Origin of the sequence: Teretinema zuelzerae (assembly GCF_021021555.1) — a bacterium.
Lineage (GTDB): Bacteria > Spirochaetota > Spirochaetia > Treponematales > Treponemataceae > Teretinema > Teretinema zuelzerae.
Window position 1 is genome coordinate 1,727,010 of sequence record NZ_JAINWA010000003.1, and the last position, 57,671, is coordinate 1,784,680.

The 57,671-nt window shown below is 32.2% G+C and carries 64 protein-coding genes (2 of these 64 cut by a window edge); 5 read left to right on the forward strand and 59 right to left on the reverse strand.

Features of this window, described 5'->3' with window-relative positions:
* From K7J14_RS14720 to K7J14_RS14820, 21 genes are all read right to left on the reverse strand, one after another.
* A protein-coding gene (locus K7J14_RS14720; protein WP_230758120.1) for a hypothetical protein crosses the window boundary here: on the reverse strand, positions 1 to 265 show its 5' portion. The gene continues 206 nt to the left of window position 1, outside the view; 265 of the gene's 471 nt are visible here — the first part of the coding sequence; it begins with the start codon at positions 263 to 265; its stop codon lies beyond the left edge, outside the window.
* 259 nt (positions 266 to 524) lie between these two features.
* Positions 525 to 1,574, reverse strand: a complete 1,050-nt coding sequence (locus K7J14_RS14725; RefSeq protein WP_230758125.1) for a hypothetical protein — start codon at positions 1,572 to 1,574, stop codon at positions 525 to 527.
* A gap of 1,795 nt (positions 1,575 to 3,369) precedes the next feature.
* Positions 3,370 to 4,026 carry an L-2-amino-thiazoline-4-carboxylic acid hydrolase gene (locus K7J14_RS14730; protein ID WP_230758127.1) on the reverse strand — a complete coding sequence of 219 codons (657 nt, stop codon included), beginning with the start codon at positions 4,024 to 4,026 and terminating at the stop codon, positions 3,370 to 3,372.
* A gap of 132 nt (positions 4,027 to 4,158) precedes the next feature.
* Positions 4,159 to 4,446, reverse strand: coding sequence for a hypothetical protein (locus K7J14_RS14735; RefSeq protein ID WP_230758099.1), 288 nt, complete (start codon positions 4,444 to 4,446; stop codon positions 4,159 to 4,161).
* A 41-nt stretch (positions 4,447 to 4,487) separates the two neighbouring features.
* Positions 4,488 to 5,075 carry a hypothetical protein gene (locus K7J14_RS14740; protein WP_230758129.1) on the reverse strand — a complete coding sequence of 196 codons (588 nt, stop codon included), beginning with the start codon at positions 5,073 to 5,075 and terminating at the stop codon, positions 4,488 to 4,490.
* Positions 5,076 to 6,004: 929 nt separating this feature from the next.
* Positions 6,005 to 6,541 carry a GNAT family N-acetyltransferase gene (locus tag K7J14_RS14745; RefSeq protein WP_230758132.1) on the reverse strand — a complete coding sequence of 179 codons (537 nt, stop codon included), beginning with the start codon at positions 6,539 to 6,541 and terminating at the stop codon, positions 6,005 to 6,007.
* A 266-nt stretch (positions 6,542 to 6,807) separates the two neighbouring features.
* A complete protein-coding gene (locus K7J14_RS14750; protein ID WP_230758135.1) occupies positions 6,808 to 7,218 on the reverse strand; it encodes a hypothetical protein in 411 nt (136 codons plus the stop codon).
* A gap of 7 nt (positions 7,219 to 7,225) precedes the next feature.
* On the reverse strand, positions 7,226 to 8,386 hold the full coding sequence (locus tag K7J14_RS14755; RefSeq protein WP_230752762.1) for an IS4 family transposase: 1,161 nt from the start codon (positions 8,384 to 8,386) through the stop codon (positions 7,226 to 7,228).
* Positions 8,387 to 8,433: 47 nt separating this feature from the next.
* Positions 8,434 to 8,973, reverse strand: a complete 540-nt coding sequence (locus K7J14_RS14760) for a hypothetical protein (protein WP_230758137.1) — start codon at positions 8,971 to 8,973, stop codon at positions 8,434 to 8,436.
* Positions 8,974 to 9,872: 899 nt separating this feature from the next.
* On the reverse strand, positions 9,873 to 10,565 hold the full coding sequence (locus tag K7J14_RS14765; RefSeq protein WP_230758114.1) for a hypothetical protein: 693 nt from the start codon (positions 10,563 to 10,565) through the stop codon (positions 9,873 to 9,875).
* A gap of 304 nt (positions 10,566 to 10,869) precedes the next feature.
* A complete protein-coding gene (locus tag K7J14_RS14770) occupies positions 10,870 to 11,940 on the reverse strand; it encodes an IS91 family transposase (protein ID WP_456243442.1) in 1,071 nt (356 codons plus the stop codon).
* A 196-nt stretch (positions 11,941 to 12,136) separates the two neighbouring features.
* A complete protein-coding gene (locus K7J14_RS14775; protein ID WP_230758145.1) occupies positions 12,137 to 12,463 on the reverse strand; it encodes a type II toxin-antitoxin system RelE family toxin in 327 nt (108 codons plus the stop codon).
* Positions 12,464 to 12,466: 3 nt separating this feature from the next.
* Positions 12,467 to 12,736 (reverse strand): type II toxin-antitoxin system Phd/YefM family antitoxin, encoded by a 270-nt coding sequence (locus K7J14_RS14780; RefSeq protein ID WP_230758151.1) that lies wholly within the window; start codon positions 12,734 to 12,736, stop codon positions 12,467 to 12,469.
* Between the two features lie 254 nt (positions 12,737 to 12,990).
* Positions 12,991 to 13,317: a type II toxin-antitoxin system RelE family toxin gene (locus tag K7J14_RS14785; protein WP_230758145.1), complete on the reverse strand. Its 327-nt coding sequence runs from the start codon at positions 13,315 to 13,317 to the stop codon at positions 12,991 to 12,993.
* A 3-nt stretch (positions 13,318 to 13,320) separates the two neighbouring features.
* Complete coding sequence (locus K7J14_RS14790; RefSeq protein WP_230758151.1) at positions 13,321 to 13,590, reverse strand: type II toxin-antitoxin system Phd/YefM family antitoxin; 270 nt, start codon at positions 13,588 to 13,590, stop codon at positions 13,321 to 13,323.
* Between the two features lie 745 nt (positions 13,591 to 14,335).
* Positions 14,336 to 15,202, reverse strand: coding sequence for an NmrA family NAD(P)-binding protein (locus K7J14_RS14795; protein ID WP_230758157.1), 867 nt, complete (start codon positions 15,200 to 15,202; stop codon positions 14,336 to 14,338).
* Between the two features lie 147 nt (positions 15,203 to 15,349).
* The gene (locus tag K7J14_RS14800) at positions 15,350 to 16,087 is read right to left on the reverse strand and encodes an AAC(3) family N-acetyltransferase (protein WP_230758159.1); all 738 of its coding nucleotides are present in this window, start codon (positions 16,085 to 16,087) and stop codon (positions 15,350 to 15,352) included.
* Positions 16,088 to 16,237: 150 nt separating this feature from the next.
* Positions 16,238 to 16,660 carry a type II toxin-antitoxin system VapC family toxin gene (locus tag K7J14_RS14805; protein ID WP_230758162.1) on the reverse strand — a complete coding sequence of 141 codons (423 nt, stop codon included), beginning with the start codon at positions 16,658 to 16,660 and terminating at the stop codon, positions 16,238 to 16,240.
* Positions 16,653 to 16,892, reverse strand: coding sequence for a DUF6364 family protein (locus K7J14_RS14810; RefSeq protein WP_230758168.1), 240 nt, complete (start codon positions 16,890 to 16,892; stop codon positions 16,653 to 16,655). Before K7J14_RS14810 ends, K7J14_RS14805 begins: the two co-directional genes overlap by 8 nt.
* A 243-nt stretch (positions 16,893 to 17,135) precedes the next feature.
* The gene (locus tag K7J14_RS14815; protein WP_230758174.1) at positions 17,136 to 17,729 is read right to left on the reverse strand and encodes a PDDEXK family nuclease; all 594 of its coding nucleotides are present in this window, start codon (positions 17,727 to 17,729) and stop codon (positions 17,136 to 17,138) included.
* On the reverse strand, positions 17,710 to 17,961 hold the full coding sequence (locus K7J14_RS14820) for a helix-turn-helix domain-containing protein (RefSeq protein WP_230758177.1): 252 nt from the start codon (positions 17,959 to 17,961) through the stop codon (positions 17,710 to 17,712). The genes K7J14_RS14815 and K7J14_RS14820 overlap by 20 nt, the downstream gene beginning before the upstream one ends.
* 100 nt (positions 17,962 to 18,061) lie before the next feature.
* Here K7J14_RS14820 and K7J14_RS14825 point away from each other — a divergent pair, with 100 nt between their 5' ends.
* Positions 18,062 to 19,267 carry a DNA-methyltransferase gene (locus K7J14_RS14825; RefSeq protein ID WP_230758179.1) on the forward strand — a complete coding sequence of 402 codons (1,206 nt, stop codon included), beginning with the start codon at positions 18,062 to 18,064 and terminating at the stop codon, positions 19,265 to 19,267.
* Positions 19,268 to 20,626: 1,359 nt separating this feature from the next.
* Here the strand turns inward: K7J14_RS14825 and K7J14_RS14830 are convergent.
* The 8 genes from K7J14_RS14830 to K7J14_RS14865 all read right to left on the reverse strand — a co-directional run bounded on the left by K7J14_RS14830 (position 20,627) and on the right by K7J14_RS14865 (position 26,478).
* Complete coding sequence (locus K7J14_RS14830; RefSeq protein ID WP_230758107.1) at positions 20,627 to 20,896, reverse strand: hypothetical protein; 270 nt, start codon at positions 20,894 to 20,896, stop codon at positions 20,627 to 20,629.
* A 62-nt stretch (positions 20,897 to 20,958) separates the two neighbouring features.
* Entirely contained in the window at positions 20,959 to 21,507 is a 549-nt protein-coding gene (locus K7J14_RS14835; protein WP_230758184.1) for a GNAT family N-acetyltransferase, read from the reverse strand.
* A gap of 109 nt (positions 21,508 to 21,616) precedes the next feature.
* A complete protein-coding gene (locus tag K7J14_RS14840; protein ID WP_230758162.1) occupies positions 21,617 to 22,039 on the reverse strand; it encodes a type II toxin-antitoxin system VapC family toxin in 423 nt (140 codons plus the stop codon).
* Positions 22,032 to 22,271, reverse strand: a complete 240-nt coding sequence (locus K7J14_RS14845; RefSeq protein WP_230758186.1) for a DUF6364 family protein — start codon at positions 22,269 to 22,271, stop codon at positions 22,032 to 22,034. Before K7J14_RS14845 ends, K7J14_RS14840 begins: the two co-directional genes overlap by 8 nt.
* A 250-nt stretch (positions 22,272 to 22,521) precedes the next feature.
* Positions 22,522 to 23,313 carry a hypothetical protein gene (locus K7J14_RS14850; RefSeq protein WP_230758188.1) on the reverse strand — a complete coding sequence of 264 codons (792 nt, stop codon included), beginning with the start codon at positions 23,311 to 23,313 and terminating at the stop codon, positions 22,522 to 22,524.
* A gap of 147 nt (positions 23,314 to 23,460) precedes the next feature.
* Positions 23,461 to 24,021, reverse strand: a complete 561-nt coding sequence (locus K7J14_RS14855; protein ID WP_230758191.1) for an AAA family ATPase — start codon at positions 24,019 to 24,021, stop codon at positions 23,461 to 23,463.
* A 397-nt stretch (positions 24,022 to 24,418) separates the two neighbouring features.
* Positions 24,419 to 25,297 (reverse strand): hypothetical protein, encoded by an 879-nt coding sequence (locus K7J14_RS14860; protein WP_230758204.1) that lies wholly within the window; start codon positions 25,295 to 25,297, stop codon positions 24,419 to 24,421.
* A gap of 125 nt (positions 25,298 to 25,422) precedes the next feature.
* Entirely contained in the window at positions 25,423 to 26,478 is a 1,056-nt protein-coding gene (locus K7J14_RS14865) for a GGDEF domain-containing protein (protein ID WP_230758209.1), read from the reverse strand.
* A 629-nt stretch (positions 26,479 to 27,107) separates the two neighbouring features.
* Here K7J14_RS14865 and tnpB point away from each other — a divergent pair.
* Together tnpB and tnpC are read left to right on the forward strand one after the other, a co-directional pair.
* Complete coding sequence (tnpB, locus tag K7J14_RS14870; RefSeq protein WP_230758062.1) at positions 27,108 to 27,452, forward strand: IS66 family insertion sequence element accessory protein TnpB; 345 nt, start codon at positions 27,108 to 27,110, stop codon at positions 27,450 to 27,452.
* 43 nt (positions 27,453 to 27,495) lie between these two features.
* Positions 27,496 to 29,097 carry an IS66 family transposase gene (gene tnpC, locus K7J14_RS14875; protein WP_230758059.1) on the forward strand — a complete coding sequence of 534 codons (1,602 nt, stop codon included), beginning with the start codon at positions 27,496 to 27,498 and terminating at the stop codon, positions 29,095 to 29,097.
* A 468-nt stretch (positions 29,098 to 29,565) separates the two neighbouring features.
* On the opposite strand, the gene K7J14_RS14880 is transcribed toward tnpC, so the two are convergent.
* From K7J14_RS14880 to K7J14_RS14995, 24 genes are all read right to left on the reverse strand, one after another.
* Positions 29,566 to 30,243, reverse strand: coding sequence for a DUF4386 family protein (locus K7J14_RS14880; RefSeq protein ID WP_230758216.1), 678 nt, complete (start codon positions 30,241 to 30,243; stop codon positions 29,566 to 29,568).
* A gap of 152 nt (positions 30,244 to 30,395) precedes the next feature.
* Positions 30,396 to 31,160, reverse strand: coding sequence for a carboxylesterase family protein (locus K7J14_RS14885; RefSeq protein ID WP_230758219.1), 765 nt, complete (start codon positions 31,158 to 31,160; stop codon positions 30,396 to 30,398).
* A gap of 127 nt (positions 31,161 to 31,287) precedes the next feature.
* Positions 31,288 to 32,223, reverse strand: coding sequence for a hypothetical protein (locus K7J14_RS14890; RefSeq protein WP_230758221.1), 936 nt, complete (start codon positions 32,221 to 32,223; stop codon positions 31,288 to 31,290).
* Between the two features lie 144 nt (positions 32,224 to 32,367).
* On the reverse strand, positions 32,368 to 32,730 hold the full coding sequence (locus tag K7J14_RS14895; RefSeq protein WP_230758225.1) for a hypothetical protein: 363 nt from the start codon (positions 32,728 to 32,730) through the stop codon (positions 32,368 to 32,370).
* Positions 32,727 to 33,128, reverse strand: coding sequence for a hypothetical protein (locus tag K7J14_RS14900; RefSeq protein WP_230758227.1), 402 nt, complete (start codon positions 33,126 to 33,128; stop codon positions 32,727 to 32,729). The genes K7J14_RS14895 and K7J14_RS14900 overlap by 4 nt, the downstream gene beginning before the upstream one ends.
* Before the next feature lie 1,205 nt (positions 33,129 to 34,333).
* Positions 34,334 to 34,819, reverse strand: coding sequence for a hypothetical protein (locus K7J14_RS14905; RefSeq protein WP_230758228.1), 486 nt, complete (start codon positions 34,817 to 34,819; stop codon positions 34,334 to 34,336).
* A gap of 127 nt (positions 34,820 to 34,946) precedes the next feature.
* Positions 34,947 to 35,489 (reverse strand): hypothetical protein, encoded by a 543-nt coding sequence (locus tag K7J14_RS14910; RefSeq protein WP_230758230.1) that lies wholly within the window; start codon positions 35,487 to 35,489, stop codon positions 34,947 to 34,949.
* Between the two features lie 360 nt (positions 35,490 to 35,849).
* On the reverse strand, positions 35,850 to 36,725 hold the full coding sequence (locus tag K7J14_RS14915; RefSeq protein ID WP_230758232.1) for a DUF6414 family protein: 876 nt from the start codon (positions 36,723 to 36,725) through the stop codon (positions 35,850 to 35,852).
* A 1,552-nt stretch (positions 36,726 to 38,277) separates the two neighbouring features.
* Positions 38,278 to 38,778, reverse strand: a complete 501-nt coding sequence (locus K7J14_RS14920; protein WP_230758234.1) for an HD domain-containing protein — start codon at positions 38,776 to 38,778, stop codon at positions 38,278 to 38,280.
* 185 nt (positions 38,779 to 38,963) lie between these two features.
* On the reverse strand, positions 38,964 to 40,025 hold the full coding sequence (locus tag K7J14_RS14925) for a UvrD-helicase domain-containing protein (RefSeq protein WP_230758237.1): 1,062 nt from the start codon (positions 40,023 to 40,025) through the stop codon (positions 38,964 to 38,966).
* Positions 40,015 to 41,601, reverse strand: coding sequence for an ATP-dependent nuclease (locus K7J14_RS14930; RefSeq protein ID WP_230758246.1), 1,587 nt, complete (start codon positions 41,599 to 41,601; stop codon positions 40,015 to 40,017). The genes K7J14_RS14925 and K7J14_RS14930 overlap by 11 nt, the downstream gene beginning before the upstream one ends.
* 119 nt (positions 41,602 to 41,720) lie before the next feature.
* Positions 41,721 to 42,539, reverse strand: coding sequence for a (2Fe-2S)-binding protein (locus K7J14_RS14935; protein WP_230758256.1), 819 nt, complete (start codon positions 42,537 to 42,539; stop codon positions 41,721 to 41,723).
* 889 nt (positions 42,540 to 43,428) lie between these two features.
* On the reverse strand, positions 43,429 to 44,082 hold the full coding sequence (pnuC, locus tag K7J14_RS14940) for a nicotinamide riboside transporter PnuC (protein ID WP_230758264.1): 654 nt from the start codon (positions 44,080 to 44,082) through the stop codon (positions 43,429 to 43,431).
* A complete protein-coding gene (locus K7J14_RS14945; protein ID WP_230758267.1) occupies positions 44,075 to 45,046 on the reverse strand; it encodes an AAA family ATPase in 972 nt (323 codons plus the stop codon). Before K7J14_RS14945 ends, pnuC begins: the two co-directional genes overlap by 8 nt.
* 154 nt (positions 45,047 to 45,200) lie before the next feature.
* Positions 45,201 to 45,650 (reverse strand): hypothetical protein, encoded by a 450-nt coding sequence (locus K7J14_RS14950; RefSeq protein WP_230758270.1) that lies wholly within the window; start codon positions 45,648 to 45,650, stop codon positions 45,201 to 45,203.
* A gap of 392 nt (positions 45,651 to 46,042) precedes the next feature.
* Positions 46,043 to 46,705, reverse strand: a complete 663-nt coding sequence (locus K7J14_RS14955; protein WP_230758279.1) for a hypothetical protein — start codon at positions 46,703 to 46,705, stop codon at positions 46,043 to 46,045.
* Between the two features lie 63 nt (positions 46,706 to 46,768).
* Positions 46,769 to 47,107, reverse strand: coding sequence for a hypothetical protein (locus K7J14_RS14960; protein ID WP_230758281.1), 339 nt, complete (start codon positions 47,105 to 47,107; stop codon positions 46,769 to 46,771).
* Positions 47,108 to 47,282: 175 nt separating this feature from the next.
* Positions 47,283 to 47,681 (reverse strand): type II toxin-antitoxin system VapC family toxin, encoded by a 399-nt coding sequence (locus tag K7J14_RS14965; RefSeq protein WP_230758042.1) that lies wholly within the window; start codon positions 47,679 to 47,681, stop codon positions 47,283 to 47,285.
* Positions 47,678 to 47,920 carry a type II toxin-antitoxin system Phd/YefM family antitoxin gene (locus tag K7J14_RS14970; protein WP_230758045.1) on the reverse strand — a complete coding sequence of 81 codons (243 nt, stop codon included), beginning with the start codon at positions 47,918 to 47,920 and terminating at the stop codon, positions 47,678 to 47,680. The genes K7J14_RS14965 and K7J14_RS14970 overlap by 4 nt, the downstream gene beginning before the upstream one ends.
* Before the next feature lie 249 nt (positions 47,921 to 48,169).
* Complete coding sequence (locus tag K7J14_RS14975) at positions 48,170 to 48,568, reverse strand: type II toxin-antitoxin system VapC family toxin (protein ID WP_230758042.1); 399 nt, start codon at positions 48,566 to 48,568, stop codon at positions 48,170 to 48,172.
* Positions 48,565 to 48,807, reverse strand: a complete 243-nt coding sequence (locus K7J14_RS14980; RefSeq protein ID WP_230758045.1) for a type II toxin-antitoxin system Phd/YefM family antitoxin — start codon at positions 48,805 to 48,807, stop codon at positions 48,565 to 48,567. The genes K7J14_RS14975 and K7J14_RS14980 overlap by 4 nt, the downstream gene beginning before the upstream one ends.
* A 1,035-nt stretch (positions 48,808 to 49,842) precedes the next feature.
* The gene (locus K7J14_RS14985) at positions 49,843 to 50,541 is read right to left on the reverse strand and encodes a hypothetical protein (protein WP_230758284.1); all 699 of its coding nucleotides are present in this window, start codon (positions 50,539 to 50,541) and stop codon (positions 49,843 to 49,845) included.
* Between the two features lie 164 nt (positions 50,542 to 50,705).
* Positions 50,706 to 50,975: a hypothetical protein gene (locus K7J14_RS14990; RefSeq protein ID WP_230758287.1), complete on the reverse strand. Its 270-nt coding sequence runs from the start codon at positions 50,973 to 50,975 to the stop codon at positions 50,706 to 50,708.
* A 63-nt stretch (positions 50,976 to 51,038) separates the two neighbouring features.
* Positions 51,039 to 51,587: a GNAT family N-acetyltransferase gene (locus K7J14_RS14995; protein WP_230758297.1), complete on the reverse strand. Its 549-nt coding sequence runs from the start codon at positions 51,585 to 51,587 to the stop codon at positions 51,039 to 51,041.
* A 778-nt stretch (positions 51,588 to 52,365) separates the two neighbouring features.
* Between K7J14_RS14995 and K7J14_RS15000 the strand changes: the two genes are divergently transcribed.
* Both K7J14_RS15000 and K7J14_RS15005 read left to right on the forward strand, forming a co-directional pair.
* The gene (locus K7J14_RS15000) at positions 52,366 to 52,608 is read left to right on the forward strand and encodes a DUF6364 family protein (RefSeq protein WP_230758301.1); all 243 of its coding nucleotides are present in this window, start codon (positions 52,366 to 52,368) and stop codon (positions 52,606 to 52,608) included.
* On the forward strand, positions 52,589 to 52,996 hold the full coding sequence (locus K7J14_RS15005) for a PIN domain-containing protein (RefSeq protein ID WP_230758304.1): 408 nt from the start codon (positions 52,589 to 52,591) through the stop codon (positions 52,994 to 52,996). The genes K7J14_RS15000 and K7J14_RS15005 overlap by 20 nt, the downstream gene beginning before the upstream one ends.
* Before the next feature lie 80 nt (positions 52,997 to 53,076).
* Here the strand turns inward: K7J14_RS15005 and K7J14_RS15010 are convergent, their stop codons facing one another.
* The 6 genes from K7J14_RS15010 to K7J14_RS15035 all read right to left on the reverse strand — a co-directional run.
* A complete protein-coding gene (locus K7J14_RS15010) occupies positions 53,077 to 54,063 on the reverse strand; it encodes a Kelch repeat-containing protein (RefSeq protein WP_230758306.1) in 987 nt (328 codons plus the stop codon).
* A 128-nt stretch (positions 54,064 to 54,191) separates the two neighbouring features.
* Complete coding sequence (locus K7J14_RS15015) at positions 54,192 to 55,133, reverse strand: ketopantoate reductase family protein (RefSeq protein ID WP_230758309.1); 942 nt, start codon at positions 55,131 to 55,133, stop codon at positions 54,192 to 54,194.
* Positions 55,134 to 55,301: a hypothetical protein gene (locus K7J14_RS15020; protein ID WP_230758312.1), complete on the reverse strand. Its 168-nt coding sequence runs from the start codon at positions 55,299 to 55,301 to the stop codon at positions 55,134 to 55,136.
* Positions 55,288 to 55,848 (reverse strand): AAA family ATPase, encoded by a 561-nt coding sequence (locus K7J14_RS15025; RefSeq protein WP_230758313.1) that lies wholly within the window; start codon positions 55,846 to 55,848, stop codon positions 55,288 to 55,290. The genes K7J14_RS15020 and K7J14_RS15025 overlap by 14 nt, the downstream gene beginning before the upstream one ends.
* Positions 55,849 to 56,222: 374 nt before the next feature.
* The gene (locus K7J14_RS15030; protein WP_230758316.1) at positions 56,223 to 56,933 is read right to left on the reverse strand and encodes a hypothetical protein; all 711 of its coding nucleotides are present in this window, start codon (positions 56,931 to 56,933) and stop codon (positions 56,223 to 56,225) included.
* A 115-nt stretch (positions 56,934 to 57,048) separates the two neighbouring features.
* Positions 57,049 to 57,671, reverse strand: partial view of an IS256 family transposase gene (locus K7J14_RS15035; RefSeq protein WP_230752658.1) — the 3' portion only. 580 nt of this gene lie beyond the right edge of the window; only the last 623 of its 1,203 coding nucleotides appear in the window; the start codon falls outside the window, past its right edge; it ends in the stop codon at positions 57,049 to 57,051.

The window sequence follows — 57,671 nt, forward strand, 5'->3', positions numbered from 1 at the left end:
GTAATTTCGATTTTATTTTATTTCTTTTTTTAGGTTCAACAGAAAAAGATTCTAATACTAAAGGTCTTCTTGTAATTTCTCCAAATACTTCGAGTTCTTCGTGAAAACCAACACCTTGGATATATTTTGAATTTGTTGATTCGATAGTTATATTTATTATCTCATTTTTAACAACTTGAATTCTATCAATCATTAATAATAACTTATCATTATATTGTACTGGTTTACCTTTTGATTCTTTAAACAATTCCTCATAAATACTCATTTTCTATATCACCTTTATTAAGCATGTAAATTAACTATTAATTATTTGTTACAATATGTTTTATTATTTAATTACGATCTGTATGTATATTTTGTTTATAAAATAATTAATAAATTTAAGAAACTAAAAATATAATATATCTTCTGCGCCGAAGGCGTCCACCTAACATTTGCTTAACCTGTATTTTCGCGCCCGAAGGGCTTGGCGCATTTTGTGCGTCAGGAGCGTAGCGACAGCACAAAATGTGACAAAGAAAATATCAGGTTGAAGCAGTTGTTAGAACTCTTCTACATATTTTATAGATTTCAGAATCTCTTTTTTTTATTTCTTCCATTGATTTATTAATTAGTTTTACAATTTCATTAAACTTTGTATTCTTTGTAAAATATTCATTTGAATATTGGTACATAAATGTTGGGCTATCTTTTAGACTATCGTATGTACAGAATTCTTTTTTTTGTTTTGACTTCCAATTTGAGTCAAACCAAATATTTCTCTTCCTAAGTTCACATGCAATTTCTTCAGTTTTCCCTTTTTTTAACATAAATATTTTACGATAATACTTATCTTCAATTTGAATTCCTATTATATAAAAATCATTTTCCCAGAAAATATCTACAATTGGATGATTATGAGAAAAACCAAAAGTTGGTTTAAATGTATATCCACAATTTAACAATTCATTTATATTGATGTTCCGTGTAATATATTCCAACAAACAACTTGCACCATATTTTATAAATACATCGTGCATTCTGAGCTCTTGTAATGGAGCCAATAAACCTGGATTACTCCAGTTAAAATTATAAACTTCTTTAATGATGTTCTCTGAAATGATATCAATCAACAATTGAACCATTTTAATGTAATCTTCAAAAAGAAGTTTATGATATTCATTAGTGATATTCAGTTTAGAAAAGTCTTTAATTAATTTGGAATAATCTTTAACTTTCCATTTACTCATATCAAAATAGAATTTCTGTGGTAACAAGGTTAGTAATAAATAGACGTCAGCCTTTTTATTTTCAATTTTTCGAGCCTGTTTATCACCTAATATATCTTTTACTTTATTTTCAATGATAAATATTTTACCATTTGCTTTTATTCGTAAATCAATATTATCCTTTTCACGTTCAACAATTAATTCTGTTTTTAATTTCTCTTTGAACAAAATAGTAAATACTTGGCTATTCAAATTATCTTCTTCAGTTTCTAAAGCCCATGAAATGAAATTTGTATGAAATAATTCCTTAGAAGAAAGTGAAACCCTGAACAATGGAGATCTCTTTATCTGTTCATATTTATCCATCTTTTTTCCTCTTGCGCCGAAGGCGTCGTTCTAACATTTATTTAACCTGCATTGCGTACATTGGCGCACTTTTTGCCGAGCGAAGCGACTAGCAAAAAGTGTGACAATAGCAATGTCAGGTTGAAATAGTTGTTATCCAATTTCTGGTTTCAGTTCTGCTGTAGCTTCGTTTTCAACTAATTTGTGTACTAAGCTTTTTACTTTTACAAACGTTACCAACGTCTTAAATTTTATTCCGTAACAAAAATATTTCCTACAGAAAGCTCCGTTTTGTTTTTTACTCTACAACAGCTTTGTACTAAACATTTTTTTTACCTTTTCTTTTTCTTTTCTTCTATTATAAAAGACCAAATCCAGTCCAATTATCTTGATTCGTTTCTGCAAAACATCAAGATCCTATTGTATAAAACTATAGACTGATAACCAGTAACTGAATCAGTTTTCTTATTTTGATTTGTTTCATACAAGCCACTGTAAGGTTATTTCTCGAAAACAATTGTGCAGGATTCTCATTTTACTGCTGAATAACCACAGTAATCTAAAAACCTTATATCCAGGATCTTTTCAATTCAAGATGTTAAAATCAAATGAAAAGCAACGTCCTACAGTCGCCTTTTATTCTTGGTAGTAGAAACGGAACACTGTTTTGCTGTTTTACTTTTAGTGTATCTTCGGCATTTGTCGCGAGAACTTGCACCGTATTCCAAATTATATTTCGAGATTTATTAGCGTTCTTAGTTCTTCCATCCTCGCCCGCCGAAGGCGTGGGGATAACATTTGCTTAACCTGCGTTTTGCTTGGCGCGGTTTTTGCCGAGCGCAGCGAAGTGCAAAAATCCGTGACAAGCAAATAAGTCAGGTTGAAGCAGTTGTTAGTTTTTTCTTAATCAATACTAGTTATGTGTAGAAATGTCTTAAACAAGTTAACTGGTTTAATTTCTTTTATACATTTCCATTTTGTGTAGATGCATTTTTATCAGAACAACTGGTCTAATTATATTTAACAATATTAATTCTTTCTCTTAATCATGTTTATTATGTGTAGAAGAGGTCTCATCAGATTAACTGGTTCAAGTCCCTTTTAAATCATTTCTAATTATGTGTCGAACTGTTACAGCATTTTAATGTTCTTCTGTCCTCGGGCGCCGAAGGCGTCAAACTAACATTTGCTTAACCTGCGTTTTGTTTGGCGCGGTTTTTGCCGAGCGTAGCGAAGTGCAAAAATCCGTGACAAGCAAATAAGTCAGGTTGAAGCAGTTGTTAGATCGCCAACTGTTTAACAATTCAGTTTATAACCAACTACATCAATGTTAGAAAACGATTTGCAGTACCATTAAAAACCCGAAGGCTGAATCCTTATGACTTGTTATAATGTGAAGACTGAGGCAACTCTTCTGCATATCGTTTTCTAACATCTGTTCCTGCAAGTTTTAGCACAAGTGGTATGAAGTCAACTTCATCAACGAAAGAAAAAGTTTTAATCACGATAACACTTTCAGTAATAAACTAGGTGCAAACTGAATTACCGTTTTTCAGAGTGCCATCATCTGTTGAACTTTTTCTTAAGTCTATTTTCAGTGACAGTTTACTTCAGTTATACACAATCTTCTTCCAAATCTATTTCTTTTTCTTCTATTAATAAGTGTAGATTGGTCGAACTAACATTTGCTTAACCTGCAACGCGTCAATTGGCGCAAAACTTGCCGAGCGTAGCGACCAGCAAGTTTTGTGACAATAGCGTTGACAGGTTGAAGCAGTTGTTGGACGTCTTTTTATTTAATTAATATCATTAGAACTTATTTTCTTGAAATAAAACCTTTTTCTGGTGACCACTCACATATTCCATTAATAAAAAACTTGTTATTACACAATTCATCGCCATCACCTAGTGTTTTATCACGCAAAAAACCACTTCCTAAATAATGAGATGTTAAATAATCTAATCTGCAAAGAGATGGTAACATTTCTTCTGTATTAAATAATTTACATAATTTTTTTATTCCACATTCATATGTATTTAAATAGAATTCATTTTCATTTACTTTTTTGTACTCAATCTTCCAATCATATTCTGGTAGCTTATTTTCAATAGATTTTTTGGTATGACTTTCAGCTTTCTTTAACATTCCGCCAATATATGCTTTTTTTACCAGCCATAAACAATTCTTTGGGATAATCTTTAATGAGTTCTCGCTTGCTCTCCAAATCCATATATTAGCTTCATCTTTTTGCATTCCTAATTCTAAAAATGATTTATACCATGCAATATAAATTACACCCATTATATAACTTGATCTAAATATACTGTCACCAATTTCGGGAACATTAGGAACTATCAGCTTTAATTGATATTTAATCTGCTTCTTCAGATCGCTATAATATTTTGTTCCTTTCTCATTTATTATGTCTTTTTTACTCAAAAACAACAAAAATGCACTCATTCCATAGATCATTTTTTTCTCCATTTTTGCACCGCGACAGCGGTGTCCGTCCAACATTTGCTTAACCTGTATTTTCGTGCCCGCAGGGCTTGGCGTAAAACTTGCCGAGCGAAGCGACAAGCAAGTTTTATGACAAAGAAAATATCAGGTTGAAGCAGTTGTTAGGTTTTTTTCTTTTCTCGCTTGCAAGCATTTGTCCCACATATGAGATCTGATGTCTGATTCTGCCATTTCCATTAAGTGCGCATAAGCATAAATTCCATTATCAAACAAATAGTATTCGTTGGTTTCAAAACTTACGCTATAAACATAACCATTTGCTCGTTTTCCATCTTTAAATGCTTTTACAATAAAACCATTTTCATCACGAAACACATTAATTTCATAGCTCATTCCATCAACTTCCACATTTTTTGTTTCAATCTTTTCCATAATTTATCTCCTATAATATTTTTATAACTTACTTAAGTAAATTATTGCTGTAACACACGTAGTATCTTAAATGAATAAGAAAACATTGTAGAAAAATCTACAAGTGAGAAAACTATTATAAATACAATAAATAAAGTGTATAACAAATTTATGATTTTACTTTTTGATTTATTATTAAGCCTGTCAACTAGCTTCATAGTAAAACGACACCAAATAACAGAATAAACAAACATCATTATTCCAATGTGTTCTTTTTTTATTGTAGAAACTGCATACAAAATAATGATTATATTTGATATATAAACGATTAGGTTAAAAAACAAATAGACAATTTGTTCCTTTTCATCAGTAATTAGTGCAAGTGTGTAAATAGTTTCTTTATCCATTATTAGCCAAATAACAACCGATAATAAAATAAAACAATAACCTAAAATAATCATGATTATTGTTTGTTGTGACATACTTTGTATGAATGTCCCTACTGAAATCAGTATGCCAAATGCTGTTAATCGATTAATATTCTTGTCTATCCAGTTTTGAATAAAAAAAGTACCAGATGGGTTTTTATCATCGCGGTTTTGTGAATTTGCTATCTTTTCAATAATAGACTTTGTAAAATTACTAAACATTTTTCCCTCTTTTCTGCGCCCGCAGGGTCAACCTAACATTTGCTTAACCTGTATTTTCGCGCCCGAAGGGCTTGGCGCATTTTGTGCGTAAGGAGCGCAGCGACAGCACAAAATGTGACAAAGAAAATATCAGGTTGAAGCAGTTGTTAGTTTATTTTTTTGTCCGTATTACTGATGTAATAATAATCAGTATTCCTGCTGCGAAAGAAAAATAACTTACTGGTTCTCCGATATTGAGAAAACCTATTAATAGTTGTAAAACACCTAACAGAATCGTACTACTTGATTGTGTTTTATTTATTTGACCCATTTTCAATTCTTTACCTACAAAATAAATAAACAACATTATCGTGATTACAAATAAACTAAAATGAACAGAATTCATTTTTACTTCTTATTTAAAATCCAATTTTTCTTAAAAATGCTTTAGTTACTGATAAGGTTCCAAATAATTCTTTATCCAAAGATTACATTATTTTTTCTTCAATAAAATATTCCAATCTTTTTAATAATCATTATGTGTAGAAGGGTTTTATGCACGTAAAATTTTTTAATCATTTTTCTTTATTTTTTAATTTACTCAAAGCACTAAGGATTCTTTATTACAAGAGCTAGTCCGATCAATTGTTGACAGTTTATTTTACTCAATTTTATTGTCTTTATTTTTTGTAGCTTCATTCTTACTAAGACAAAAACAATCCTATTAATCAATTCCATTAATGTGTCGAACTGTTATAAGCATTAATTAAATTCATGTAATTTCAAAAAAAAGAAGCCTTGTTACAGCATTTTACAATACATTTTTCTTCGCGCGCCGAAGGCGTCAAACTAACATTTGCTTAACCTGCGTTTTGTTTGGCGCGGTTTTTGCCGAGCGTAGCGAAGTGCAAAAATCCGTGACAAGCAAATAAGTCAGGTTGAAGCAGTTGTTAGGCGAATTCTTTTTCAAGAGACACTTCATATTCAACTTCGTCTAATTCAACATTACTCATATTAATACTTTTAAATTCTTTAACAATTATTCCATTTAAACTCTCTGGAATTTTCCTACTAGAAATATTTCTTTTATCAACTGGATAGCGAGCTTTATTCCATTTATTCTGTTTAACAGCCCAATTAACAATTCCTTTAATTGTTTCTTGCCCATATTTATTCCCAAAAGACTCTTTTTTAATCCATATTCCTAATTCTGGAATTTCACTTGTTAAATCATGTAATCCAGCACATCCAATAAATTCATGAGTGTCTTTTTTTGTTATAATAACTTGATAATTTGTTCCTTTCTTCATTTCTAATATAGAGTTGCTCAAAAAATCTATTGTTTCACTAATATCATTTGCAGGTTTCGGATACATATATTTTGTGGTTTCACTATTAAAGTTTTTAAATATTTCATTTGCAAATTTTAGATCAGCAGGCACTAATAATAATCTTTCTGTCTCAATAACTTCTAATGTAAGATCCATATAAATTCCTTCTTGTTAAAGTCATTAAAGAAACAATTATACAAAACATTATGTTTTGAAATTCTGTGGTTATTAAGTCTAAAAAATTTTAAGTAATTCAAATCACTTTTTGGGTATTCTTTATCTTCGCCGCCGAAGGCGTGCGCCTAACATTTGCTTAACCTGTAATTCCGGCCCGAAGGGATTGGCGTGAAAATTGCACCAAAGGAGCGTAGCGACGACTTGCAATTTTCATGACAAAAGGAATTATCAGGTTGAAGCAGTTGTTAGAACAAAATTCTTTTATCTATATGGTGTCTATTACAAGTTATACAGAAATCAACTTCTTCATAGGAATCAATATTATGCCAGAAATAATATCGACAGCTTCTGATTTGCTCTACACGTGCTAAACTAAATCCAACAAATCTTCTAACTCTTTTTAATAAATACTTCCCAATTTCAGGTTTATTAATATTTCTAAATACATATTTTATAACAACTGTTAAAATTTCATAATTCGTATAGAAAATTTGAACATATTGCATTGGGAAATACAATATTATATAAACAACAGGTAATAATAAACCAACCAGTGAATTATAATTTACTATCTCATCTGGATTATTGATAAACGAAACAAGTAAATAAGCAATCAATCCTATGGTAAATAGCATTCTTATTTCACTGCTGTCCAAGATAATTTCATAGACAAAACTCAAATTGCATACAACTGACATCTGGAGCGTGAACAGAAACTGGCGGCGACGACCCGGCAAACCAAAGGTTCAAATCAATACGTTGGAATAATGAAACAGAGATTTCCGAAATAAAATGTGTGAAGCATTTCGTTATACTGCCTGTCGATTTTTTGAGCATTATATACAAAAGGTAAACGATCATAGCAATCCAAATCTGCGTTTTTACCGCATTCTCAGAGGTTCCATAAAAACGTTTTATTTTCAGGTTTTGCTTAATAGTTTTGAAAAAGAGTTCTATGTGCCAACGCTTTCGGTATATTTCAGCAACCTTTTCCGCGCTGCAGCTTATCATGTTCGTAAGTAAAATAATTGCGCTTCCAGTCTCATTATCAACGGTCCGAATACGCCTGAGTTCATTTGGGCATTTGCTTTTTGCAACCTGGCCGGTAAACTGAATGATATGGTCGCTCGATATCTTTGTGGTATGCGTTTTTCTTCGTTTAATTACTTTGTAGGAGGCATTATCTTTAAGTCTGGTAACGAAATAGACACCGTTATCACAAAAATCAGAAAACTGAGCGTAGTTATTGTATCCCTTATCAAAGGTAACAATATCGCCTTTCTTAAGATTCATTTTTCCAAGCGTATTGTTCTCATGCTCTTCTGCATTAGTAATGAACAAATATTCCGGAACTGATTCGCCAACGTCATATTTCACATGGATCTTAACACCGCTTTTTGTCGATCTGAATTTCGCCCATGGGAAATCATTCAGAGAAAATCCGATTGTGGTTGCATCTACGGCATACAGTTTCTTTTCCGTCAACTTACGTGCGCCGCGCTCAAGCGTTGAAAATAATTGATAATACAAGGACTCGAAAAACTCGGAGCCGTGATTTTTATTTGCGTATGAAATCGTTGATCGTTTTATTTCTTTGTTCAGGCCGAGATGGTAAAAAGATTTTTTTTGGCAATTCATTGCATTTTGAATACTACGCAGGCCGTTTTGTCTAGTTATTTGCGCAAAGGCCATGACAACGAATTGATCCCATGTATTGAAATCTTTTCGGAATTTGTCTGATTCCATCGTTTTGCACAGTTTATCAAATTCAGGTCTCTTAACTTGTGATAGAAGCTGTCCAAAAAGTGTGTTATAGTTATTCATACCCGATTTCCTTTTGTGGTAAAGGTTTGTGTGGTAACAAAACTGTATCACGGAAATCGGGTTTTTAAAATAGTTCTATTTATCTTGGACAGCAGTGTTCTTATTTTATTAATTATTGGCATAAGCAATTCGGCATCTTTATGTTTTTTAGCCACATCATAAAATATGAATACAAATAAACTTATTGGTACAATGATTATTTCTATAATGACAGGAAATACATAAGTGTTTGCCAATAATTCAATAAACACTAAAAAGGTAATATTATCTTTTAATCTAGATACTATACTAAAATCTTTAATTTTATTAGTTATTATTTTTTGAGTAAAATACAATCCGCTAATACAGAACCATAATATTGAATCCTTTATCAACCCAATATTTAAGTGATAAATTTTATTTACTCCATATAAAATTATTCCAAAATAGATTATTGAAATAATAATGTATGCTTGTATTTGCCTTGAGAAGAAATTTTTAACAACTTTACCAAATGATTTACGAACATCTTTTATCGTAAACGCGTAAATCATAAAAGATAAAAGCCAAAAGACTAAGGCTATTTCTCTATTTGATAATATATTCATTTTATTTTGTCGCGCCGAAGGCGTCGTTCTAACATTTATTTAACCTGCATTGCGTACATTGGCGCACTTTTTGCCGAGCGAAGCGACTAGCAAAAAGTGTGACAATAGCAATGTCAGGTTGAAATAGTTGTTATCCAATTTTTGGTTTCAGTTCTGCTGTAGCTTCGTTTCCAACTAATTTGTGTACTAAGCTTTTTACTTTTACAAACGTTACCAACGTCTTAAATTTTAATACGCAACAAAAATATTTCCTACAGAAAGCTCCGTTATGTTTTTATTCTACAGCAGCTTTATACAAAACATTTTTCTTATTTTTATCTCTTTTCTTCTATTATATAAGACCAAATCCAGTCCAATTATCTTGATTCGTTTCTGCAAAACATCAAGATCCTATTGTATAAAACAATAGAATGATAACCAGTAACTGAATCAGTTACTTATTTTTGATTTGCTTCATACAAGCCACTGTAAGGTTATTTCTCGAAACCAATTGTGCAGGATTCTCATTTTACTGCTGAATAACCACAGTAATCTAAAAACCTTATATCCAGGATCTTTTCAATTCAAGATGTTAAAATCAATTGAAAAGCAACGTCCTACAGTCGCCTTAAATTCTTGGAAGTGAAAACGGAACACTGCTTTGCTGTTTTATTTTTAATGGATCTTCAGCATTTGTCGCGAGAGCTTGCACAGTAATCCAAATTATAATTCGAGATTTATAAGCGTTTTTAGTTCTTCTATCCTCGCCCGCCGAAGGCGTGGGGATAACATTTGCTTAACCTGTAATTCCGGCCCGAAGGGATTGGCGTGAAAATTGCACTAAAGGAGCGTAGCGACGACTGCAATTTTCATGACAAAAGGAATTATCAGGTTGAAGCAGTTGTTAGATAATTTTTTTCTTACCAAACTTCAATTAATTGTTTCAAATAATCTTTATCAAAAGATACGGAAGAGAATATCTGCTCATATTTACTATCAGCAGTCAAATCTCCAGGCGGATTACCAAGAGTATCAAAAAGCAATCTATATCTTGGTAAATCATTCTCATTTATTTCAAAGTATTTTTTAATATTTTGTGGAACTGATGTGAAATCGTAAGCTTCGCTATTTATTACTGCAGAATTATATTTTTTAATTTTCAATATTTTATAGTAGTTATGATTTGATGTTGTTTCAAAATCCCAAGTATTATTTCCCAATTTAACTGCCTTTATTTTTAAACTAATTAGCAATTTCTTATTTTCAATTTTCCAATCACCAAAAATATATTGGATATCATTTAATCCAGCATGATCTTTGTAAACCCTGAACATTCTATTTGGATAAAAAGTAATTGAAATTCCTAATCCACTATTTTCTATATACTGATTATTATAAGTATCAACAAACCAAGAACCAATATTGTTTATTTCATCACTGGTTAATTTATATTTTTTAATAAAATAGAAACTATTATTAACACTCTTAAAATTAGTATCTACAGATTCAAATATACCTTCGTCTATAAATGATTGATATTGATTTTTTTTATTACAACTAACAAGAAATGCACTTATCATACATACAATTAATACTACAGTTATTTTCTTCATTTTTCCCCGCCCGCCGGAGGCGTGTATCTAACATTTGCTTAACCTGCATTGCGAAGCAATGTCAGGTTGAAGCAGTTGTTAGTCGCTTCTCTCTTATTGCATTTCAAATGATTTGATTTGGAAGATTTTACAGGTTTCTTTCTATTATTTGCTGCTTTTAATACTTATACTCATCATCTTTTGTACTAGTTTCTTTTTTTATTATATCTCTTTCACATTTATTTCTTTCATTTCTCTTTTTTGGACATATCTTTACCAGGTCTTTTACTATCTTGGAGTCGCTATACTCTTACACCCATTCTCTTTACGTTTCAGGAAGCTTTATCTTACACAATATTTCATGTGCAGGAACTTCTTCATACGGTTCCAAGGTCATAATGATTTCCATTGCCGCATGACATATAGGACAATGATCTACACATTCCGCTTCTTCCATCTCTATTTCCATCGGAAATATTTTCTGCAGTTTTTCTAACTTATCGCTGTATTGGTTTGAGTATAATCCATAATTCCGTACTGTTACAGTATGAGGGACAGGTATGTGATTCATGTATCGAGATACAAACAGTTCCTTATCCAACTCAATTCGCGTCTCTTTCCCTGCATGACGTTCAATATAACTAAATGTTCCTTTCTCTTCGTTTTCCACCAATTCTTGATTAAGGTTTATCACTACACCCTTAGCGGCGTGTGCTAAATATCCTATTATCTTTTGTACATTTCCCTGATAATATGTTGCGTATACATTCCATTCGCGATCATTAATATCCTTCTGTTCAGGAATATCTTGTATATGTTTTCTCTGTAATTCTTTAACAAGATATTCTTTTATCACATCAGTAATTCGCGTATATGATATCGTTCCTAACGGCATCCAGTCACCGTTACCAGTCAGTCCACCATCAGATAACACGCAATGTATATGCGGTTTATAAGACATCCCCTTTCCATGTGTTTGAAATACCGCTATACATCCAGGGGTTATTCCATAATATTTCGATATGTTATTTATTGCACGCTTTACACATTCGAAAAAAGCGTTCATGAAATCTTTCTTATTTCTGAGCCACACGCCAGTGAAAACCTGTGGAATTGATATGACTAAATGAAAGTGATTAACATTTAATACAGATGTTAATACCTTATCCTCCCATCTTTTCTGGTTCGCTTTATAACAGATAGGACAACCACGTTGGTTACAGGAATTATATACAGTTGCGATTGTTCCACATTTTGTGCATTGCACAACTCGGCCGCCATACCGGGTTGTTTTACACTCCCTCATATTCTGAAGAGAGCGTTTTTGTTTCGCATCAAGCTTAAAGGATCTTTTAAGCGCAACAGAGCATATCTGCTCGAGTATACGGTTCTTCATGCATAGCTTGTATGCACAAATTCCTTTTCCTGCCTAACATATTCTTTCTTTTCCTCGGCGCCGTAGGCGTCCGACTAACATTTGCTTAACCTGCAATTCCGGCCCGTAGGGATTGGCGCACTTTTTGCCGCGAAGCGAAAGCAAAAAGTGTGACAAAAGGAATTGTCAGGTTGAAGCAGTTGTTCTACGTCTTCTCTTATTTACGTTTATTCAAATCTTCTTTTAATCGTTTTCCAATTGTCCTATAAATTTCTTCTTTTTCTCTTTTTCCAATTCCCCAAATTTCTATAACTTCTATTTTTTCTGGTGTTATCATGCGATAAACAATTCTGAACTTTTTACCATGGACATATATTTTATAGAAACCAGTCAAATCAATATTAAACTTATGCCCAAGCTTTTCACCAAGAAATGGATTTTTTTTTAATTCCTCAATTTTAGTTTCTATACTTTTTTTTACACTTCCATCTAGTTCTTTATAGTCCTTTGCAGCCTCAGGAATAAAAACAATTTTATACATCATTTTTTATTCCTTGATTTTTTCCCATTCTATTGAGTTATTAACATCATAATTCTTTATTCTCGTATTAATCATATTATTGATTTCGTAATACTCAAACATTTCTTCCAGGTTTGTTAAGTATTCATATTCTGAAAAGGGAACCATTACTGCTTCCATATTATTATTCTTTAGTATGTATACAGCTTCACCAGTTTCAGATAATTCTCTTATAGTTTGAGTAAGTTCTTTCTGTAACTTTGTAATTGGCATTATTCGATCTGTTTCTACTAACATATTCGTCCTCCTGCTTATATTATAATACATATTATTATACATAGCAACAGAAAGAGAATGATTATTATTTCTTTGTAATATATATATTTAATACTGGAATGTAAATTTTCTTTCCGCGCGCGCAGCGTCCGTAGAACATTTGCTTAACCTGCAATTCCGGCCCGTAGGGATTGGCGCACTTTTTGCCGCGAAGCGAAAGCAAAAAGTGTGACAAAAGGAATTGTCAGGTTGAAGCAGTTGTTCTACGTCTTCTCTTATTTACGTTTATTCAAATCTTCTTTTAATCGTTTTCCAATTGTCCTATAAATTTCTTCTTTTTCTCTTTTTCCAATTCCCCAAATTTCTATAACTTCTATTTTTTCTGGTGTTATCATGCGATAAACAATTCTGAACTTTTTACCATGGACATATATTTTATAGAAACCAGTCAAATCAATATTAAACTTATGCCCAAGCTTTTCACCAAGAAATGGATTTTTTTTTAATTCCTCAATTTTAGTTTCTATACTTTTTTTTACACTTCCATCTAGTTCTTTATAGTCCTTTGCAGCCTCAGGAATAAAAACAATTTTATACATCATTTTTTATTCCTTGATTTTTTCCCATTCTATTGAGTTATTAACATCATAATTCTTTATTCTCGTATTAATCATATTATTGATTTCGTAATACTCAAACATTTCTTCCAGGTTTGTTAAGTATTCATATTCTGAAAAGGGAACCATTACTGCTTCCATATTATTATTCTTTAGTATGTATACAGCTTCACCAGTTTCAGATAATTCTCTTATAGTTTGAGTAAGTTCTTTCTGTAACTTTGTAATTGGCATTATTCGATCTGTTTCTACTAACATATTCGTCCTCCTGCTTATATTATAATACATATTATTATACATAGCAACAGAAAGAGAATGATTATTATTTCTTTGTAATATATATATTTAATACTGGAATGTAAATTTTCTTTCCGCGCGCGCAGCGTCCGTAGAACATTTGCTTAACCTGCGTTTTGTTTGGCGCGGTTTTTGCCGAGCGTAGCGAAGAGCAAAAATCCGTGACAAGCAAATAAGTCAGGTTGAAGCAGTTGTTAGATCGCCAACTGTTAAACAATTCAGTTTATAACCAACTACATCAATGTTAGAAAACGATTTGCAGTACCATTAAAAACCCGAAGGCTGAATCCTTATGACTTGTTATAATGTGAAGACTGAGGCAACTCTTCTGCATATCGTTTTCTAACATCAGTTCCTGCAAGTTTTAGCACAAGTGGTATGAAGTCAACTTCATCAACGAAAGAAAAAGTTTTAATCACGATGACACTTTAAGTAATAAACTAGGTGCAAACTGTATAACCGTTTTTTAGAGTGTTATCATCTGTTGAACTTTTTCTTAAGTCTATTTTCAGCGACAGTTTACTTCAGTTATACACAATCTTCTTCCAAATCTATTTCTTTTTCTTCTATTAATAAGTGTAGATTGGTCGAACTAACATTTGCTTAACCTGTATTTTCGTGCCCGCAGGGCTTGGCGCATTTTGTGCGCCAGGAGCGTAGCGACAGCACAAAATGTGACAAAGAAAATATCAGGTTGAAGCAGTTGTTAGGTGAATTTCTTTATATTCATTCGAATAAACTCTTCAATTTTTTTTGGGTTTTCATTAAAAATATCATAAAATGTATTCACGATTTCAGGTTCAGGCTGTACTCTTGGTAGAAAATGCAAAACAAACATTACAAATATCATTCCTATTTCGTATTTCTCTTTTTTCTTCGCTATGAAATATTTCAATGGATTTACTGATCTATATTTTATTTCACCATTGGTTATTAGATTAATTAATTTTACAACTTCCGGAAAGTTTAAGTTTTGTGATCCAGAAATTGTTAACGCCTTATTCTGATACTTATTAAAATTTGAAGCACATTCAAGTACAATTCTCGATATATCACTAATATCAATCCAATTAAACTTCGCAGTCCCTGAAGGTAATGTTATTAATTTGCTATGTTGAATTTCAGGATATAACGTTGTTGTCAAGTTTTGCATAAAATAACTTGGACGAAGGAATATATAGTCAATTTTATTTTTTATTATTAATAACTCAATTTTCCTATGCGGAATAATTGTAGACGTTTCTGCTCCTTGTACAGATAATAGGATTATTTTGATATTTCCAATTTCTGCTATTCTAGTAATTAATGGTGCAATATATTTTTTAATATTTGATATTTGCGGTGGTCGCAATAGAAACATAATATCAATATTATCAAGAGCACTATCAAATGTACTAATATCATAGAAATCAAATTTTCTTAACTCAATGTCATTAAGTTCAGGGTAGTTTTTTTTAGTTTTTTCAATATCTCGAACTCCAGCAATTATATTACCAATAGTCCGATTCGCTTTGAATTGGTTAACAACTTCTAAGCCTATATTACCCGTTGCTCCAGTAATAAGTATATTCATTTCTAGTTTATTTCCTCGCCCGCCGAAGGCGTGAACCTAACATTTAGTTAACCTGCATTGCGTCATTGGCGCACTTTTTGCCGAGCGAAGCGACTGCAAAAAGTGTGACAATAGCAATGTCAGGTTGAACTAGTTGTTGGATGATCCTCACAGATCAATATCAAATAACTCACTAATATTATGTTTCAGTTCATTTTCATAAATAGCTATCACATCTTTAACTCTGAAAAACATACTATCCGCATTACCAATTTTACTTCGAGTTATCAATCCTTTATCTTCTGCAATTTTTTGTACTTTTAACCAACCTTTATGATATTTTGGCAGCATTTCTGTTGAGATGAAATAATCATTCTGATTATATATTTTATGAATTTCTTCATTCATTGGCATAAATAGTTTTGGCCAAACATCCTCTGGAATATTATTTTCCACATAATGCATCGCGGTTAATTTTCTAATATCAACACCAACTAATAATCCATAACCATTATCATTTACAAAATCCATTAAATCATTTACATATTGATTGGCATTTTTACCCCATGCTGCCATTCTGTGTTGTCCAGTTCCTATCACTGTTCCTGGCATTCTACAAAAAATGTCAGCAATAATTCCCATATCGGTTCTTTCATTATGGTTTTCATCCAACCATTTATTTTTAGTAACAATTTCTAATGATACATCATGCTCAGTTAAGGGCAAGCATTTTGATAATGGAAAAGCAGGCATAATTATATTGCCCTCAGCTGTTATCATACTTTTTAAATCAGTAATAATACTTTCGGGAGTACAGCTAGTTTCATTTATTGATCTCATTGACGAATGAAACTCAATCGACATACCTTTTGTAATTCCAGTACATACTAAATCATTTATAATCATGTTCTTTAATTCCTCGCGCGCCGAAGGCGTCCATCCAACATTTGCTTAACCTGCGTTTTGTTTGGCGCGGTTTTTGCCGAGCGTAGCGAAGTGCAAAAATCCGTGACAAGCAAATAAGTCAGGTTGAAGCAGTTGTTAGGAAAATTCCTATTATCTTTTTTTAATCATTTTTAAGTATTCGGCTGGTGTTTGTATAACGAGATCCTTTTCCTTATAGTCTTTTCCATTTCGTGTAAGAATAATCTTAATCTCGTTCTCTCTTGCAGTAAAGTATTGTAACCCATCCTCAAAATCACTAAATTTTGAGTTTAATGCAAGATCAACAATTTTTTCATCAACAGAAATCACTCCGATTATTATTCGTAGTTTTCTTAATAATTCCTTTGCTTTTTCTATTCCTAAAAGTTTCCTTAATATATAGAAGACATTTGCAAAAACCAAGGATGTAGTTATTAACTCAATTTGTTTTGTATCCCCCAGGGTAAAAACTTCAGCTGCAAAATCATAAAAAGGTTCACGTTTACACAACAAATCAAGAATAATATCAGAATCAATAAATACTTTTTTATTCATATTTATGTTCCAAATATTGTACATAGTCGATCTTATTAAGATCTTTCTCAGAAATTACACCGCTTAATTCTTCAACTAATGGGCTAAAATGTTTTATGGGTTCATTTTCAGAAATTAAATTTCTAAAATAATCCTCCACAAGTTTTGATAAACTACGATTATTAGTTTGAGCGTATTTTTTAACAGATTGGATCACTGATTGATCAAGTTTTAAGGTCAGCTTTGTTTCCATAAAACACCTCCATATACGTATAACAGTAATGCAATATATACGTATAGTAAAGCGATTTTATGCTATTTTTGTTAAATCATAACATTATAATGATTTCCTTCTTTTACGCGCCGAAGGCGTCGTCCTAACATTTGCTTAACCTGCGAGGCGTAATGGCGCGATTCTTGCCGAGGCGCAAAGCGCCGACAAGCAAGAATCGTGACATAGCCGAGTCAGGTTGAAGCAGTTGTTAGCAGATTTTTTTTAGACTAATGCTCGCCCATCTGTACCCTTATAAATTTGCGGTACAGACTCAGATATCGAATCATATTCAACTTCAATTACGGCTAGAACACCTTCAACAGGAAGACTTTTCCAAATAGGGAAATATGGTTCAATTTCTGCAAAATTTCCAATACGATCTGTTAAATGAAAATATAAATCTCTGGAAGGAACGACAAGCACTCCACCAATAAGTGATTTTGTAATAAGTCCTAAGGCCATCTTATTTAATGCTCTGTGACTTGAAGAAATATTCCCAGTTTCCCATTCAAATGCAAAATCACCATAATGATCAACCGATAGAACAGCATCAACTGGACCAGGAGATATTCTAGATCCAAGATCCATTTTTTTCTCAAGTTCCCAATCTCTATTTTTCAAATATGATACACATCGCTCTTTTATTGGCTTTACACCATTAGCATTTTTTCCAGGAAATATTGTAAATGTATCAGCGCCATCTGGCCATTTCACAGAATCAATAGCTTTATAAATTGTTGAAAAAATCAGCTCATATGCAGGAGAGTCAATAAAGTCCCCTTTTTTAATAAGGAATTCAGTTCTTAATGTTTTCATTCCAATCTCCCTCTACGTGATGAATTAGCTCAGAGGGAGTGATTTGAAGTGAATTAGCTATTCGGAAAATGGTTTTTAATGTTGGTTGCCGTAAACCTCGTTCAATTAAGGATATGTAAGTTCTGTCGAGTTCACATAAATCTGCTAGTTGTTCTTGAGACAGACCTTTTTGATTTCTTAATTGCCTAACTATTTTACCGAAAAGTAACTCATTACTCAATTTTTCCCTCATATAGTAGGGTAAAATCGATGTTACTATCAGTCCACGGACTATAGTCCGAATATACTAAGTATGTTATAATCATATTAAGTATGATATTTTTGGAGTTCCAATGATAACAACAAATACACTTTTTAAAACCCTTGGAATTAACAATAAAAACCTACTCTCTGTTGTAAATGCAACTGGAATTTCAAAAGAAACATTGAAATACTATAATGACTCAAAAAAGATACCGATTGGAAGAGATTTGGAAAAAATCTGTGATTTTTTCCAAATCTCACCAAATTATCTTAAACTACGACTTGGTTTTCTTGATAATTCAATACTCGATGTTTTATCATCAGAAACAGAATGCTTAAAAAAACTATTCCCTTACCAACCTTTTGTTCTTAATAAAGGATGCCCTACACCTAGTTTTCAAACAAAACTAGGAAAGCTCTATAAACAAGATTGTATTAGCTTTTTAAAAACAATCGAAGATAATTCATTTGATGTAATCTTTGCAGATCCTCCATTTAACCTTAATAAGCTTTATCCATCAAAGATGAATGATTCATTAAAAGAGGAAGAATACATAGCGTGGCAAGAGGAATGGGTTTATGAGTGTATTCGAGTTCTAAAACCTGGTGGATCTTTTTTTATTTGGAATTTACCACGCTGGAATACTTATCTAACTCCTTTATTAAATTCTCACTTAACCTTTAAACATTGGATTAGTGTTGATGTAAAATACTCATTACCAATACCAGGAAGACTTTATCCTTCACATTATTCATTGTTGTATTATATAAAAGGCGCTAAAGCTAATACATTTCACCCAGATAGATTACCAATGGAAATATGCCCGAACTGTCAAACGGATTTGCGGGATTATGGTGGATATAAAGATAAAATGAATCCACTTGGTGTTAATCTTTCAGATGTTTGGTATGACATCCCACCCGTACGCCATTCAAAGTATAAAAAACGAAAAGGTGCAAACGAACTATCATTGAAATTGCTGGATCGAATTATTGAGATGTCAAGCAATGAAGGTGATATAATTTTTGATCCTTTTGGTGGATCAGGAACAACTTATATTGTTGCTGAACTTAAAAATCGTTCATGGGTTGGAACAGAAATAGGACCTCTTGAAGATATTATTAATCGATTCTCTGTACTTGATGAAGAGAAAGAGTACTTACAAAATATACGTGCTAAATTGAATTGTCTATTTACTGAAAAGGATTTAAAAACAAGAGCAAAGCTTGGATTATGGACTCCTGAATCTGTTCGAAAGAAAAAAGAACTAGCAAATAGTTTATTTGATAATTAATCCTCGCGCGCCGAAGGCGTCCTGCTAACATTTATTTAACCTGCATTGCGTACATTGGCGCACTTTTTGCCGAGCGAAGCGACTAGCAAAAAGTGTGACAATAGCAATGTCAGGTTGAAATAGTTGTTATCCAATTTTTGGTTTCAGTTCTGCTGTAGCTTCGTTTTCAACTAATTTGTGTACTAATCTTTTTACTTTTACAAACGTTACCAACGTCTTAAATTTTATTACGCAACAAAAATATTTTCTACAGAAAGCTCCGTTTTGTTTTTTACTCTACAGCAGTTTCATACAAAACATTTTTCTTTTCTTTCCATTTTCTTCTATTATATAAGACCAAATCCAGTCCAATTACCTTGATTCGTTTCTGCAAAACATCAAGATCCTATTGTATAGGACTATGGAATGATAACCAGCAACTGAATCAGTTTTTTATTTTGATTTGCTTCGTATAAGCCACTGTAAGGTTATTTATCGAAAACTATTGTGCAGGATTCTCATTTTACTGCTGAATAACCACAGTAATCTAAAAACCTTATATCCAGGATCTTATCAATTCAAGATGTTAAAAATCAATTGAAAAGCAACGTCCTACAGTCACCTTAAATTCTTGATAGTAAAAACGGAACACTGTTTTGCTGTTTTATTTTTAATGGATCTTCAGCATTTATCGCGAGAACTTGCACCGTATTCCAAAATATATTTCGAGATTTATAAGCGTTTTTAGTTCTTCCATCCTCGCCCGCCGAAGGCGTGGGGATAACATTTGCTTAACCTGCGTTTTGTTTGGCGCGGTTTTTGCCGAGCGTAGCGAAGAGCAAAAATCCGTGACAAGCAAATAAGTCAGGTTGAAGCAGTTGTTAGATCGCCAACTGTTAAACAATTCAGTTTATAACCAACTACATCAATGTTAGAAAACGATTTGCAGTACCATTAAAAACCCGAAGGCTGAATCCTTATGACTTGTTATAATGTGAAGACTGAGGCAACTCTTCTGCATATCGTTTTCTAACATCAGTTCCTGCAAGTTTTAGCACAAGTGGTATGAAGTCAACTTCATCAACGAAAGAAAAAGTTTTAATCACGATGACACTTTAAGTAATAAACTAGGTGCAAACTGTATAACCGTTTTTTAGAGTGTTATCATCTGTTGAACTTTTTCTTAAGTTTATTTTCAGCGACAGTTTACTTCAGTTATACACAATCTTCTTCCAAATCTATTTCTTTTTCTTCTATTAATAAGTGTAGATTGGTCGAACTAACATTGGTTTAACCTGCGTTTTGTTTGGCGCGGTTTTTGCCGAGCGCAGCGAAGTGCAAAAATCCGTGACAAGCAAATAAGTCAGGTTGAAACCGTTGTTAGTCGCTTTCTCTTGATATAAACACACCACCAAATAAACTTGTCATTGCATAGAAAGTGATATATTGATCATTATTTATTGATAACCGCACATAATATTTTGTCCCAGATCCTGGACCAACTGGACCAAACAATGACCAACAAACACTTAATCCTGTGATATTTTGATAGTTCTTTTTTACATATTTAACAATTCGTTGTCGCAAGTAATAAATATATATTACATACACAGGAATAACGACAGCTATACTCATTAAAAATGATTTCATTGTAACTTCCTTTTATTATGATTATCAATTAAACTCATCAATCAAAAAAGTTAAATAAATACTCAATTATTACCGGTTATTAAATATTCTGCTTTAATTAATTTTGATACATGTTGATTGCTTATTGTATCAACTGGATTAAATCCGTTTCGTGTATACATCTCGGTAATAGGTTTTCTGTTTCCATCATAATCTAATCGTATGTATTTTTTATTCATTTCTCGTCCATATTCTTTTACCCACTTAAGTATTCTATCAGAGTAATTCTTACCACAATACTTATTACTGATAACAAATTTGTGAAAAAAATATGTTGAATTATCAGTTACTTCTGGCCAATACAACCGATCATACTCAACTAAAATGAAACCACCAATAATTTCATTATTAATTATTCCTACATAAAAAACGGGATTCTCATATTTTTTATTCAATGCCTCAAGAGTAAATTGAGATTCATCCCATAATGGTTTATTCATTGATCGCAACCATTTTACTTTCTCAATATAGATAGAAAGTAATGTATTTATTTCAGTAGAATCAGCTGTTTTTATCGTTAACATAAATTCCTTTAATTTCTTTCCTCGGCGCCGTAGGCGTCCGACTAACATTTGCTTAACCTGCGTTTTGTTTGGCGCGGTTTTTGCCGAGCGTAGCGAAGTGCAAAAATCCGTGACAAGCAAATAAGTCAGGTTGAAGCAGTTGTTAGGAAAATTCCTATTATCTTTTTTTAATCATTTTTAAGTATTCGGCTGGTGTTTGTATAACGAGATCCTTTTCCTTATAGTCTTTTCCATTTCGTGTAAGAATAATCTTAATCTCGTTCTCTCTTGCAGTAAAGTATTGTAACCCATCCTCAAAATCACTAAATTTTGAGTTTAATGCAAGATCAACAATTTTTTCATCAACAGAAATCACTCCGATTATTATTCGTAGTTTTCTTAATAATTCCTTTGCTTTTTCTATTCCTAAAAGTTTCCTTAATATATAGAAGACATTTGCAAAAACCAAGGATGTAGTTATTAACTCAATTTGTTTTGTATCCCCCAGGGTAAAAACTTCAGCTGCAAAATCATAAAAAGGTTCACGTTTACACAACAAATCAAGAATAATATCAGAATCAATAAATACTTTTTTATTCATATTTATGTTCCAAATATTGTACATAGTCGATCTTATTAAGATCTTTCTCAGAAATTACACCGCTTAATTCTTCAACTAATGGGCTAAAATGTTTTATGGGTTCATTTTCAGAAATTAAATTTCTAAAATAATCCTCCACAAGTTTTGATAAACTACGATTATTATTTTGAGCGTATTTTTTAACAGATTGGATCACTGATTGATCAAGTTTTAAGGTCAGCTTTGTTTCCATAAAACACCTCCATATACGTATAACAGTAATGCAATATATACGTATAGTAAAGCGATTTTATGCTATTTTTGTTAAATCATAACATTATAATGATTTCCTTCTTTTACGCGCCGAAGGCGTCGTCCTAACATTTGCTTAACCTGCAATTCCGGCCCGAAGGGCTTGGCGTGGTTTGTGCCGAGCGTAGCGACATGCACAAACCATGACAACAGGAATTGTCAGGTTGAAGCAGTTGTTCGACGTCTCTTCTTTACCAAGAACTTGTTTTCTGAATTAAACTATTTTTTGTTTCTTCTGGGAAGAATTTGTCAATAAACGTACTTAGAGTCGCCGGATCATATTTCATTTGTTTAGCTTCGAGTATTATTTTTCCATTTAATTCTGTTTTGTTTTCATCTAGAAACCAAATTTGCATTAATCCAATTCCATGTACTTTTGCTTCTTGTTCGATTCTTATGTATTTATCATTATCATAAAAATCTTCATCTTCAAGTTGTTCAAAACAATAATATGTTTGACTACCAAATTTTGAATGTGAAATAGCTTCAAAAATACCAGAAAGCTCAAAAGCTGTATTCTTTGGTTTTATTTCATAAGAGATAGTATTGATGATATAGTCAGGTAAATATTTAAACTTTTTTAAAGATATACTTATGGCATCTGGTATTTCCCATTTTCCAATATCTTTTGGTCTTTTATTTCCAGAAACAATAACATCAAACAAATCTTTTCCTTTTAAGAAATCATCTGGCAAAAAAGTTTCTTCAATATATTTCTTAAACGGAATATACAATTCTTCTTCATTTGCTGCTAAAACATTTACATTACTTGTAGATGCTGGAGTAGTACGAGTGATTTTTCCAAATGGCCCACCAAAGGAAGCTATAATTTCAATATAACCTTTATCTCTTAATTCACGTTTAGCTTTTTTTAGTCTATCTTTTTCCCAACCAGTTGCATTTAATGCGGTCTGATTTACAATTCTTCCAGAATCAGGAAGCATTTCATAGATTACAACAGCATCTTCCGATAAGTCATTCATTTTATTCTCCTCTGCGCGAAGCGTCCGTCGAACATTTGCTTAACCTGCGTTTTGTTTGGCGCGGTTTTTGCCGAGCGTAGCGAAGTGCAAAAATCCGTGACAAGCAAATAAGTCAGGTTGAAGCAGTTGTTAGGTTTTTCTTCTTTATCAACTATCTTCATTAATAAAAGTTTCTATTTCTTCAATTGTTGGACAATACTCTTTTTCAGTAGAAACTAGTAATGTAGGTACATCAAATTCAGGAAGATCATATTTTTCACCTGGCTCAAAATAACCAGTTTCTCTATAAACAGAAACTCTTTTATCACCATGATAATATTCACGTTTTGGATTTGCCAAACCTCTTTCCAAATGGCGTAATGCACTTTTGGTTGCATCAATATCGCATATTATAATAATTACATTTGCAACTTTCATAAAATCGGGTATAAAATAATCCCAAATTTTATGATCAAAAGCAGCTTCAATAATCAAAGATATTTTTGATTCAAGCAACTGAATTACTGTATCCTTAAAAATATCATTTACTATTCTATTAGTATCTTTTGGTAAAAGATCATGTTTAATACCAAAAGTATTCACATATCCTTCTTTGAGCTCATCACGACTAACTTTAGGAATATACAAGTGTTTTGATAGTTTATCAGTTAACGTAGTTTTTCCAGAACCTGGTCGTCCTGTAATTACTATACATTTCGGTTTAATCATTATAACAGGATCCTTTTATCATATTTTTTTAACCGTAATTCACTAGCTATAACAACGGTATTAAACTCATTTTAATTAGTTTGTTTAGAACAGAAAAGTCTAGTTCTGTGTTGTAGATGAAACGCAATTAATTGCTTAACTAATGGCGTCCAATAAAGAGTTAATTAAAAGATTTACTTTATACATAATTCAACAGACTTAAAGAATTAACAAAAACAAGCACAATGGTTTAAATCAATATTTAGCACATTCGTTGCGCCGCGAAAGCGGTGTCAACCTAACATTTGCTTAACCTGTAATTCCGGCCCGAAGGGATTGGCGTGAAAATTGCACCAAAGGAGCGTAGCGACGACTTGCAATTTTCATGACAAAAGGAATTATCAGGTTGAAGCAGTTGTTAGAACAAAATTCTTTTATCTATATGGTGTCTATTACAAGTTATACAGAAATCAACTTCTTCATAGGAATCAATATTATGCCAGAAATAATATCGACAGCTTCTGATTTGCTCTACACGTGCTAAACTAAATCCAACAAATCTTCTAACTCTTTTTAATAAATACTTCCCAATTTCAGGTTTATTAATATTTCTAAATACATATTTTATAACAACTGTTAAAATTTCATAATTCGTATAGAAAATTTGAACATATTGCATTGGGAAATACAATATTATATAAACAACAGGTAATAATAAACCAACCAGTGAATTATAATTTACTATCTCATCTGGATTATTGATAAACGAAACAAGTAAATAAGCAATCAATCCTATGGTAAATAGCATTCTTATTTTATTAATTATTGGCATAAGCAATTCGGCATCTTTATGTTTTTTAGCCACATCATAAAATATGAATACAAATAAACTTATTGGTACAATGATTATTTCTATAATGACAGGAAATACATAAGTGTTTGCCAATAATTCAATAAACACTAAAAAGGTAATATTATCTTTTAATCTAGATACTATACTAAAATCTTTAATTTTATTAGTTATTATTTTTTGAGTAAAATACAATCCGCTAATACAGAACCATAATATTGAATCCTTTATCAACCCAATATTTAAGTGATAAATTTTATTTACTCCATATAAAATTATTCCAAAATAGATTATTGAAATAATAATGTATGCTTGTATTTGCCTTGAGAAGAAATTTTTAACAACTTTACCAAATGATTTACGAACATCTTTTATCGTAAACGCGTAAATCATAAAAGATAAAAGCCAAAAGACTAAGGCTATTTCTCTATTTGATAATATATTCATTTTATTTTGTCGCGCCGAAGGCGTCGTTCTAACATTTGCTTAACCTGTGGTTTCGTGCCCGTAGGGCTTGGCGTGATTTGTGCGTCAGGAGCGAAGCGACAGCACAAATCATGACAAAGAAAGCATCAGGTTGAAGCAGTTGTTAGGTTTAATTCATTAACAATTACTCGATTGCGGCCCGCTTGTTTTGCTTTATACAGCGCTGTGTCAGCACGAAGTATATGTTGTTTTAGTTCTTGTTTATCATCGATTAATGATACACCAACACTAATCGTTATTTTATGCTCTATAATTTCAGTACTTTCTACACGACTACGCAATCTCTCAGCATATTGAATTAATTGTGGTATTTCCGTAAACGACACAAGTATTAAGAACTCCTCGCCTCCATATCTAAAAATTGCATCATTCTCACGAGTATTTTCAACCATTATTTCAGCTATTCTTTTTAAAACCTTATCTCCAACATCATGTCCAAAAGTATCATTGACATACTTAAAATGATCAATATCACACATTAAAACAGCAAGAAAGCTTGATTTCCTTAAACTATCTGATAGTTTTACATTATATATTTGATGTAAATAATTTCTATTTAATAGGTTTGTTAATTGATCGTGAGAAGCCTTTTTTTCAATGTTTTCTTGAACAACTTTTTTGATAAAAAAGCTAACAAGTCCTAAAATACATACAATCGCAAATAATAGAAATAAAAACAAATACTGTAAAGCAATGTGGTTATGAGTTTTTATTTCAATTTTATTTACCACAATGTTTGATAACTTCCATAAATTCTCGCTACTATTTAATATTCGATCTTTTTGATTATTCTTAAGAATCTCTTTATATTCTGTCCAAGATTGCAGTAGGTTTGAAATTTCAACTTTATCATTACTGTTAAACACTCCGGTCTTCGAATTTACAAAATCTGATAATATAAAATTTGTTTCATCGATCATTTTTACTGATTCTTTTATGTCCTGATTCAATAAATACAATTTGGTAACACGTTGAATTCCCCCTCTAATTGAACCAATACTATTAATAAAATTAGTTAATTTTTGAATATCATTTACTACATATAGAAAACTGACTGTTGAAAATATTATTATGATAATCGTGATTAAAACAGAAATCAAAACAAGATTAGATCGCCGAGAAATAACTTTACTTGTGTTCATACTTTTCTCCTCTGCGCCGAAGGCGTCAACCTAACATATGGTTGACCTGCATTGCGTACATTGGCGCACTTTGTGCCGCGCGAAGCGCGAAAGCACAAAGTGTGACAATAGCAATGACAGGTCGAACCAGTTGTTAGAAGCAAATTCCTAGTCTTGGTTATTCTTATATATATTTTTTAGATCTACACCAATAAATTCTTTATTTAGAAAAAATATCAATATTGGTGTAGTTGTAAGTTGCGATACAATTTCAATCTTCTTAAGTAAGAATATTAACAATCCAATAACATATAAGGGGAAAAATAGTAAATTCAAAAACCAAAAAATTAATAATAAATTAACTACAAATCCAAAATTGTCTGAATGCTTTTTACATTTGATAATGACAATTTTAAGAATAAAAGAATATAAAACAGCTAAGAAGCAACCGAATAAATTCAATAATATATATGAAAAATCATTTGTAAAGAAACTTATAAATATTATTTCCGGAATTATTAAACAAATAGTTATAATTATTAAGGTAATTTTATTCTGTTCTATTTTGTCATTTATTAGTAACCGTCAAATTCACCCCATAAGTACAATACTCAGAATTCATATGAAATTTTCCCAAAGGAGAACATCATATGATTCTGAGGAAAGACACACGGGTATTTGTCCAGTTGGGGTACACAGATATGAGGAAACAGATTAACGGATTATCAGCACTTGTTCAGGCAGAACGTTCTTCAGGACCATTCGATGGCTCATATTATGTTTTCTGCGGCAAGACGAAGAAGGTTATTAAAGTCTTGTATTGGGATCGGACTGGTTTTTGCCTGTGGCTCAAACGTCTTGAAAAGGACAGCTTTCCCTGGCCGCAGGGAGAATCGGATCTGACAGAAATCACAAGAAACCAGATTCGATTGTTGCTACGCGGTATCGATATCTGGAAAGCTCACAAAGAAGTGCAGTGTTCCATCGCCGGGTAATATTTCTCTTGCCATCAAAATTCCGGCATGATAGAATTCTATCATGCCGAAAACGATGACGGAACTTGAAAAAGAAATTGAGGCTCTTAAAGAAATCGTTAATGGCCTTCAACTTACAATACAGAACAAAGATCATGAGATACAAATCTGGAAAGAAAACTACTTCCTGATCCGTCAGAAATTGTTCGGAAAGTCTTCTGAAAAGAAGCATTTCGAAAAGGATCCCCAGTACCTCTTGTTCGACGAAGCTGAAGCACATGCTGACGAGAAAGCGCCGCCTGTCCAGGAGATCAAGGTCGCCGAACACCAGAGAAAGAAAAGCGGACGCAAACCGAAAGACATCCCGTTGCCGGTTGTTGAAAAGATTCATGAGCTTGCAGGTACGGATCGCGCCTGTCCGTGCTGCGGTAAAGACCGGCCGGTCATCGGCGAAGAACGATCAAGCGAGTATGACCTTGTTCCGGCGCATTTCGTAAAGATCGTTCATGTTCGCCATAAGTACGGACCATGTGCGTGCGAGAGGTTTGAGGAATCAGAGACTGCTCCGATCCTGATCGCTCCTCCTCCGGTGAAGGTCATTCCTGGAAGCGATTTCTCGAACCGCACGACGGCGTTCTTCATGACGGCCAAGTATGCCGATTCCATTCCATTCTACCGAATGTCGAAAGTGCTTGAGCGCTATGGTTTGGGAATCTCACGCGCGACGCTCTCGAATCAGGCAATCGCCGTGGGGCGGGCAATCGGGCCTCTCATCGATCTCATGAACCGCGATCTGATGAACTCTCCAGTTCTTCTCATGGATGAGACAACGGTACAGGTTCTCGACGAGAGCGGAAAGAACAATACATCGAAATCGTATATGTGGGTGCAGCGCGGGTTCCATGACGGAAAACCGATTCACCGGTTTTCATATCATCACTCCCGTGCAGGAACCTTCGCGGAATCCTTGCTCTCGGGTTTCAAGGGTTATTTCCTGCAAACCGACGGGTACAAGGGCTATGCCCGGTTTCATGATGAAAAGCACCCGTCGTATCGACCAGACCTCGTCCATGTCGGATGCTTTGCGCATATCAGGCGGAAATTTGTTGAAGCATGGGAGGTTGCCGGGAAAACCGGTAACGCCCCTGAGGCAATCAAGCTCATCGCGAATCTCTATGAAGTCGAGCGAGAGTTGCGGAAGCAGCTTGACGAGAAAGCAATCGATGAGTCAACGTTCCTTTCACGGCGGAAACGAAAGGCCGAACCGTATTTGTCGGACTTACGCATGTGGTTGTCCCGCAATGCACTGACCGTTGCACCGCAAAGCAAACTCGGAATGGCGATATCGTACGCCTTGGCAGAGTTTCCGCTGGCATCGCGCTACATAGATCATCCCTTGTTGACGCCTGATACGAACGCGGTTGAAAATGCCATACGTCCGTTTGTGATCGGCAGAAAGAACTGGCTGTTCTCGGGCAGTCCCCGTGGAGCGCACGCGAGCGCTGGAATCTACAGCCTGGTTGAAACGGCAAAAGCAAACGGTCATGATCCGTATTTCTATTTTTGTTTTATCTTTGACCGATTGCCGCTGTGCAGGACTGAAGCAGAAATCGAGAAGCTGCTTCCCTACAAGATTACTTCCGAAGAACTAGTCAAGTTGCTCTGAAATTGACGGTTACATTTATTATCATATATTTGACTCCTGTCTTAAATTCTTTTTACTAGTTCTTTTATTTATCAAAATTTGAGAAAAAAATATGCTTGTGATTCAATATTTCAGATCAATATTATCATGTACAAATAGCACGATTTTATATTTATAATATATTACTATTAGTTTGTTTACTTTTTACATATCTATAAAATAAAACTTTATATGAATATTCATAGTATACGTCGATTAATGAACCACAAACAGAATTTCAAATATTGTTTTTATTAATTGCCGGATTTGATCAAATTATATAGCAAGTTTTAGATATAGATACACACATTATTTCTCACCATATCCTCTGCGCGAAGCGTCCTTCTAACATTTGCTTAACCTGCGAGGCGTCATGGCGCGATTCTTGCCGAGGAGCGCAGCGACGACTAGCAAGAATCGTGACATAGCCGAGTCAGGTTGAAGCAGTTGTTAGATTTCTTTTCCTATTCTTACAAAGATCTTTGCATATAAAATGCTAAAGACGTACCATGGAATCAATGATAGCAATGAAAAAATTAAACCAATTGTTCCAGCAGTTGAAGGAATAATCATAAATATTGCTGCGAATAATCCCCAGGTTGCAGTTGCTTTTGAATAATATTTAGATTTATACATTAAAATGGAAATACAAAATAATGCAATTCCATTAAGAACATAATATGTATCAAAAGCTGTCCCTTGCCATCCTAATAAGCATGCTTTTCCAGCTGATTCAAATATTATCTTTTCAGTTTCAATATTTGTGCTAAAATATTCGTAGGAAAGTTTTAATATCTCGAAAGTTTTATTTGATGAAATATATGCTGAAATTCCAATTAATCCTAAAGCTATACCTATTTGTATTACACCTTTATTTACTTCTTTTAAAGTATGATAAAAAGCTAAATATATAATACTAATTAGAATATTATTAATTAAAATAAAAAAATCTGCATGAAAAAATCCGATTACTAAATTATCTTTAAACAAAGAAAACCATTCGATAGTTGTAGTAGGTAGCTTCGTTAATGCAAATACAAGTATCTGAATTGGAATAATGGTGAGCATAATAATCGTTGAAATAAATGCTGTTTTGTAGAGTGACTTGTAATCTTTTAATGCGTTCATTTTGGTTTTTTCTCCTTTTGCCCGAAGGGTCAATCTAACATTTGCTTAACCTGTAATTCCGGCCCGAAGGGATTGGCGTGAAAATTGCTCAAAGGAGCGAAGCGACGACTGCAATTTTCATGACAAAAGGAATTATCAGGTTGAAGCAGTTGTTAGGACTTTGTTTTTCCCAACAACCATTTATATATTTCATCATCTGAATAAACAACACCATGAACATAGTGTTCGCTTCCATCTTCAATTGTATATTTTATATCTATATTTTTCTCTTGTAATTTTTTAATAAACCACGCTTCTTTCTCTAAGGGAATTTCAATATCATTCCTTGAGTGAAATGCCCATATAGAAATATCCTTTAATTTATTAGGACTATTCTTCATTGGAGGGCAATATACTCCACCACTAATCGGAATCATCGCTGAAAACCATTCTGGATAATCCATAGCAAATGACCATACACCCATACCACCCATACTTACACCGGTCAAATAAACATTATCCTTTTTTACTCGATATTCTGATTGGATTTCCTTCATCATTTTATTCAATTTACTCGATAGAAAAGGCCAATATGTTTTATCTGGACATAACGGTGAAACAATAATAAACGGGAAATCCTTATCATCTAAATATGGAATCAGCCCGGATTTCTCACCAAATTCATTATATATTATTAAATTAGGATCATTACCACGTTCTGCCATGCTATGTAAAAAGACAATAACAGGATAATCATCTGTGGTAGCATCATAATTTTTTGGAAGAGCAATTACATAATTCAATTTACTTGATTTTGAATATACAGTTTCAATTGTGTATTTTTTTGGCTGATAAACTAACGCACTAGTTGAAGGTTTAAATACAGCACAACTATTTAATAGAAATATGGTTAAACAATATATACATAATTTCTTCATTTTTCCCCCGCGCGCGGAGCGCCGTCCTAACATTTGCTTAACCTGCGTTTTGTTTGGCGCGGTTTTTGCCGAGCGTAGCGAAGTGCAAAAATCCGTGACAAGCAAATAAGTCAGGTTGAAGCAGTTGTTAGTTGCTTTTTAGCATACACTTCATTCGATATAAATCAATAAATACTACATATTTATCAAAAAAGGGTTTTCCAAGAAATGCATCATAACGAAAGAGACTATTAATGCGATTATTATTATTAAATGTGTTATCAACAAAAAAACACTCTCCCCTATATGCTTGGTTTTGATTAAGCTGTAAATCCAAATGTTTTGCTTTATCTACAGAATAGTAGGAAATCCCATTAAGTGTAGAAATATTTACAACCTCTTTTGTATATTGCTTAGGAAAATATTTTTTATCAAAAACAAGAACATTAGCTGCTCCATTATCAAGTAAGCAATTAACTTGATTATCTTCAATAATACCTTTGATATAATAACGATTATGTTCTGTGTATAATGGAAACTCGTTTCTTTCATAAATGGAGTCATTAAATACAAATACTTTATTTTTATAATCAATTATTACTGATCTAGTATTTTTAAAAGCCGCAAGACATAAAATTGCATCAATTCCTGGTATGGGATAATTTAGAGATGAATACTTCAAATCCAAATTTTGAATTGCTAAGTTTTCAATTTGAAATAACTCAACACTACAATTGACATATGTATTTGTTTTAATATTTAGTAAAGAAACTAAGAAATTAATGATGCTATTTTTTGTAGGAATATTTTCTTGATATGATACATGAAATTTTTCTAATCCAGATTCAAATATAATGTTCTCTAGACCACCTGTATCAATAGAAAACTTAAAACTTTCTCCATTAATCTTCACAACAAATATTGGAAGGTGACATGTCTCTGGAGTATCTCCAAATGAGAAGGGCAGAATACATTTATCTTTATGGTCATCATCTACACTATTTTTATTTTGTTCTTGAGAAATAATATTATATGTTTGAAAAAACAACAAAATAACAATTATAAACAATGTTTTATTTTTCATTTTCTCCTCGGCCCGAAGGGTCCAACTAACATTTGCTTAACCTGTATTTTCGTGCCCGTAGGGCTTGGCGCATTTTGTGCGTCAGGAGCGAAGCGACAGCACAAAATGTGACAAAGAAAATATCAGGTTGAAGCAGTTGTTAGGTTAAAATTCAATTTCACTAATTATTTTTTTATTAATATAATCATTAATTGCATAATACAGATTACTTATGAGATTTTTTGCTACATCACTTGTTGTAATCTCACTTTTATTAGTTTTTGATTCAATAAGTATAAACATAATATTTGCTTCATATTGAACATTAAAATCTATTGAATAATCGGGCATTTTTTGCATTATAAAATATACATTTCCAGTATTTGATGGTGCTCTATATACTCTATAAATCTCATTGGAGTTTATAATCGATTTTTTTATTTCAGAATCATCATCACTTATCCAATCAATTTTACCGGCTTGTGTTTCATTTATCATTTTTTGGACAAATTGTTCTAAATTATTCATATTTCCTCCCTTTCTAAATCAATAATTATTTCTTTATATATTTTTAGGAAATGAATATAATTTTTATTGCGTAATCGCCATTGCTTTAATAGGAACCTCTTTTTTAGTGATTTAATTACTCCATAATTTCTAAGTATTTGTTCATTTGTACTTCGTATTCTGTCATCAATATCGCTAGGATTTAATGAAAAGTCATTTTTATTTTTATCAAGTATTCCAATAATTTCATTAATATCTGATATACACAAATTAGATTTTTTTGCTTTTTTTATTTTATCACGAATGTTTAATACAGATATAAATGTAATAAGAGTAATTAATAAACCAATTATTGAAACTGAAAAACTAATTACTTGTCCTAGATCTGTTTTAATAAATAAACTGAAATTATTGATCATAATTACCTCAAGATAATCACCTATTTCTTATATTCCTCGGCCGCCGAAGGCGTGAACCTAACATTTGCTTAACCTGCGAGGCGTAATTGGCGCAGTTTGTGCCGCGCGAAGCGCGAAAGCACAAACTGTGACAATAGCCGAGTCAGGTTGAAGCAGTTGTTAGTTTATTTTTTTCTTCATTTTTCTATCATATATTAATTAGTGCAAATCAAGAAGGATTTATTTGTTTCTTCTAAATTTAAGTATTCAATTAACTGTTTCTGGTTCTTCATTAATTAAATTTATATAAATATGGAAATGTTATTACACAACAATATTCTTTTAATAGAATTAATTCTATCTAAACTCTATCATTGAACAAATTTGTTTATTATGTCGAAATGAATGATTTACATAATTACTTCTTAAGTATTTCTTTTATGTTTTTTAGTAAAAGCTATGATATTAAAAATCATATAAGAGAAAAACGAAACCAATAATGGGATTACTATAAGAATAACAACAATAAACATAAACCATTCATTATCATAATCCAATAATGGTCTTCCAGTCCTTTTCCCAGGAAAGTATAGAATGCAAAATGCAATAAATGAAAACATAGCAGCAATTATTCCATATGCAATTGCCCGAATTACTAATTTTTTTTTCTCGTACTTATTCGTATTTTTTGTTTTTATTGACTTCACTTTTGTTTCACTTCTTAATAACAAATATTACTTTGTACTTTTATTTTTGTTAACCTTAATTACTAGCATTAATAAACCAGCAAAACAGTATTATATCATTTTGATAAACTATTCCATAATTTCAAGTAAATTTACTTATTTGTGTAAATTTCAATATTTAATAGTTCATGTCAAAATACTACTGGTATTTTTTTCTTCGCGCGCCGAAGGCGTCAAACTAACATTTATTTAACCTGCATTGCGTACATTGGCGTGAAAATTGCCGAGCGAAGCGACTGCAATTTTCATGACAATAGCAATGTCAGGTTGAAATAGTTGTTAGAAACTTTTTTTTGATAATATATAGTTAATCAAAACAGTATTCAATTTTATCAGTAGACTTATTCAAATTAAATATATTATTTACTTAATACGAATATTAACTGCTTCGATAAACACAATTACTATCCGAAATTTTTCCTTATTTTTATTAATTCCATTATATAAAACAATGTAACATATCCTAATAAATATTTCGTTTCAAACAATTATCTTCTTCTTATCATTCTCTTCTTTTATGGATTTCCTATTGTCTCTCCATTTTTTCTGATCTAGATTAGCTAAAACAAATCTATTATAAAATCCAGATATACATACCGTTATAAGCATTGATATTAACACAATTTTTATTTCTACAGAATACTCATTTGAAAACAATACAACAAAACATAAAAAACCAGCTGCTATTAATAAAGTTGAATAGACTTCTAGTACAAGCATTTTTGAGAACCAGAAAATCATAAACATTTGTAATTGTATACCTAACAAAATAAATATGTTTAGCGCAAGAACAACACATATGTTTTTTAGTGATTTTATAACTTGATCATTATTGATACTTAACAGGATGGCAAATATTATGATTTGTGACAAACAAAATATAAATATAAATGGTTTTGATTTAATAAATAGCTTTTTTAGCATCTTTATTATTTTCCTCCGGCGGCGAAGCCGTCTTTCTAACATTTGCTTAACCTGTAATTCCGGCCCGAAGGGATTGGCGTGAAAATTGCCGAGCGAAGCGACCAGCAATTTTCATGACAAAAGGAATTATCAGGTTGAAGCAGTTGTTAGATGATTCTTCTATTAGCATTTAGTACTTCTCGAACAGTTTCATTTTACCAATTATTTTACTCTTATCTAAATTAATGCCTAAGCCTTCTGTATAATAGTAAAATTGGTCATTTTCTTTTCGTAAAATGTCATAATTATTATATTGATATGGTGAGTTATCAAATGGTTTTAATTGATAATCAACATAATAGCAAAAGCAAATATATTTCTTGTCAATTAATTCTATACATACTTGATATAAAAATAATCGTCCTAAATTGGTGTGAAAGCTTCGATAAAATACAGCCTTTATATCAGTCTCTTTGAAATATATTTCTGTTTTATTTAGAATTTTTTTTGCACTGATCTCATTATTTCTTATTAAAACTCGGTATTGTCTGCTTGTATACCAAGGAAAAACATAGAAAACAAAAACCATAAGAAAAACTGAAAGTAAAATAATAAAATAATCAGCTTGAATAATGATATTTATTAAACCAGTAATTATTAGGAATGGTGAAACTAGGTATTTAAATACTAGCACGCCATATCGATTTAAATAAAAGAAGTTTGATATTTCCATAGTTTTTCAATCCATATTTTTTTATCCCTAGCAGATAAAGAACTTCCAATAATTACTATACTTATATACATATTAAATTATTAAAGGTTTTATCATTATATTTTTACTTATTTTAAATTGATGGTGGAAGTCAGTTTTTGTATCAAATACATAATCCTACTTATTTAAAAACAAGATGTATTAAATAGAAAATGTATTACGAAAAAGATTGTTTTTTTGCGCCGCGCTAGCGGCGTCCATCTAACATTTGCTTAACCTGCGAGGTGTAATGGCGCGATTCTTGCCGAGGAGCGTAGCGACGACTAGCAAGAATCGTGACATAGCCGAGTCAGGTTGAAGCAGTTGTTAGTTGTCTTTTTTTTAAGCATAAATTGCTATTGGAATAAGTAGTATTCCTTTTTGCACACTTGATGTAATACGAGGTATATTAATACCCGTTTTTTTTATTTCTTCAGTTTGGAATCCTGATAACATTTGATCAATAAGTAAATCTCCAGCAGCACTTAAACTAGTATTTCTTAATAAATTTATAGGTTCCGTATCTTCTGTAGCAATTTTTATTACTTTTCCTATTACTGAATATTCACCGTTCTCAAGTATTCCAACATTTTCATTTTCAAAAAAACGTATATCAGCTTGAGATACTGCATCAAAACCATTTTCATTTCTTTGTAATAAATCTACTAATCCTGTGACTTTCATATTATCATTAAACTTTTTTATTTGATCGCTTGTCTTCTTGATATCTCCAGAAGAACTATTTCCCGATCCTTTCCCGCTTATAGAAGCAATCATATTAATCATATGATACATAGAATCAAATGCTTTAATTAATGGATTTACTGATACAGTACCCTTTACACGAATAAAATCGCCAGTTTCAATTAGTTTGAAATCACTTTCCTCAGAAACATCTTTTACTAAACCATTTTCTTCTAGATGTTCTAGTAATTTTTCAAACAACGATGTGGGTGTATGTATTCTTTCTTCAGAAACAGTTTGCTGATCTTGTTGTGAATTACTTCCCTTTAATTTTGCCCCTAATTTTAATCCAAATAAACCAAATGTATTACCTGTACCGATACTACTTTCTATTTCTGAATCAAGCACACCTTCTTTGTTTTCTTTTCTTTCAATTGAACGTATTTGTGAAAATCCATTTTCAATAATTGCTAATAAATCAAAAACAACTTTCTGATTTAAATAAACTGGAAGAATTAAGTTTTTACTCGACATATTTTCTCCTCTTTCCGCCGCCCGCAGGGTCCAACTAACATTTGCTTAACCTGCGTTTTGTTTGGCGCGGTTTTTGCCGAGCGTAGCGAAGTGCAAAAATCCGTGACAAGCAAATAAGTCAGGTTGAAGCAGTTGTTAGATCGCCAACTGTTAAACAATTCAGTTTATAACCAACTACATCAATGTTAGAAAACGATTTGCAGTACCATTAAAAAACCCGAAGGCTGAATCCTTATGACTTGTTATAATGTGAAGACTGAGGCAACTCTTCTGCATATCGTTTTCTAACATCTGTTCCTGCAAGTTTTAGCACAAGTGGTATGAAGTCAACTTCATCAACGAAAGAAAAAGTTTTAATCACGATAACACTTTAAGTAATAAACTAGGTGCAAACTGTATAACCGTTTTTCAGAGTGTTATCATCTGTTGAACTTTTTCTTAAGTCTATTTTCAGTGACAGTTTACTTCAGTTATACACAATCTTCTTCCAAATATATTTCTTTTTCTTCTATTAATAAGTGTAGATTGGTCGAACTAACATTTATTTAACCTGCATTGCGTACATTGGCGCACTTTTTGCCGAGCGAAGCGACTAGCAAAAAGTGTGACAATAGCAATGTCAGGTTGAAATAGTTGTTATCCAATTTTTGGTTTCAGTTCTGCTGTAGCTTCGTTTTCAACTAATTTGTGTACTAAGCTTTTTACTTTTACAAACGTTACCAACGTCTTAAATTTTATTACGCAACAAAAATATTTTCTACAGAAAGCTCCGTTTTGTTTTTTACTCTACAGCAGTTTCATACAAAACATTTTTCTTTTCTTTCCATTTTCTTCTATTATATAAGACCAAATCCAGTCCAATTACCTTGATTCGTTTCTGCAAAACATCAAGATCCTATTGTATAGGACTATGGAATGATAACCAGCAACTGAATCAGTTTTTTATTTTGATTTGCTTCGTATAAGCCACTGTAAGGTTATTTATCGAAAACTATTGTGCAGAATTCTCATTTTACTGCTGAATAACCACAGTAATCTAAAAACCTTATATCCAGGATCTTTTCACTTCAAGATGTTAAAATCAATTGAAAAGCAACGTCCTACAGTCACCTTAAATTCTTGGTAGTGAAAACGGAACACTGCTTTGCTGTTTTATTTTTAATGGATCTTCAGCATTTGTCGCGAGAGCTTGCACCGTAATCCAAATTATATTTCGAGATTTATAAGCGTTTTTAGTTCTTCCATCCTCGCCCGCCGAAGGCGTGGGGATAACATTTGCTTAACCTGTATTTTCGCACCGCGTAGCGGTTTGGCGCATTTTGTGCGTCAGGAGCGAAGCGACAGCACAAAATGTGACAAAGAAAATATCAGGTTGAAGCAGTTGTTAGCTTTTTCCTCTTCCTATTTTTTTATTTTGCATTAATTGTCTTATGTTAACTTAACATATAATTATTTTCATTAAGTAGTACTATTTAAGCTATCTTAAAACGATTTTTGATTAACTATTAATATCCTTGCATCATTATAATTATCAAAAAAACATATATATGTATTATTTTAAGTACATTGAATCAATCAAATATTTTCCAGTATTTGTCTTAAATATATTTTTCTTAACATTTTCGATTTCTCTTTTTTGTATATTATCTTCGTAAATATTCACAATGAAATCTGCTTCAACTAATATTTGAAAATCTATTCCATCTATCTTTTTATATGAATGATGATTACCAATTATAAATTTAATTCTTTCGATTTGAGTATTGCTAATATCAATTTTATTTTTTACTAATAACTCTTCAGCTATTTTTGGGCCTTCAATTTCTTGATATTTTCCTGAACTAGACTTATATTTAATTTCCGCTTCATGAATACCAATATCATGTAGTATTCCACATATTTTTATAACGGTTAACTCATTAACAGTTACTTCTTCTAAATTTGCGATAATTTCAGAAAATTGAAAAACCTTAAGAGCATGATTAATTCTCTTAACATCCGGTGAATTATAATTTATCATTGATAATATTATGTTATTAATCGAATTTTCCATCTTCTTCCTCTTCAAGTTAGTATTAACAAAAATAGAGTAAATCAATATAACATTCTTTCTGCCGCGCGCGCAGCGTCGAGCTAACATTTGCTTAACCTGCGAGGCGTAATGGCGCGATTCTTGCCGAGGAGCGTAGCGACGACTAGCAAGAATCGTGACATAGCCGAGTCAGGTTGAAGCAGTTGTTAGGTTTTCCATTTAGTAATCATTGGATGAGATAATTCTTCATCACATAATATTGTAGCACTATACTTCGCACGTGTGAAAGCCACATAGTATTTAGCTGGCGAAGAGAATGGCTGGCCTTTTAGAAAGTTTATAATTGGAGTGTTAGGAAGTATTAACACCCTTTCATATGTTCTACCCTTAACCGCACCAAAATTTCTTACTTTCTCATCTAACCATTTGGTTTTTTTATCGTACCTCAATATAACTACCTGAAAATTTTGTAAGTATTCTTCGAGCTGGCTTCTTGATATGTAAAAGATACCATCATGCCCCGTTCTTTCAAAATTCCTAGATATTGTTTTCTCATAATCATGATAAATTGAATCAGAAAAACTACATAGCTCTTGATTGCATCTATAACTCCAATTGTTGAGTTCTATTCTGCATAGGCCATCAAGTTCTAATTTTTCTATTAATTTTAAAACTCCCGCTTTTTTATATTTTGCATTCCTCGCTGATTCATTTGTTGAAAATGTACCTTGACGAGGATCTGCAACAATTCGCAGAGTAATATCTGTTTGTAGCAATTCAATTACAAGATCATAGTCATATCCAGCAAAGTCTTGAAACTCGTCAATGAATATCAGATCGTAAATGGATTCTAATCGCTTTATTACTTTACCATCAGTTTTTGCATTACATAGCATTGCAAAATCAGCCAGCTTGTCAGAAAAAATGCAGTCATCAGCTCCAAAAAAATATCTTGGATCAGTTTTCTTAAAGTATTTTGTTGATCGGCCTTGAACAAATATTGGTCTCGACACAAGCCTATCGAAAGCAGATAATTGGTAAGGCCGAATGCATTCTTGAATCAGGAAGGACATCCAGGTCATTATTTCAACATTTTTTGGTATTGCTTGGTACTGCTCTATGAATATCTTCTTTAATTCTTCTGTGCCTTCAACTGTAAATGTTGTAATCAATATTCTTTTATCTTGATTGGCTATTGCTTCATTTACAATTCCGGTTGATTTACCAGAACCAGCAGCAGCTATTGTTATTACATTCTTAGATGGCATTTTTTATATACTCTGGATATTCAATTTTTTCTGCACTCTCGAATACTCTTAGCGACCACTCTGTTTTATTATTCAACATCCAATTCTTGATTTCTTCAATACTACCAAAGTCTTTAATAAATATTTTATTTAAGTTCGCAACTGTATTACATGCGCAAAAGGCAATTTCAATTGTAGATAATGAAGCATTCTCAGGATATATGATCTTAATCGTTTCAATACCTTCATAATCTGAATATTTTGCTTTGACAGCAGCAATATCACCGTCATTATCTGTTATTACTTGTGTTTTTATTTTTAATTGTTTTGATATTTCCAAAAATCTTTTAAATGATAATCCACGAACAGAGATTATATCAACATTATTGCTTATGGGTAAGGTCCCGTATTTATCAAGGTACAATCGCTGGATAATTAATTCTTCTGTCGGACCTTCTACCAATATTATAGATTTGGCAAGTACCATTCTTAATGTATCGTATCCTGGCAATCTTTTAAAATAGGAAACAGTTGATGCGCTTAATTCAACAAGACTTATTGACTTTTTAGCGTGTAGCAAGCGTAGGTTATCTAATCCCAGCTTATTCAATACGAATGAATTGTGTGTAGAGATTATAACTTGACGTTCGTCACACATTTTTGATATTTGATCTATTAAACTTGCCATATTAGTAAATGAAAGATGGTTTTCTGGCTCTTCAATTAAGAATACAGATGTTTTTTCAAGCGTTGCATTCAAGGCAAACCCAATTTTCAATTTGCTTTGTTCACCCATACCAATAAATTGGAATGGTATGTCATCAAGATATGGAATTAATACTGAATCCCAGCCACTTTTTGCAGAAATATCAACAGAAACTTTAAAATCGTTTTTGGTTATTTCTTTACCTTTTTCTGCTAAGCTACTATTAATTGTTTCAACCCCATTTATTTTTGAGAATGTTTCTCTTAGTTTTCTATATTCAATAGAAAGCCTAGCCTTATCTTTCTCTGTTAATGCATCGTTGATTACCTTATTTATGAAACGATCGGAACCACTTGCAAATCTAATTGAGGCAGCATCTATATATGTTGATCGAATCTGGTTACTTCTTCCACCGACAGGATTTCCACTAAAAAACGCCCAAGAGACTCCATAGAACTCAGTTGGAACAGAATGTACTTCTTCTTTCTCTTTAATATATTGTTTATATTCTTCTGTAAATTCCTTATCAAGATCAACTACAATTGACACTCCCGGGAGATCAACTCTATCTAAATTATTTATTCCACGATACCTAGCAGTTTCATCTGTGTCAAAAAATACTGCTTCGATAATAATCTTTGGTGGTATGCATTCTGGAGTGCCAATCGTATTTATAAAATATCGAACTAAATCAGCATTGAAAATGTAAGGACTTATTTCAGTAAAAATTGATTTTCCAAATAATGTGCCAGTTAAGACGAGATTGAGAGCTTCAAGGATAGTGGTCTTTCCGGCATCATTATCTCCAATTATAATATTGATACCATGTTTAAAACTAATTTTGAAATCCTGTAAGTTCTTAAATCCAATGATCCGTAAGTAGTCGATCATTTTTACTCCTTAACTGATAAACCTAACATACGCTTAACCTGCGAAATGCCCTGGCGTGATTCCTGCGACAATATTCAGCAGGAATCATGACAGGGCATTGAGACAGGTTGAAGCGATTGTTAGATGTCTTGGATTTCTTCATTAATAATTTCCTGTATAATTTTGTGACAACACTTACCTAAAGGATTATGATGTAGACAATCTGAATTCTTCATAGCGCCCGTAAATAGTTTTACATCATTAACTGTTTTTGCTCCATGATCTTTAATCGCCAGTATCACATCATTTTTGGTTACTTTGCTGCAGTAACACGCATAAATTGGGTTGGCATCTTTTTTATACCATAATGGTACAATTAAATCATTAGTATTAAATACTATATTCGAATCTAAACTATAATACGATATTTCGCAATTTCGATTCATACAAAGGGCGAATGCATCTCCAACTACACGCTTCAATGCATATTCTGATATTATAGCTTTAATTGTTTCTTTTTTAACTAACACCCCATGGGAATTGCATTCTGGGCATTTTTTGATAGATGTTTCTTTTTTCACTAACGGCATTGTTTTGCCAATATTTGGAAATATCCCAATTTTACCATTATTACTTATTTTTGATTTTATCATCATTAATTCTTTATACCTAATGGAAATAAATTCCAATGGTAATACACCAGTATTTTTGCCATTAACCATATAGAGCCTACATGCGTAATTAAATCCAATTGGTTTATGCATTGTATAAATATCAATTCCGTCAATTAGGATCGTCGGTGATCCTTGGAAGTTGACTTCTTGAGCCATATCAGCACTTCTAATAAGAGAAATTTTTAGTTGATCTTCAGGAATGCTTGAACCTATAATAAAAGCACGTAATATTGACAATGATTCCTTTGCATTAGGACAGCCCTCAAAATACTGAAATTCTATCATAAAGTTACTCCTTATCCCTGGCCAGTGAAAAATAATTTACTTCTTTTCGCCCGAAGGGTCCATCTAACATTTATTTAACCTGCATTGCGTACATTGGCGCACTTTTTGCCGAGCGCAGCGACTAGCAAAAAGTGTGACAATAGCAATGTCAGGTTGAAATAGTTGTTATCCAATTTTTGGTTTCAGTTCTGCTGTAGCTTCGTTTTCAACTAATTTGTGTACTAAGTTTTTTACTTTTACAAACGTTACCAACGTCTTAAATTTTATTACGCAACAAAAATATTTCCTACAGAAAGCTCCGTTTTGTTTTTTACTCTACAGCAGCTGTGTACTAAACATTTTTCTTACCTTTTCTTTCTCTTTTCTTCTATTATATAAGACCAAATCCAATCCAATTACCTTGATTCGTTTTTGCAAGACATCAAGATCTTATTGTATAAAACCATAGAATAATAACCAGCAACTGAATCAGTTACTTATTTTGATTTGCTTCATACAAGCCACTGTAAGGTTATTTCTCGAAAACAATTGTGCAGGATTCTCATTTTACTGCTGAATAACCACAGTAATCTAAAAACCTTATATCCAGGATCTTTTCAATTCAAGATGTTAAAATCAATTGAAAAGCAACGTCCTACAGTCGCCTTAAATTCTTGATAGTAAAAACGGAACACTGTTTTGCTGTTTTATTTTTAATGTATCTTCAGCATTTGTCGCGAGAACTTGCACCGTATTCCAAATTATATTTCGAGATTTATTAGCGTTTTTAGTTCTTCCATCCTCGCCCGCCGAAGGCGTGGGGATAACATTTGCTTAACCTGCGAGGCGTATATTGGCGCAGTTTGTGCCGCGCGGAGCGCGATTAGCACAAACTGTGACAATAGCCGAGTCAGGTTGAAGCAGTTGTTGGATGATTTTTCCTCATCCAATTTATCAAGCCGTAAACAGCCATACAAAGCAAAATGATATATTGGATTGCGATAAACCTAACATCTTTTACCCAATACAATCCAGTTGCAATTACATCAACAACTATCCAATAAATCCAACCTTCATTTTTCCTTATTGTAGTTAAATACATAGCAACAAAACTCATAATTGTTGTTAGTGCATCTAGAAATGGGAATGAAGCCGGCTCTGGGAATACTTTAGGAAGCCAAACATGGAAATTTGAAACACAGTAAGTAAGCACTGTTGTAAAAATTGCAGTAATTATTGTAAAGACGATAATTGCTTTAAATGAACTCCAGCTTGTTGGTATGTAACTTTCTTCATCTTGTTTCTTTTTCCACATTAACCAACCAACAATACTAATAACTAAGTAATACACCTGTTCCATCATGTCAGAATAGAGTTGTATTTGATAAAATAATATTCCGTATAAAACAACTGATATAATGCCAATAGGCCATGTTAGTATGTTCTTTTTTGAAATAAGAAATACTGATAGAAAATAAAATACTGTCCCTACGAATTCAATATAGCTTAATGGATACCCCGCAATATCTATCATTACTGTATTTACATTTAAAAAACTAAGCATTAATTACTCCTTTTATTTGCTCTATTCTATTTTCTATTGTTCCAGAAAGTAGTGAATACATAATATTATACTTATGTAAAAGTTCAATGTTTATTTCCTGAAGTTTTTCACGTGATCCAATACCGGACCTATCCCAAGTATCCTCAAAAGGAAAGTCATCATTACACAAAAAAACATTTTTATACTTGTATAAACTCTTTTCAACTATTTGCAATAGTTTTTTAGATGATTTATTAAAGTAATATATAGAATAGGCAAGTGTAGTTATTGTATTTGTATCACAAAAGGTATAATCCGTTTCTGTATTACTTCTTGTTAATTCCATTTCATTTTGTGCGAAAGCGATTTTCTCTAAATCACTCATGGATAACCGATGATTTGTTTGATGTTTCATCCAATAATCTCTTCCATATTCTTCGCAATATGAACCACCGAGTGTTTGAGCAGCAAGTAAAGCAATAGTTGATTTACCCGTTGATGGTCCACCAAGAAAGTAGTAGTGTGGCTTAATTGAATTAAAAACTACAGGAGATAAAAAGGAACGATATTTCACTATATTATGTCTGATTTCTGTTGCACATATCGGGAATTGCTCTCTCTTAATATCAATAGTTCTGTTTTTACATTTAAGAGCAGTGCTTACATATTCACCATATTTTTCACTTGAATAAAAAGTATCAACTTTTATATGCTTGAGTTTATTCTTAAGATACTTATTTTGTGTGTCAATAATTTCTTTTGTATATCCAGTTTCTTGTGGACCATCTTCTGCAAGTATTATTCGAACACTGGGGAATATGCTTTTTATCCAGTTTGCTCTAACATAAGTCGGTATTTTAGTTGTTTCCGAGGCATTATAAACTATAACAACTACTTGATCCATTTCTTTTAATGCACAGGAGATCAAGTACTCATGCCCTTTATGAAAAGGTGCAAACTTACCTAATGTTAAACCTATTTTCATATTTCTCCGCGCGCCGGAGGCGTCCATCCAACATTTGCTTAACCTGTAATTCCGGCCCGAAGGGATTGGCGCACTTTTTGCCGAGCGAAGCGACTGCAAAAAGTGTGACAAAAGGAATTATCAGGTTGAAGCAGTTGTTAGCTTTCTCGGATTCTTAAGTATTATAGCTTGTAAGCTTTATATTTAATCCATTTCCAAAATTATTAATTGCATTTATTGCATTATAAAGTATTTCGTCTTCATTAATTTCATCTGATTTGAATATTAATTCATCATTACTACATATCGATTGTTGCCCTTGAATATATTTCTCTTCAATTTTATTAATACTTACATTTGGTCTAATTTTTGCAATCGGTGATACTGCATACTTTATATCTAGAGTAATTTGATAAATATAAGCATTTATTGGTAATGAAATAATTATCCATTTTTGCCATGTTGCTTCTTCTAATCCTGTCGGTGCATATGCACTAATATTTGAAAAATCTGATACTTGGTATTTAGTAAGTAATTCTTGAGTAATTTTATTTTCTATTTTATCTAATCGCTCTTTATGTAGCGCTATTAACTGGATCATTTCTTTTTTTGTTCTGTCTTCCATTATTACATCCATTTTATTGCACATTAAAATAACTTCATAGCTATTTTGTAAAATTCTGATATTACAGTAACTCGATGAGCAATCACATTACAATAATTCAGCTAATTTTCTTTTATATTCATAAACCTAGTTTAAAAACAGATCATATTGTTCATACTATATGCTTTAATTTTTCATATACTAATTAATTCTATTCCCTATATTGACATATTATTTTCTCAATAGTTCGTGCATTTATGTATTTCCATGTTTCTTTTTCTATGCAAAAACTCTTATTTATCCTCTGCCCGAAGGGTCAAGCTAACATTTGCTTAACCTGCATTGCGTACATTGGCGCACTTTTTTGCCGAGGAGCGTAGCGACGACTAGCAAAAAGTGTGACAATAGCAATGTCAGGTTGAAGCAGTTGTTAGGCGAAAATTATTTAACAATTCTATTCCAGGAGTAAGAGATTCATAATACATCATATAACTTGTTGCACATTTAATAATATTATCATTTGCTCCTTTTGCTATTTCATTTATTGAAATCATTTTCAAGGAATCCTTAATAAGTTTATATTCTGAATCCAATTCATAAAATGCAAAATATACCTTCATATTGAAAACGTCTTGAAAATTTTTATATTTCTTAAAATCTCGTATATCAATACCAACAACATTTCTATTATTATAGAATTTGATATTTCTTGCTTTGACCTCAATCGCAACTTTTTCTCCAACTATTATATAGTCAGGTCTTTTAATTGATATTTTTCCAGCATGTTTTATATATTGAATAAAGTTACTTTTACTCTGATTAATTTTTTCTATAATAATGTTGTTATTTAAACAATCTTCAACAAATGCTTCTTCTGCTAAATAACCTGGAAATGTTTGACATAAATTATCCTTTAATTCATCATGATGTTTAATTTGAGTATATTCAATTTCATTTTCAGCTTCAATTACCATGGAATTCGAATCAACACCATATAAACTCTTTACTTCATCTATTGATGTTACAAAATACTGAACAATCTGATTTTCAATTATTGATAAAATACTATATCCCATATAACACCTGTATAAATAATCCAAGTCGAAAAAATATTTTGCGCCCGAAGGGCGTCCGCCTAACTATGATTTAACCTGCGAATCCGCAGGATGAGTCAGGTTGAAATCTGTGTTAGGCGCAAATCTTTCGACATATATCATTCCGTCTTTTTCGCGCCTTAACAATTTGAAATACCCGCCCTCGGGAATGCCTTTCTTTCCCCACTCGGAAAAAACGCCACCAGATATCTTGCATCCATTTATTGTGTAGATATCATGCTGAAAATCATATTGAACGCAAGCGAACTTTATGGCGTATTTTTTCATTGGAAAGAAAATCCAAGTAAGCCACTCCGGAGCGATTTCACATTCGGAAATCTTTAATGCCTTGCAGATAACGCGAAACAATTTCCGTTTAATCATTTTATTCCTCCAGCGCGTTGTCCGCGCTTTTGCCGTAGGCGAAACGCGGCAGAGCGTCCGCCTAACATTTGCTTAACCTGCGTTTTGTTTGGCACGGTTTTTGTCGAGCGTAGCGAAGTGCAAAAATCCGTGACAAGCAAATAAGTCAGGTTGAAGCAGTTGTTAGCTGAATTTTTTACCAACTAAGCTTTAATCCGTACGGTACAAATTTATAAAACTCTTGATCTTTACTTATTATAGTCATATTTCTCGATATGCTTTGCCAAATAAGCATTCTGTCGAAAGGATCATTATGTGTGTTTTCTTTTAATTTATGATATGTGATTGCTTCTTCGGGTGTTAAACTAATTACTTGAAAATCCATTCTTTCTGCAATTGTTAACAATTCTTCTGGTTCTATTTTATCAAGATTTATTTTTTTTAATCTAGTTTTTATTGATATTTCCCAGAAGCTTACGGCACTTACAAAAACTTCATTCTTAGGATTTTTAATTATTTCTAATGCTTTTTTTGATAGATTTTCTGTATTTGAAACAGTCCAAAGAAAAGTATGGGTATCTAATAAATAATTCATGATAAACCCAATAATTCTTCTTCAGTCATTTTAAAATCATCCGTAAACTGAATATTAACTTTACCTTCAAGCAATCCTATTTTTCGTTCTTTTTTATCAACAGAGTCTTTATACGGTACAATCATAGCAATGGGTTTCTTCTTTTTTCCATAAAGAATACCAAAGGATTCTCCGGATTTAACCTTTTCCAGAACCTCTGAGAACTGTGCTTTTAACTCACCAACAGGAAGTGTTTTCATACCAAAAATATCATACAAGATGCGGTATTTGTCAAGTTGTCAAGTATGCCACTAAGTGTTCTTTTATGGCAAATCTCTATATTATAATGCTTTATGTTTTTCATTATCTTTTTTGCTCCGCGAAGCGGAGTCCAGCTAACATTTGCTTAACCTGCGTTTTGTTTGGCACGGTTTTTGTCGAGCGTAGCGAAGTGCAAAAATCCGTGACAAGCAAATAAGTCAGGTTGAAGCAGTTGTTAGCTGAATTTTTTACCAACTAAGCTTTAATCCGTACGGTACAAATTTATAAAACTCTTGATCTTTACTTATTATAGTCATATTTCTCGATATGCTTTGCCAAATAAGCATTCTGTCGAAAGGATCATTATGTGTGTTTTCTTTTAATTTATGATATGTGATTGCTTCTTCGGGTGTTAAACTAATTACTTGAAAATCCATTCTTTCTGCAATTGTTAACAATTCTTCTGGTTCTATTTTATCAAGATTTATTTTTTTTAATCTAGTTTTTATTGATATTTCCCAGAAGCTTACGGCACTTACAAAAACTTCATTCTTAGGATTTTTAATTATTTCTAATGCTTTTTTTGATAGATTTTCTGTATTTGAAACAGTCCAAAGAAAAGTATGGGTATCTAATAAATAATTCATGATAAACCCAATAATTCTTCTTCAGTCATTTTAAAATCATCCGTAAACTGAATATTAACTTTACCTTCAAGCAATCCTATTTTTCGTTCTTTTTTATCAACAGAGTCTTTATACGGTACAATCATAGCAATGGGTTTCTTCTTTTTTCCATAAAGAATACCAAAGGATTCTCCGGATTTAACCTTTTCCAGAACCTCTGAGAACTGTGCTTTTAACTCACCAACAGGAAGTGTTTTCATACCAAAAATATCATACAAGATGCGGTATTTGTCAAGTTGTCAAGTATGCCACTAAGTGTTCTTTTATGGCAAATCTCTATATTATAATGCTTTATGTTTTTCATTATCTTTTTTGCTCCGCGAAGCGGAGTCCAGCTAACATTTGCTTAACCTGCGTTTTGTTTGGCACGGTTTTTGCCGAGCGTAGCGAAGTGCAAAAATCCGTGACAAGCAAATAAGTCAGGTTGAAGCAGTTGTTAGTTTATTTTTTTGTCCGTATTACTGATGTAATAATAATCAGTATTCCTGCTGCGAAAGAAAAATAACTTACTGGTTCTCCGATATTTAGAAAACCTATTAATAGTTGTAAAACACCTAACAGGATTGTACTAATTGATTGTGATTTATTCATTTGACCCATTTTCAATTCTTTACCCAAAGAATAGATAAACATCATTATCGTGATTACAACTAAAACAAAAAGAATAGATTTCATTTTTTCTTCTTATTTAAAATCCAAATTTTCTGAAAATTCTGTAGTTACTGATAAGTTTCCAAATAATTCTTTATCTAAAGATTACACTATTTTTTCTTCAACAAAATATTCCTATCTTCATAATAATCATTATGTGTAGAAGGGTTTTAAGCACGTAAACTGTTTTAATAATTTTTCGTTACTTTTTAATTTACTAAAAGCACTAAGGATTTTGTATTACAAGAGCTAGTCCGATCAATTTTTGACAGTTTATTTTACTCAATATTATTGTCTTAATTTTTTTGTAGCTTCCTTCTTACTAAGACAAAAACAATACTATTAATCAATTCCATTAATGTGTCGAACTGTTATAAGCATTTATTAAATTCATGTAATTTCCTAAAAAACAGAAGCCTTGTCACAGCATTTCACAATGCATTTTTCCTCGCGCGCCGAAGGCGTCAAACTAACATTTGCTTAACCTGCGTTTTGTTTGGCGCGGTTTTTGCCGAGCGTAGCGAAGTGCAAAAATCCGTGACAAGCAAATAAGTCAGGTTGAAGCAGTTGTTAGATAATTTCCATTACGGTCCAAAACTCCTAAATGTTTCAGGCAGTAATCGATAATATTCATTCCCAATTATTTGCTTTGTTATGCCCTCTATCATTTTATCAGTTACTACAGTTATTTGTTTCATATTTATATCATCAATTGTTTGTGAATCAAATTCTATATACTCATTACCTCTGATATTTAAATATTGTAGTGACTTAGGAAATTTGCATCCATTTACTTTCGTTAGATTTGACGATGAAATTTCAAAATATTCTAATTGTGTATTACTTAGATCTATATTTTCCATGCTATTTATTTCCATAGACTGAAGATAAACAATTTTCAACATTGGCATTTTTTGCATAGAAAACAAGCAGTCTTCACTTAATCCAAATGACATACATAAACTTTCTATCTTATTTGATTCAAACACAGTGAAATCACTAAAAGAGTTTAATTCCATATATAATGAAACTTTTTTGAGGTTCACTAATTCTGAAATATTATCTATTTTTTTTATTGGACTTTTATGTTCATATTTTGTAATACATTTTCCTTTCTCATTAAATGACAGATGTGACTTAACACCAAAAATTTCATCAATTGAGTCACTCGTACTGACAATATTTTCTGTGCCATTCAACAGTGTAATTTTCAACTGTACTTCAGCTTGAATATTAAAATATACTGAAAAGATAAGGATAGATGAAAGAATTAATTTTTGCATTACAACCTCTTTAACCTGATAGATATTTGATGAATATTCTCTTCGCGCGCCGAAGGCGTCTATCTAACATTGGTTTAACCTGCGTTTTGTTTGGCGCGGTTTTTGCCGAGCGCAGCGAAGTGCAAAAATCCGTGACAAGCAAATAAGTCAGGTTGAAACCGTTGTTAGTCGCTTTCTTTTGATATAAACACACCACCAAATAAACTTGTCATTGCATAGAAAGTGATATATTGATCATTATTTATTGATAACCGCACATAATATTTTGTCCCAGATCCTGGACCAACTGGACCAAACAATGACCAACAAACACTTAATCCTGTGATATTTTGATAGTTCTTTTTTACATATTTAACAATTCGTTGTCGCAAGTAATAAATATATATTACATACACAGGAATAACGACAGCTATACTCATTAAAAATGATTTCATTGTAACTTCCTTTTATTAAAGATTATCAATTAAACTCATCAAACAAAAAAGATTAATAAATACTCAATTATTACCGGCTATTAAATATTCTGCTTTAATTAATTTTGATACATATTGATTGCTTATTGTATCAACTGGAATAAATCCGTTTCGTGTATACATCTCGGTAATAGGTTTTCTGTTTCCATCATAATCTAATCGTATGTATTTTTTATTCATTTCTCGTCCATATTCTTTTACCCACTTAAGTATTCTATCAGAGTAATTCTTACCACAATACTTATTACTGATAACAAATTTGTGAAAATAATATGTTGAATTATCAGTTACTTCTGGCCAATACAACCGATCATACTCAACAAAAATGAAGCCACCAATAACTTCATTATTAATTATTCCTACATAAAAAACGGGATTCTCATATTTTCTATTCAATGCCTCAAGAGTAAATTGAGATTCATCCCATAATGGTTTATTCATTGATCGCAACCATTTTACTTTCTCAATATAGATAGAAAGTAATGTAATTATTTCAGTAGAATCAGCTGTTTTTATCGTTAACATAAATTCCTTTAATTTCTTTCCTCGGCGCCGTAGGCGTCCGACTAACATTTGCTTAACCTGCGTTTTGTTTGGCGCGGTTTTTGCCGAGCGTAGCGAAGTGCAAAAATCCGTGACAAGCAAATAAGTCAGGTTGAAGCAGTTGTTAGATCGCCAACTGTTTAACAATTCAGTTTATAACCAACTACATCAATGTTAGAAAACGATTTGCAGTACCATTAAAAACCCGAAGGCTGAATCCTTATGACTTGTTATAATGTGAAGCCTGAGGAAACTCTTCTGCATATCGTTTTCTAACATCTGTTCCTGCAAGTTTTAGCACAAGTGGTATGAAGTCAACTTCATCAACGAAAGAAAAAGTTTTAATCACGATAACACTTTAAGTAATAAACTAGGTGCAAACTGTATAACCGTCTTCCAGAGTGTTATCATCTGTTGAACTTTTTCTTAAGTCTATTTTCAGTGACAGTTTACTTCATTTATACACAATCTTCTTCCAAATCTATTTCTTTTTCTTTTATTAATAAGTGTAGATTGGTCGAACTAACATTTGCTTAACCTGCGTTTTGTTTGGCGCGGTTTTTGCCGAGCGCAGCGAAGTGCAAAAATCCGTGACAAGCAAATAAGTCAGGTTGAAGCAGTTGTTAGACAATTTTTTATCGAAATAGCTAATTCATTACAATACAAAGAAATAGTATTATTGCTATTTCATATTTCTTTATCAGATATTGATTTAATAGAATTTAATATTACCATTAAAAACACTTTCGAATCATTTATTGACTTATTATACGTATTGTTTTATATTTTATACGTAAGGAGGTTGATTATGTCTAAAAAATTAACATTGAACATTGATGATGAATTGATTAATTTTGCTCATTCCTATTCTCAACAAAATGGTTTGTCTATTTCTAAACTGTTCGAGCAGTATCTTAATCGTTTACGATCAACTGATCAAAACCAAGAACTAAATTCTAAGACGACTACTTTATATGGTCTTTTCCAAGACTCACCTATTCCAGATAAAAAACTATTAAGGACAAAATTTCATGAAAAAGATTCTCATTGATTTAAATATCATTCTTGATTTTTTGAATAAAAGAAATTTCCATGTAGAAGCAGCTCAAGTTATTAATATGTGTGTAGAAAAGAAAATATCTGGCTACATCTGTGCTCATGAAGTAACAACGTTATCATATTTTCTACTAAAGGATCAAAAAGATAAAACAAAAGTAATAAATACAATTACAGCATTACTAGATATATTCAATATAATTCCAATTGATGAAACTATTTTGCGGGATTCATTAATATCACCAATTTCTGATTACGAAGATGCAGTTATTGAAGTGAGTTCAATGAAAACAAATATTGACTACATTATTTCACGTAATATTTCTGACTTTAAATCTTCTCGTATTCCAACGTATACACCAGAACAATTTTTAATTCTTTAATTCTTTCCTCGCCCGCCGAAGGCGTGTGTCTAACATTTGCTTAACCTGCATTGCGAAGCAATGTCAGGTTGAAGCAGTTGTTAGAAAAAAATTTCTGTATACATTGGATTCTTTTCTAAAACATTTAAATCTAAAGACCATTTATATGGTTGGATTTTATTCATACTAAAACCTCCATATATAAATATTCTATTTTTACTTGAACAATAAAATACAACACTTTCATTCAAGTCAAATGGTAATCCTTGAACATATAAATCATTAAACTCATCTTTTTCAATATCATAAAATATAATGGATCTACACACTTCCATTCCATTATATGTTCCTAACATAAAAAACACTTTCTTATATTTTTCTATATACACTGCTTTTGAAAATGTACGACCAACAAATTCATTACATTTTTTGCTAATGAGCTTCATATTCTTTAAGTCCATTAATACATATTCACTATGACATATAGGATAATTATTCTGTGTAAAACCAGAGAAACATAAAACCTTATCAGTATTTATACATATTGATGTTGAGCCGGTCTTAAATACAATATTTTCATCAAGAATAAATGTGTCACATATTTTCGTAGTAATATCAAAAACATTCAGTAATTGCGGATCACAATTTAATCCACCATAGTAATATATTTTCTTGTCTTCAATACTTAACACGCTTGATGACCGAAATTTCATATTTGGTGCATCTATTTTTTCTATCTCATCATTTTCCAATTCATAAATAAGAATTTCATCAAATACTTTAGTTGAACCAAATTGTGTATATGATAAACCTCCAACTATGTATAGTTTGTTGTCATAAAAATACATTTCATGATTTATTCTTGGAGTAACTGGTAAAACAATATTCTTACATATTTTTGAAGTACTAATATCAAAGACAACTAATTCACTTGTTGGAGTAAATTTATTGGTAATTCCACCAAATACAAACAGTATTGAATTTTTTTGATCAATACAAGAAGCAGCACTTCCTCTTAATAAAGGACTATTTTCATCAAGTAATTCATAATCCCAATACTCTTCTAATTCAAAAGAAATCATTTTCATTTTTTGAAATACCCTTTTTTCGCGCCGCGAAAGCGGCGTCGTTCTAACATTAGCTTAACCTGCGAGGCGTCAAGCTGGCACGATTTTTGCCGAGCGAAGCGATAGCAAAATTCGTGACAGTAGCCGAGTCAGGTTGAAGCTTTTGTTAGGTGCATGCTTTTCCATATTTTAAAATCATCATGATGATATAATGCTAAAAATTGTTTTTCTAATAATTCAATTTCATCCTTTGCTACAATCGTATGTTTTGCCATTGAATATTCGGATATTTTCGTTAGAAATAATATTTGATAAAAAGTAGCTAATAGCCATACTGGCAAGTAGTAAAAATTCAATTTTCTGGGCTCAATTTGTATTCCACTATTCTTTATAGCTTCAAAACCTTCACGTGTAGCATAAATCATTTCTTTTATCGTTTTTCTTGATTTAGCTAATTTTATATTTTCTGAATTGAAACGCAAAAGCGCATTGGCTATAGGGACAACAAATGCTATATGAGTTTTTTGCCAAGCATCCATATTATTGGAATACGTTGGGTCAAATTTAGCGTTTTTAAATATTTTAACAAGTTTTTTTAGTCTTGACGTATTTTTTCCATCTATCTCCGCAAAAGTTGTTGTTTGCATAATTTTTGCAATACCAGTTCCAATGAAATAAGTAACAATACCATTTTTCCTCTCACCACCAGCTGAAGGAAATCCAAGCATTACTCTTTCTTTTCCAACAGCATTTATATATTTTTCATATCCTAATGGAGTGTTAACAACAAACACAAAATTATTTGATTTATTCTTTTTTAGTATTGGTAAAATATCATCTATCTGATTGTTTTGAACAACTATAATAATATAATCGTAAATATCATTTTCATTTAATTCTCTTATGCATTTTAAATTAATTGTTTCAATCTTATTATTAAGAGCATTTTTTAAAATAAGCCCATTTGAAGTGATTTCCTCAAATCTTTTCCCTCTTGCAAGAATTGTAATATCATTCCCATATTTTGCTAATTTACCAGCAAAAATACTTCCAATAGCGCCAGCACCATATACTAATATTTTTTCCGCCATTCATTTCCCCTTAGCGCAGCGATAGCTGCGTCCACCTAACATTTGCTTAACCTGCGTTTTGTTTGGCGCGGTTTTTGCCGAGCGTAGCGAAGTGCAAAAATCCGTGACAAGCAAATAAGTCAGGTTGAAGCAGTTGTTAGGTTTTTCTTCTTTATCAACTATCTTCATTAATAAAAGTTTCTATTTCTTCAATTGTTGGACAATACTCTTTTTCAGTAGAAACTAGTAATGTAGGTACATCAAATTCAGGAAGATCATATTTTTCACCTGGCTCAAAATAACCAGTTTCTCTATAAACAGAAACTCTTTTATCACCATGATAATATTCACGTTTTGGATTTGCCAAACCTCTTTCCAAATGGCGTAATGCACTTTTGGTTGCATCAATATCGCATATTATAATAATTACATTTGCAACTTTCATAAAATCGGGTAGAAAATAATCCCAAATTTTATGATCAAAAGCAGCTTCAATAATCAAAGATATTTTTGATTCAAGCAAGTGAATTACTGTATCCTTAAAAATATCATTTACTATTCTATTAGTATCTTTTGGTAAAAGATCATGTTTAATACCAAAAGTATTCACATATCCTTCTTTGAGCTCATCACGACTAACTTTAGGAATATACAAGTGTTTTGATAGTTTATCAGTTAACGTAGTTTTTCCAGAACCTGGTCGTCCTGTAATTACTATACATTTCGGTTTAATCATTATAACAGGATCCTTTTATCATATTTTTTTAACCGTAATTCACTAGCTATAACAACGGTATTTAACTCATTTTAATTAGTTTGTTTAGAACAGAAAAGTCTAGTTCTGTGTTGTAGATGAAACGCAATTAATTGCTTAACAAATGGCGTCCAATAAAGAGTTAATTAAAAGATTTACTTTATACATAATTCAACAGACTTAAAGAATTAACAAAAACAAGCACAATGGTTTAAATCAATATTTAGCACATTCGTTGCGCCGCGAAAGCGGCGTCAACCTAACATTTGCTTAACCTGTATTTTCGTGCCCGTAGGGCTTGGCGCATTTTGTGCGTCAGGAGCGAAGCGACAGCACAAAATGTGACAAAGAAAATATCAGGTTGAAGCAGTTGTTAGGTTTCTCTTCCTCTCTTCTTTTTCCTTTTTTATTCTTTCCTCTTCTTTTCTACCAATTTCCCAGAAATACATATCAACTAATTTCATTGGTGGATAATCTATTCCTGAATGTTTTTTAATATATTTATAAGAACGATCAAACTCTATTTTGTTTACTCTGTAATAATCAAGAATATTTTGTAAGGTTGCTTTGTTTATTGATCTACCAAGATTATTAATTTTCATTCCAGTAATAAAAAAGCGATCAAATGCAGGAATACAGGCATTAATACCAAGTAGTACTTTTGAGGCTAATGTAATTGAAGGTCTTACTTCCTTTTCTTTTCCATTCACAATTTTTATTTTATTGGTGTAATAGTCTTTTATTATTTGAATAGTACCTATAATTAATTCAATATTCTCTGAATCATTCTCTTTTATAAGATCAAGTTCATAAGATATCATATTTTTCTGTTTTAATAGATCTATCAAATCTTCGTGAATTTTATAGTCTTTCCATAATAAATAACTTGAACCTCTATACATTCCCCAAGATGCAAGATAAAAAGCTAATTGAAGTGACGCATAATCATTTTTGATTTCTTGAGATTTCTGAAAGTATGAAAAGCAATGCTCCCATGATTTATATCTATGATATTCATCATTTTTTAATTGATCATAGAATTCAATAATTTCATCATATATTGACACTTTTTCCTCCGCGCCGAAGGCGTCAACCTAACATTTGCTTAACCTGCGTTTTGTTTGGCGCGGTTTTTGTCGAGCGTAGCGAAGTGCAAAAATCCGTGACAAGCAAATAAGTCGATTATGCAACCTTTTTTCTGTAAATTTCGTTCAAAGCAGGTCGGTCGGTTGACTCAGGCAAGTACCGTTTGTCATTCTGCCACTGGTCGTTTTGTTCGATCAGCATAGAAGCCGCAAGGCGAAGTAAACTCTCGGCGTTCGGGAAAACACCCACTACTTTCGTTCGCCTGTTAATCTCCTTCATCTGGCGTTCTGCCAGATTCGATGTTCGCATCTTCCTCCTGTGATTTTCAGGGATGTTGAATACACTCAATCCTTCCCGTATATTTACATCGGCCCAAGCCGCTAAACGCGGATGGGTTTTTTGATATTTTTCAACGAGCTGTTGCAAATATCGTTCTGCATTCTCGCGGTCAGGCGCATTGAACACCTTCCGAATATCGGCGGCTACCAGCGGGATGTCATCTTTTTTCGTGACGTAGGAGTGGGCATTCTGCTGCAGATGAAACTGGCAGCGTTGCCACAGAATTCCAGGGAAGACAGCATCGATTGCAGCGCGAAGTCCTGAGTGGTCATCACTGGTGATCATTCGAAGGCCGTGCATCCCTCGTCGTACGAGATCCTCGAGAAAGGAACGCCAGTTTACCTCTGCCTCACTGTTCGCGACTTCGGCGTCAAGAATAT

What these genes read in the sequence shown, in the direction of transcription:
- K7J14_RS14725 (WP_230758125.1), bottom strand. Translation starts at nt 1,574, where the DNA reads ATGGATAAATATGAACAGATAAAGAGATCTCCATTGTTCAGGGTTTCA.
- K7J14_RS14730 (WP_230758127.1), bottom strand. Translation starts at nt 4,026, where the DNA reads ATGATCTATGGAATGAGTGCATTTTTGTTGTTTTTGAGTAAAAAAGAC.
- K7J14_RS14735 (WP_230758099.1), bottom strand. Translation starts at nt 4,446, where the DNA reads ATGGAAAAGATTGAAACAAAAAATGTGGAAGTTGATGGAATGAGCTAT.
- K7J14_RS14740 (WP_230758129.1), bottom strand. Translation starts at nt 5,075, where the DNA reads ATGTTTAGTAATTTTACAAAGTCTATTATTGAAAAGATAGCAAATTCA.
- K7J14_RS14745 (WP_230758132.1), bottom strand. Translation starts at nt 6,541, where the DNA reads ATGGATCTTACATTAGAAGTTATTGAGACAGAAAGATTATTATTAGTG.
- K7J14_RS14755 (WP_230752762.1), bottom strand. Translation starts at nt 8,386, where the DNA reads ATGAATAACTATAACACACTTTTTGGACAGCTTCTATCACAAGTTAAG.
- K7J14_RS14760 (WP_230758137.1), bottom strand. Translation starts at nt 8,973, where the DNA reads ATGAATATATTATCAAATAGAGAAATAGCCTTAGTCTTTTGGCTTTTA.
- K7J14_RS14765 (WP_230758114.1), bottom strand. Translation starts at nt 10,565, where the DNA reads ATGAAGAAAATAACTGTAGTATTAATTGTATGTATGATAAGTGCATTT.
- K7J14_RS14770 (WP_456243442.1), bottom strand. Translation starts at nt 11,940, where the DNA reads ATGAAGAACCGTATACTCGAGCAGATATGCTCTGTTGCGCTTAAAAGA.
- K7J14_RS14775 (WP_230758145.1), bottom strand. Translation starts at nt 12,463, where the DNA reads ATGATGTATAAAATTGTTTTTATTCCTGAGGCTGCAAAGGACTATAAA.
- K7J14_RS14780 (WP_230758151.1), bottom strand. Translation starts at nt 12,736, where the DNA reads ATGTTAGTAGAAACAGATCGAATAATGCCAATTACAAAGTTACAGAAA.
- K7J14_RS14785 (WP_230758145.1), bottom strand. Translation starts at nt 13,317, where the DNA reads ATGATGTATAAAATTGTTTTTATTCCTGAGGCTGCAAAGGACTATAAA.
- K7J14_RS14790 (WP_230758151.1), bottom strand. Translation starts at nt 13,590, where the DNA reads ATGTTAGTAGAAACAGATCGAATAATGCCAATTACAAAGTTACAGAAA.
- K7J14_RS14795 (WP_230758157.1), bottom strand. Translation starts at nt 15,202, where the DNA reads ATGAATATACTTATTACTGGAGCAACGGGTAATATAGGCTTAGAAGTT.
- K7J14_RS14800 (WP_230758159.1), bottom strand. Translation starts at nt 16,087, where the DNA reads ATGATTATAAATGATTTAGTATGTACTGGAATTACAAAAGGTATGTCG.
- K7J14_RS14805 (WP_230758162.1), bottom strand. Translation starts at nt 16,660, where the DNA reads ATGAATAAAAAAGTATTTATTGATTCTGATATTATTCTTGATTTGTTG.
- K7J14_RS14810 (WP_230758168.1), bottom strand. Translation starts at nt 16,892, where the DNA reads ATGGAAACAAAGCTGACCTTAAAACTTGATCAATCAGTGATCCAATCT.
- K7J14_RS14815 (WP_230758174.1), bottom strand. Translation starts at nt 17,729, where the DNA reads ATGAAAACATTAAGAACTGAATTCCTTATTAAAAAAGGGGACTTTATT.
- K7J14_RS14820 (WP_230758177.1), bottom strand. Translation starts at nt 17,961, where the DNA reads ATGAGGGAAAAATTGAGTAATGAGTTACTTTTCGGTAAAATAGTTAGG.
- K7J14_RS14825 (WP_230758179.1), top strand. Translation starts at nt 18,062, where the DNA reads ATGATAACAACAAATACACTTTTTAAAACCCTTGGAATTAACAATAAA.
- K7J14_RS14830 (WP_230758107.1), bottom strand. Translation starts at nt 20,896, where the DNA reads ATGAAATCATTTTTAATGAGTATAGCTGTCGTTATTCCTGTGTATGTA.
- K7J14_RS14835 (WP_230758184.1), bottom strand. Translation starts at nt 21,507, where the DNA reads ATGTTAGTCGGACGCCTACGGCGCCGAGGAAAGAAATTAAAGGAATTT.
- K7J14_RS14840 (WP_230758162.1), bottom strand. Translation starts at nt 22,039, where the DNA reads ATGAATAAAAAAGTATTTATTGATTCTGATATTATTCTTGATTTGTTG.
- K7J14_RS14845 (WP_230758186.1), bottom strand. Translation starts at nt 22,271, where the DNA reads ATGGAAACAAAGCTGACCTTAAAACTTGATCAATCAGTGATCCAATCT.
- K7J14_RS14850 (WP_230758188.1), bottom strand. Translation starts at nt 23,313, where the DNA reads ATGAATGACTTATCGGAAGATGCTGTTGTAATCTATGAAATGCTTCCT.
- K7J14_RS14855 (WP_230758191.1), bottom strand. Translation starts at nt 24,021, where the DNA reads ATGATTAAACCGAAATGTATAGTAATTACAGGACGACCAGGTTCTGGA.
- K7J14_RS14860 (WP_230758204.1), bottom strand. Translation starts at nt 25,297, where the DNA reads ATGAATATATTATCAAATAGAGAAATAGCCTTAGTCTTTTGGCTTTTA.
- K7J14_RS14865 (WP_230758209.1), bottom strand. Translation starts at nt 26,478, where the DNA reads ATGAACACAAGTAAAGTTATTTCTCGGCGATCTAATCTTGTTTTGATT.
- tnpB (WP_230758062.1), top strand. Translation starts at nt 27,108, where the DNA reads ATGATTCTGAGGAAAGACACACGGGTATTTGTCCAGTTGGGGTACACA.
- tnpC (WP_230758059.1), top strand. Translation starts at nt 27,496, where the DNA reads ATGCCGAAAACGATGACGGAACTTGAAAAAGAAATTGAGGCTCTTAAA.
- K7J14_RS14880 (WP_230758216.1), bottom strand. Translation starts at nt 30,243, where the DNA reads ATGAACGCATTAAAAGATTACAAGTCACTCTACAAAACAGCATTTATT.
- K7J14_RS14885 (WP_230758219.1), bottom strand. Translation starts at nt 31,160, where the DNA reads ATGAAGAAATTATGTATATATTGTTTAACCATATTTCTATTAAATAGT.
- K7J14_RS14890 (WP_230758221.1), bottom strand. Translation starts at nt 32,223, where the DNA reads ATGAAAAATAAAACATTGTTTATAATTGTTATTTTGTTGTTTTTTCAA.
- K7J14_RS14895 (WP_230758225.1), bottom strand. Translation starts at nt 32,730, where the DNA reads ATGAATAATTTAGAACAATTTGTCCAAAAAATGATAAATGAAACACAA.
- K7J14_RS14900 (WP_230758227.1), bottom strand. Translation starts at nt 33,128, where the DNA reads ATGATCAATAATTTCAGTTTATTTATTAAAACAGATCTAGGACAAGTA.
- K7J14_RS14905 (WP_230758228.1), bottom strand. Translation starts at nt 34,819, where the DNA reads ATGTTAGAAAGACGGCTTCGCCGCCGGAGGAAAATAATAAAGATGCTA.
- K7J14_RS14910 (WP_230758230.1), bottom strand. Translation starts at nt 35,489, where the DNA reads ATGGAAATATCAAACTTCTTTTATTTAAATCGATATGGCGTGCTAGTA.
- K7J14_RS14915 (WP_230758232.1), bottom strand. Translation starts at nt 36,725, where the DNA reads ATGTCGAGTAAAAACTTAATTCTTCCAGTTTATTTAAATCAGAAAGTT.
- K7J14_RS14920 (WP_230758234.1), bottom strand. Translation starts at nt 38,778, where the DNA reads ATGGAAAATTCGATTAATAACATAATATTATCAATGATAAATTATAAT.
- K7J14_RS14925 (WP_230758237.1), bottom strand. Translation starts at nt 40,025, where the DNA reads ATGCCATCTAAGAATGTAATAACAATAGCTGCTGCTGGTTCTGGTAAA.
- K7J14_RS14930 (WP_230758246.1), bottom strand. Translation starts at nt 41,601, where the DNA reads ATGATCGACTACTTACGGATCATTGGATTTAAGAACTTACAGGATTTC.
- K7J14_RS14935 (WP_230758256.1), bottom strand. Translation starts at nt 42,539, where the DNA reads ATGATAGAATTTCAGTATTTTGAGGGCTGTCCTAATGCAAAGGAATCA.
- pnuC (WP_230758264.1), bottom strand. Translation starts at nt 44,082, where the DNA reads ATGCTTAGTTTTTTAAATGTAAATACAGTAATGATAGATATTGCGGGG.
- K7J14_RS14945 (WP_230758267.1), bottom strand. Translation starts at nt 45,046, where the DNA reads ATGAAAATAGGTTTAACATTAGGTAAGTTTGCACCTTTTCATAAAGGG.
- K7J14_RS14950 (WP_230758270.1), bottom strand. Translation starts at nt 45,650, where the DNA reads ATGGAAGACAGAACAAAAAAAGAAATGATCCAGTTAATAGCGCTACAT.
- K7J14_RS14955 (WP_230758279.1), bottom strand. Translation starts at nt 46,705, where the DNA reads ATGGGATATAGTATTTTATCAATAATTGAAAATCAGATTGTTCAGTAT.
- K7J14_RS14960 (WP_230758281.1), bottom strand. Translation starts at nt 47,107, where the DNA reads ATGATTAAACGGAAATTGTTTCGCGTTATCTGCAAGGCATTAAAGATT.
- K7J14_RS14965 (WP_230758042.1), bottom strand. Translation starts at nt 47,681, where the DNA reads ATGAATTATTTATTAGATACCCATACTTTTCTTTGGACTGTTTCAAAT.
- K7J14_RS14970 (WP_230758045.1), bottom strand. Translation starts at nt 47,920, where the DNA reads ATGAAAACACTTCCTGTTGGTGAGTTAAAAGCACAGTTCTCAGAGGTT.
- K7J14_RS14975 (WP_230758042.1), bottom strand. Translation starts at nt 48,568, where the DNA reads ATGAATTATTTATTAGATACCCATACTTTTCTTTGGACTGTTTCAAAT.
- K7J14_RS14980 (WP_230758045.1), bottom strand. Translation starts at nt 48,807, where the DNA reads ATGAAAACACTTCCTGTTGGTGAGTTAAAAGCACAGTTCTCAGAGGTT.
- K7J14_RS14985 (WP_230758284.1), bottom strand. Translation starts at nt 50,541, where the DNA reads ATGCAAAAATTAATTCTTTCATCTATCCTTATCTTTTCAGTATATTTT.
- K7J14_RS14990 (WP_230758287.1), bottom strand. Translation starts at nt 50,975, where the DNA reads ATGAAATCATTTTTAATGAGTATAGCTGTCGTTATTCCTGTGTATGTA.
- K7J14_RS14995 (WP_230758297.1), bottom strand. Translation starts at nt 51,587, where the DNA reads ATGTTAGTCGGACGCCTACGGCGCCGAGGAAAGAAATTAAAGGAATTT.
- K7J14_RS15000 (WP_230758301.1), top strand. Translation starts at nt 52,366, where the DNA reads ATGTCTAAAAAATTAACATTGAACATTGATGATGAATTGATTAATTTT.
- K7J14_RS15005 (WP_230758304.1), top strand. Translation starts at nt 52,589, where the DNA reads ATGAAAAAGATTCTCATTGATTTAAATATCATTCTTGATTTTTTGAAT.
- K7J14_RS15010 (WP_230758306.1), bottom strand. Translation starts at nt 54,063, where the DNA reads ATGAAAATGATTTCTTTTGAATTAGAAGAGTATTGGGATTATGAATTA.
- K7J14_RS15015 (WP_230758309.1), bottom strand. Translation starts at nt 55,133, where the DNA reads ATGGCGGAAAAAATATTAGTATATGGTGCTGGCGCTATTGGAAGTATT.
- K7J14_RS15020 (WP_230758312.1), bottom strand. Translation starts at nt 55,301, where the DNA reads ATGAAGATAGTTGATAAAGAAGAAAAACCTAACAACTGCTTCAACCTG.
- K7J14_RS15025 (WP_230758313.1), bottom strand. Translation starts at nt 55,848, where the DNA reads ATGATTAAACCGAAATGTATAGTAATTACAGGACGACCAGGTTCTGGA.